This window comes from Thermococcus sp. GR5, from assembly GCF_012027535.1.
Classification (GTDB): domain Archaea; phylum Methanobacteriota_B; class Thermococci; order Thermococcales; family Thermococcaceae; genus Thermococcus; species Thermococcus onnurineus.
On the sequence record NZ_SNUN01000009.1, the window covers coordinates 1 to 56080 of the forward strand.

Genomic DNA, 56080 nt, shown 5'->3' on the forward strand with positions numbered 1-56080 from the left:
ACAAAGCCCCATTGATGGCATGGACAGTTGTGAACGAGATAATCATCAACTTTGAGCATTGGGTTCTCTGAAAAGGGTAGAAGGGCTACATAATGTTTTTATATTTTGCCGATGTTTAATTCTTTTAAGCCTCTTGAAACAACTCCAACTATCTCCTCGGGGGTGTAATTCGATGAGGAAAATAAGCGTCCTTATGGCGTTCTTAATAACGGGCTACATTCTTGGGATATGGAACTTCCTTGTTTTGCCTAAATACTACATAACCTTCGGACTGAAGGGCTTTCTGATCTCGCTGATTCCAATGCTGATAGCGCTGTTCTTGATTTACAGCGAAGCTGAGAGCACCAAGCGGACGAGGTACCTCATCTACGAACTGTTCTTTAAGATAGCAAGAACCCCGGCGCTGATCTTCACACTGGTGATGTTTCTTCTGATAATGCTCGGCATAACTACTTACTACTCCGCCTACAGCCTCGTGTACATCTTTGGAATCGGAGCGAAATACGTCCCAGTTATTGCAGTTGGCACAATCATACTCTCCGTAATTCTTCTCCTGATGGCGAAGGGCAAAACCTTGGAGTTCATCTCTGTTGTATCTATCCTATTCGTGCTATTCGCCATAGTCTCGGCAATCCTCGTTAGGAACCAAGCCCTCAGCACCGTTACAGCCCCACAGGCCGTCCAGTATATGAAGATGGCAGTGTCATCGATAACTTCATTTGACCAGTCCCTGACATTCAGAGGAGTCCTCTACATGCTCGTTTCCGTGCTTGTTTCCTTTGGCGTTGGTGCTGGAGTCTACTACGTGATAGGAAGTTTCACTCCTGAAGAGCTTGACCTCAAGAAGGTTCTTGGCATAGTGTTCATACTTCAGATAATCCTCAGCTTCGCGGCCGCATTTACCGTCGCCTACTCCCTCGGTGCGGCCTATCAGGGATTTGGAAAGGCTTTCCAGAACCCAAACATCCCCGCGGAAGAGTCTATGAACCTTTATCTCAAGTTCCAGGATCTTAAAGAGTATGTCATCAACAGCGAGAAGAGCCCGATGGATTCCATTGAGGTCTTCTACTCCATTCCGGAGGTTCTCAGGGGCAACATAGCCCACGCCGACAGGTTAATCTATCTCCTCATGCTCTCGCTGTACTTCGCTGGCCTGACTACGATAATAGTCCTCATTGAGATGGGCAGTCAGATACTCTCTGAGGTCATGCAGTTGGACAGGAGCAAAAGCCTCACGTTTGTAGCCGTCCTCGGCATGATACTAGCCGGCGTCATGGTAGTGGGGGACATCAGGACGATGTTCCTCGTTGTGCCATTCAGCGTCGGGGCGCTCATAGCTGCAGTAGAGGCTTACCCGCTCCTCGCATCGGAGCTGACCCGCAACAACGGAATAGTGGCTGCAGTTATAGGAGTGCTCTTCCTCGCCGGCCTTATGACCCTTTACTACGCCATCAGAGCACCAGCCATCACCGTGAAGATAGGTGCACTTCTCGGCCTCGTCCTCTTCGTTCCGGTGTTTATGAACACCACGCTGCTGAAGAGCAGGCGCTGAGGTCTTTTCCTTTATTCAAAAATTTTTTAAAGACCCTTCCCAATCCCCCTTAGAACGCTTATGGGGGTCTGAAAAATGGGAGACAAGACCAAGGTTCAGGTTAGCAAGCTCAAGCCGGGAAGGTACATCCTCATCGATGGAGAGCCCTGCAGAATCGGCAACATAACCGTTTCCTCACCGGGCAAGCACGGTTCAGCCAAGGCCAGGATCGAGGCAGTTGGCATCTTTGACGGTAAGGTCAGGAGCATCGTTAAGCCCACCAGCGCTGAAGTTGACGTTCCGATAATCGACAAGAGAACCGCCCAGATCATCGCCATGACTCCAGACACCGTCCAGATTATGGACATGGAGACCTACGAGCTTTACGACGTCCCGATCGAGACCGGCGTCGCCGACGAGATAAAGGGCCAGCTCAAGGAGGGCATCAACGTCGAGTACTGGGAGACCCTTGGCAGGATCAAGATCATGAAGATAAAGGGCGAGTGATTCTCTTCTCGTCTTTCCTTCCATTTCTGCGCAACCTTTTAAACAGCTTATTTAATTCTCTCCGGAGGTGAGGGTATGGACTTCCTCTACACTTACGAAACACTTAAGCTCGAATTCCCTCTCGTTGAGCCTGAAGAAGCAAAATTCGTACTCCTCGGTGTCCCCTTCGATGGAACCACGAGCTTCAAGCCAGGAACAAGATTCGGGCCCACACTCATAAGGCACGCCACGCTCAACCTCGAGAGCTACATCCTTGACTATGACATAGACATAGCCGGGCTTCCAATAGCTGATATAGGAGATATCGCAGTCATAGCAGGTGATGCAAAAAAAACTGCCGAGCGCGTTAGGGAGACCATCGAGGAGCTGAAAAGAGTGAATCCGGAAGCGATACCGATAACCCTCGGCGGTGAACATTCAATAACCCTTGGTCCAGTGGAAGCGCTGAATCCGGCAAGCTACGTTGTCTTCGATGCTCACCTCGACCTTCGCGACCAGTACGAAGACAACCCCTACAGCCACGCCTGCGTCGCCAGAAGAATAAGCGAACTCGGCGTCAATGAGGCAATGTTTGGCATAAGGAGCGGGACAAAGGAGGAAGTCGAGTACGCCGAAGAGAACGGCATCGCTTGGGTTCACGCCAGGGACTACGATTTCGATGCATTCGTCGAACTCGTGAAGCCCCTGCCGGAGCCGGTTTACCTATCCATTGATATCGATGTTTTCGACCTCTCGCTCGTTCCATCAACCGGAACACCCGAAGCTGGCGGCTTGGCCTTCTGGGACATCATCGAGGCTATCGAGTGGCTGGCAGAAAACAAGAAAATTGCTGGCTTCGATATCATGGAAGTCGCCGGAACCGAACTGGGGGATGTAACTGCACTCACAGCGGCAAAGCTGCTCTTTTACTTCATTGGGGCTATGGGGAAGGGGCCATAGGGTTAGGAGGAAAGCCTGTAGCCGGCCGCCCTCATCTCTTTTTCAATGCTCCTTACCTCGAGAAGCCGTTTCCTGAGGAAGGGAACCCAGAGCGTTTCCACAATGACAGAGGCAAGCACGGTTATTATGGTGGCACTGAGGATTATTTCGCCCCACTGAACGAGCTGTGGATTGTTGTACGTAATTCCAAGCGTCAGAGGAAAGCTCGCCAAAGCCGCAGGAACAACACCTCTTGGACCCTCAAGTGCTATGAACAGGTACTCCTTGAAACTGCGCCACCTAAGTATTGGGAGTGTGGCCAGAGGTCTGGCAATTAGCATTAAACCCAAAGCCACTGCGAGACCCGGCAGCAGGTGGGAAGTTATTATCGTCGGATCGAGGCTCGCGCCAAGGAGTGTGAAGATGAATATTGTAAATATCGTCGCCAGGCTTTCGTTGAAGTGAACCTCCCTCTCGACGGCGCGCATGATCCTCTTGACGGTTCCCGGATCATCTCTGAAGAAAACCTTGTGATTGCCCAGGACTATGCCAGTAACTGTTGCCACGAGGTAGCCCGAGGCCTGGGCAAACTCACCAAGGAGGAAGCCGCCGAAGGCCAGTGCCAGAGAGAATATAATGACCTCGGGAAAGTTCATTACCCTTGCCCTCTTGAGGATGCTGTAGCCCACCATTCCAAGGGCCACGCCAATGGCTATTGACATGAACATCTGGTAGAAGAAAAGTAGCACCGCCGCGGGATAAATGCCAACGTAGCCAGCTATGCCCTCAAGAACCTTGGCACTCGAGGCCTCGGGAACGAGCAGGGCAACGGCAACAGAAGTGAGCACGATACCAAGCGGATCGTTGAAGATGGATTCCGTGACTATTATGGTCTCGATGTCTTCCCTAACGTGGTACTGCCTGAAGAGAGGTATGAGCGTCGCCGGGTCAGTTGCCCCAACTATTGCCCCGAAGAGGAAACCGACAACAAGGGGAACGTCAAAGATCCAAGAGAAGAAAAGCGCGGCGATAAGGGCGGTTATCAAAAGCCCCAGAGTGTCAAGGGTTATTATAGTGCCAAAGTTCCGTTTGAGCATCCTCCAGCTGAGGGTATGTCCTTCCGTAAACAGTATCATCACGAGACCGAACACACGGATGTAGCTGAACAGCTCGTGGGCAAGAGTTCTGTTGAGCAGCCCGAGGAGCGGCCCGACCAATATCCCGAAGAAAATGAAAAGCGGGATGTATGAGATGTTGAACTTCTTGCTTATCAGCAGGGACACGAGGCCTATACTCAGAACTACGAAGAAGACATAGGCCAGGAGATCCACGCTGGGAATCAGGACGTTCGATGCTCCCGTCATTCTGTATTCCTCCAGTATAGTTCTGACTCGCTTCCTGAATTAATTTATGTTCTGTACATTTGATAGCCCATCATTCCAGGCAAGTGTTATTCTATGTACATACCCTCCAGCCCGCGATAGTATGCCCTATATATGTCTTTTTTGGTAATAACACCTATAAGTTTCATATTCTCAAAGTTCTCCACAACAGGGAGGAGGTTTTGATCAGATTCAAGAAGCTTCTCCAGGGCATCTTGGGCCGTTTCCATTGGACAAGTAACAGCATAGTTTTTACGCAGAAACCTCTTGACCGGAAGTGCTTTAAGCTTCGTCGACTTTCCAAGGATGTCTTTAACACCAATTACTCCAACGACCCTGTGCTCATCGTTCACAACAGGGAAGCAGTCGTGGCCGGTTTTTGCTATCAGCTTTTCCACCTTGAAGAGAGTCTCATTCTCATGGACGTAGACCGGGATGGATGTCATTATTTCGCGGACGGAGATTGTCTCTAGGATAACTGGCTTGCCAGTCTTTACGTGGAGACCTTTTCTCTCAAGCTTGAGTGTGTAAACAGATGATCCCCTGAGAAAGGCTCTGGCAACAAGGAAGCTGAGTGTGGAAGAGAGCATTATCGGAGGCAGTATAGTGTAGCTCTTCGTCATCTCAGTTATCATGATGATTTGAGTAAGCGGCGCCTGGGTTATCGCGCTGAAGAAGGCCGCCATTCCCGCAAGGGCGTAGGACGATGGATGAACCGGCAGGGAGGGACAAAGATTCTGAACGAGTATTCCAAAGGCCGAGCCAAACATGGTTCCGATGTAGAGGCTCGGGGCGAAGATACCACCGCTGTAGCCGCTCGCTATGGAGAAGGTCGTCGCGGCCATCTTAACGAGACCGAGGGCTATGAGCATGGTGAGGGTCAGTTCGCCAAGCATAGCCAAGTCCATCCCTTTATAGCCAACCCCAAAGATGCCATAGTTTGGGAAGAACATGCCCATAACTCCAACTGCCATTCCACCGAGGAAAAGCCTGCCCTCAACCGGAAGTCTGCTTCCCTCGAACCTGTCTATGAGGGTGTAGAGGACCCTGATATAGACAACACCCATAAGTCCAAAGAGTATGCCAAGGGCAAAGAAAAAGAACAGCTCCGAGACATGATAGCTAAGCCCGGAGGGGATGGTTATCCCCGATGCGCTTCCAAGGATTAGAAGTGTCACCGCGTTGCCGACGATTGCGGAAAGAAATATAGGAACGAGGTTTATTGAGAAAGCCCCCATGTATATAACCTCAAGGGCAAACATCGCGCCGGCGAGGGGAGTGTTGAATGTCCCGGCTATTCCGGCGGCGAGACCACAGGTGGTGAGCAGCTTTTTCTTTTCCGGCGGAAGCTTGAGGAGCTGGGTAACACCAGAGGACATGGCGGCACCTATGAAGGCGATGGGCCCTTCCCTTCCGAGGCTTGCACCTGTGCCTATAGAGATTGAGGTGGCGATTATCTTCAGAAAGGCGAATTTTCCCCCGATGTTGCCGCTTCTGAATATGACCGCCTCAATGACCTCAGGAACGCCGTTGCCCTTTATGTTCGGTGCATAGCGAACAAGGGGGGCTATAAGGAGGCCTCCCAAGGCCGGGAGGAAAATGTAGCCGAGGTTGTAGCCGTGGTATTCATAGGTGATTAGCGGAAGGAGAAAAGAGAAGAAAAGCTTTCCTACGGATGCCACCATGAGCCTGAAGAGCACGGCGCCTATACCACCAGCTAATCCAGCCAGGACTGCCAGTACTAGGACTGTGACCCACTTCCTGACGTAGCGCCGGTTCTCCCAGTCCATGGTTATCCTCGTGGAAGTTTTCAGCCGAAGAATGCCCCCATCATGTCCATCTGTTCTTCCGAGAAGCCCTTGACCTTGAACTCAGGAATCTTATCTTTCAGCTCTTCGTACTCTTCCTTCGTTATCTCTTCAGCCTTTCCGTCCTTCACACGATAGAAGATGCCGTAGTCCTCGTCGCGGTAGGCAACGAGAAACTCGTCAGCTTCAATGTCATCGAAGGCAACGAAGATGGCATTTCCACCTGTGTACGGCTTCTTGCACTTGAAGGGGAAGCTGGCGGAGTTTAGCATGGCATCACCGAGCATCTGGTTGGCCTTCTCACCGTTTATCTCGGTCCAGAACTTCCTCCCCTCGAAGTCTCCCTCGACGATGATAAGAAACCTCTTACCGTCGAGCTCGACTATCGGAACTCCCTTTTTCTGGAGTATCTTGAACAGCTCGCCGATGGTCTCGGCGTTTCTCAGAGAGGCAACGAATCCTTCGACTTTCATAGTTTCCACCGATTGAACCTATGGAGAAGCCGTTATAAAGCTTTAACCCCCTCAACCTTTGGTTGATGCTCATGCTCGTCGATGGAGACCTTCACATTCACTCGAGGTACTCGAAAGCGGTCTCGAAGTTAATGACCATTCCGATGCTGGCAGAGAATGCACGCTTCAAAGGACTCGGTCTTGTGGGCACGGGAGACATCTTGAACCCCAAGTGGGAGGAGGAGCTTCTGAAGTACACCGAAAAGATTGACGAGGGAACCTACGAGAGAAAGGGAATCCGCTTTCTGCTAACGACAGAGATCGAGGACAATAAGAGAGTCCATCACGTTCTCATCTTTCCGAGTATCGATGCCGTTTGCGAGATGCGGGAGGCGCTGAGACCATATTCAAACGACATCGACACCGAGGGAAGGCCACACCTCAACCTTTCGGCTGCTGAAATAGCTGACATTGCGAACGAGCTCGATGTTCTAATCGGCCCAGCCCATGCTTTTACCCCATGGACAGCACTGTACAAGGAGTACAACAGCCTGAAGGATGCCTATCAGGGGGCCAAAATTCACTTCCTCGAGCTCGGCCTTTCCGCCGATTCTGAGATGGCAGATAGAATAAAAGCCCATCACGGACTCACCTACCTCAGCAATTCAGATGCCCACTCCCCGATGCCACACCGACTCGGGAGAGAGTTCAACCGCTTCAATATCAAAGAGGCAACCTTTGAGGAGGTCAGGAAAGCCATCTTGAAGCGCGGAGGGAGAAGAATAGTCTTCAATGCCGGGCTTGACCCGAGGCTCGGAAAGTACCATCTAACCGCCTGTTCTCGCTGCTACGCCAAGTATTCACCAGAGGAAGCCAAAGCCTTCAAATGGAAGTGCCCCAAGTGTGGCGGGAGGATAAAGAAGGGTGTCCACGACAGAATTCTCGAGCTGGCGGATACAGAAGAAAGGCCCAAAGACAGGCCGCCCTACCTGAGACTTGCCCCTCTGGCTGAGATAATAGCGATGGTAATCGGCAAAGGTGTTGAGACGAAGGCCGTGAAGGCCATCTGGGAGCGCTTTTTGAAGGAGTTCGGAAGCGAGATTGAAGTCCTCGTTGACGTGCCTATCGAGAGTCTCGCGGAGGTTCACGAGGAGGTGGCAAAAGCGGTCTGGGCCTACAGGAAGGGCAAGCTGATAGTGATTCCAGGCGGAGGCGGAAAGTACGGAGAGATAAAACTGCCCGAGGAAATAAGAAAGGCTAGAATAGACGAGCTGGAGAGCGTTGAGGTGAAAGTGCCGAAGGAAGAATACAAGCCGAAGCAGACTTCGCTGATGAAATTTTTGAAAAACTGACCTCCTCCCCGCCCTAAAGGGCGAGGCTCTCAAGAGAAAAAGTAATAGGAAATCAAAGCATGAAGAGGGGCTTTATCAGAACCGCAACTACTGGAACGGCAATGTTATCATCGATGACTTTCTGATACTCGGCGAGCATCAGTATGCCAGACCAAGCAAACTTCATGACAACGTTCAGATCAGGCAGCATTACAAAGGCTATGATAAGGGCGCTGAGGATGTACCCCACGCTGCCGATCCAGTGCTTCCTGAGCTTGACGTTGAAGCCGTTCTTTTTGAAATAGTAGAACCTGAGCACACCAGTGATACCATCGCTGATGGCCATCACGAGCATTATCGCGGAGGCGTAGTCGACATCCATAAAGACCGCCATGGCGCTGAACATGATGCAGTAAAAGACCTCGCCGTAGTTGTCTCTTATCTGATACCAGTTGAGCTCCTTTTTCATTATATGGGTTATGAGCTGGACGATAGCAAAGACCATAACTGCTCCAGCAAGTTCAATGCCAGAAACAAGGCCTTCTCTGAACATGAGAATTGCCGGAACACTGCTGAAGTGGATTATCTTCCTGTTTACCCACGCATAGTCTTCTCCCAGCTTTTTCGTCAATGCTATCGCCAGCACGGGAAAGAACACCGCAAGTAGCAGATATTTTAACATCTTATTCCCCTCCGCAGTTGGGTGAATTAATCAAATTATCACAAATTTCATTTATAAATTTCTCGCTTTGTCTAGCAAACCTTCGACGGATGCCGAAAGCAATCCTAATAACTATCCCATCTGAACCTTGGCGTGATGTCCATGGAGCGCGAAATCATCGAACTCTTCATGAAATATCTCAAAAAGCAAGGTGATCTGCCACTCGGCGATGATGCAGGGGCACTGAGGATCGGTGATGAATGGCTGGTGGCGACAAATGACATGCTCGTGGGGAAGACAGACGTTCCGGATATAATGACGCCCGAGCAGGTTGGCTTTAAGGCCGTGACGATGAACGTGAGTGACATCGCGGCTATGGGAGCGAGACCAATAGGCTTCCTTTTCTCTTTAGGTGTTCCCCGAGGCTTTGATGGGTTATATCTTGAGGGAGTGGCGAAGGGAATAGGAAATGCCCTTGAGTTCTACGAGATTCCCGTCCTAAGCGCCGATACCAACGAGGCAGATGATCTGATAATAGATGGAATTGCACTCGGAAGAACCAGGCATCTGTTAACAAGGAGCGGAGCAAAGCCAGGAGACCTAGTCTGTATCACAGGGGATATCGGCAGGCCACTGGCAGGACTCCTCGTATGGAAGAACGATCTCGACGTTTCGCTCTCGACGAAAGAGATTCTATACGAGAAGCTCCTCGAACCGCGTGCAAGAGTAAAGGAGGGGATTAAAATAGGAAATTACGCAAACGCTGCCATAGACATCAGTGACGGTCTTGCCAAGGAACTCCATCTCGTAGCAGAGATGAGCGGCGTTAGGATAGAGGTGGATGCCTCAAAGCTCCCCATAATGGAGGAGGTTTTTGAAGTGGCCGAACTGCTCAGAAGGGATCCCCTTGAAATAGCCCTTGCAAGCGGGGAGGAGTTTGAGCTGGTTTTCACTATTCCTCCGAAATACACTGAGGAACTGAGTTTCGACTTCACAGTCATAGGTACAGTCCATAAAGGGGCCGGAGTGTTCATTACCACTGAGGAAAAACGGATGGAGGTTCCTCCTATGGGCTGGGAACACCTTGATAGCCGTTGAAGTGGGCATCCTCGCTTTGTTCTTCTCCCTTACCCTCAGAACTCGGATAAGATTTATAAACTGTCATCGTGAGTAAAGGTTGGCGAGAGCATGTTCGAGAACATCGTCGCATCAACCGAGCAGTATCTAACCCTCATTGGAGAAATTCCCCTGTATTACCTAGCCCTAGCACTCTTCACATACTACATAAGCGTCGTACTCTACGCCATCCGCTGGAAGCTCGTCCTCAGGGGCATGGGGAAAGAGGTCCCGCTCCTCGAGCTGGTAAAAGCCATTCTGGCGTCCATATTTATGAACAACATAACACCCATGAGTCGCAGCGGCGGTGAACTGCTGAGGATTACCTGGATAAGCAGGAGAAGCAAGGTTCCCGTTGGGATATCCACGGTGAGTATAATATACGAGCGTATCCTTGAGACGGTGCCTGTCTTTGTCCTGTTCCTGATTGGAATGATGTACTTTTCAACCATGCCGGATATTCTGCTCCTGATAGGAATCGCCGGCGCTGCAGCAATATGGATTAAATGGGGCTCCTTCGTGAGCTTCTCCCTCAAGATTTTCAAGACTCCCGTGAGTGATGAGGATATGGAGAAAATTCTCTCCCTTAGGGATTGCCACAACATAACTCTAGCAGGAATCCTTCTCAGCTCCGCCGTCTGGATACTCGACGTCGTAAGGCTCAAGCTCATAACACTAGCCTTTGGATTTGACCTGAGCCTTAGCCTTATCGCGGTTATCTCCATAGCCAACCTGCTCCTGGGCCTTGTGGCCTTTACTCCCGGGGGCATTGGCATCATCGAAGGGGGTCTTGTTGGAACGCTGACCCACTTCGGCATTCCACTAGGCTTCGCAGTTTCTATAACTCTACTGGAGCGCTTCGTCTCCTACGTGCTCAGCAGCCTCGTGGGATTCATTGTACTGCTAACGTCCGGAGGGCGGGAGGTATGGAAAGCCTTAAAATCGCAATAGCCTCCGACTGGTTTTTTCCCAAAATCGGTGGAATCGAGACCCACATGGATGAGCTCGCCCGTAATCTTCTCAAGGCAGGGCATGAGCCCTACGTCATCACCCATGACTACCGCCATCTAAGACCTTACGGAGATGACTTTCCATATCCTGTCAGGAGATTTCCAGCGTCTATTTACGTGAAAAGTCATCACATCAGCGTGGGTCTCGGCCAGCTGTGGAAGATAAACGAGTTCTATAAAGAGGTTGGCTTCGATATAACTCACGTCCACAGCATCTACTCACCATTTTCGATAGCCGTCGCTAACCTATCCAGGGGTATCAGAGGAGTTCCAGTCGTTGCCACGAACCACTCCTTCTACGGGAATCCCCGGATCGGCCCGATTCTGGGCCCTATGCTAAGATATCACCTAAGGAGGATCGATTCCTTCATCGCCGTAAGCACCCCTGTGGCCAATGACACGAAGCATCTGCTCGAAAATAAGCTGAACGGCAGGCCAGTGGTCGTCGTTCCAAACGGTATCGATGTCGAAAAATGGAGGCCTCCTGAGCCAGAGGAGAGAGAGAAGGCCAGAAAAGCCCTTGGACTTTCCGATGAGATAGTCCTCTTTTACATAGGCAGGATGACGGAGAGAAAACAGGCTCACAGGCTGCCCTTCGTCATCTCCTCAGCCATCAAGCTTTCGGGGATCGACAAGAGGATGATACGGCTGATAGCGGTCGGAAACGGTGTTATGAGACCCAAACTCGAAGAAAATCTCAAGGTAACTGGACTGGCCGAACGCACAACACTCTTCGACTTCATGCCTAGAGAGAAGGTGATGGAATTCTACTGGGCGGCAGATATAGTGCTTATGCCTGGAATGCTTGAAGCGTTCCCGATGGTGGGCCTCGAGGCCTCGGCGACAGGGAGAACAATAGTTGGCAGGAACGAGAGCGGGTTGTCGGACCTTATAGTGGACGGCGTCACAGGATTCCTTGGAAACAGTGAGGAAGAGCTTAGCCGGAAGCTTGCGCAGGTTCTCACGAACGAGGACCTCGTAGAAAGAATGGGGACAGAGGCCAGGAGACGTGCGGAAAAGGAGTTTTCCTGGGATATCATACTTAAAAAGCTCCTGAGGGTTTACAGACTCACGATGGAGAGTGCCGATGGAACGGACAAAAGATACCTGCTGTACAAACTCATCAGGAGGAGCAGCTGATGCTGGTTTCGATAACCTTTGACGTTGAGCACGACTGTCCGCCGTACCTAACGACAACGAGAGGAATGAGGGAAGGCCTGCCAAAGCTCCTGGACCTCATGGCCGAGAAAAAAATTAGGGCCACATTCTTCTTCACGGCCGAGATGGCGAAGCGCTTTCCAGAGTTGGTCAGGCGGGTGATTGATGAGGGTCATGAGCTGGGCAGCCATAACTACAACCACGAGAGACTGGATAAGCTATCCAGAGACGAAGGAAGAAAGGCCATAGAGAAATCCATTAAGGTTCTCAGGGAGTTTGGCGAAGTAGTCTCCTTTAGGGCCCCCAACCTGCAGTTCCCAAATTACTATTATGATATACTGGAAAAGAACGGCATCTTAGTTGACTCCTCCAAGGCAAGGTACAAGGGCTACCAAGATGGGGTTAAGTTCTTTGGAAGCGTACTTGAAGTCCCAGCATCTACTACTTCTTCCGTTATAAGGCTCCCCTGGAGCGTCCAGAAGCTCATACATGCAAAACTAAGCGAACCAAAGATTTACTTTGCCCATCCCTGGGAATTCGTGCCGATGCAGAAGGAAAAGATAAGACTTGATTGTAAATTCAACACGGGCGATAAAGCTATAGAGCTACTCAGAAAGCTGATCGATTACTACAAGAGCCAGGGCGCCGAATTTTTGACAATGCGTGAGTACTACGATAGATACCAAAAGCTTAAACGGAAGTAAGAATACCTCCCCTTGGTGATGACAGATGAGAGAAGCGATGTACTGGGAGCCCCTAGAGGGGGGTAAGGTGAGATGCCGCTTGTGCCCGCTTAACTGCATCATCAATGAGGGCCAGAGGGGCTCCTGCAGGATAAGGAAGAACATAGGAGGGAAGCTCTACACACTTAACTATGGAAAGGTTTCGTCCATGGCGACAGACCCCGTTGAGAAGAAGCCCCTGTTCCACTTCTGGCCTGGTTCCTGTGCATTCTCAATCGGAACCGTCGGCTGCAACATGCACTGCAAGCACTGCCAGAACTGGGAGATAAGCCAGGCAGATGAGAGCCTCCTCTATATCCGAGACGTTTCTCCTCCCGAAGTAGTTGAATTGGCTAAACGCTACGGCTGTGAGAGCATAGCGTACACATACAATGATCCTGTAATCTGGTACGAGTTTGTGCTAGATACTGCAAAGATAGCGCGGAGGGAAGGCCTGAACAACCTCCTCGTCACCAACGGCTACATCCGCGAGGAGCCGTTTAGGGAACTAGCACCCTACATAGACGCCATGAACATCGACATCAAGGCTTTCAGTAATGAGTTCTATATGAAGATAGCGGGCGTACCAAGCAGAGAGCCAAGCAAGAGAATTGCTGAGATAGCAAAGAAAGAATTCGGAATTCACGTTGAGCTGACCTATCTTATCATTCCAACGCTCAATGATCGGGAAGAGGAGATAAGGGCCTTCGCTCGGTGGGTCGTCGAGAGCCTCGGCGACGATACGCCCGTTCACTTCTCGCGCTTCTTCCCGCACTACAAGCTGACTCACCTTTCGCCAACACCGCTTGAAACCATCGAGATGGCATATCGCGTGGCAAAGGAAGAGGGATTGAAGTTCGTCTATACTGGCAACGTGCCCGGACACGAAGGGGAGAACACCTACTGCCCGAGGTGTGGCAAACCTTTAATAGTCCGCTGGGGATTCAAAATCACTGAGTACCACGTGAAGGACGGGAAGTGTGAATACTGCGGTGAACCGATTCCGATAATTGGTACTTACATGAAAAAGCGATATGATTGGATGTGGTGGTGAAATTGGCGGAGATTGAGGTTATTTTCTACATAGAAGCCCTTGGAAACGACAAGAAAGTTTTAGAAAGGGCTCTGGAGGAGACTGCCAAGAGCCTCAAAAACGAGAAGGGTGTCAAAATCAAATACATAAACGTCGAAGACGTGCTGGAAAACGAAGATGAGGAGCTCCTTAAGTATTCTGGGGTTATAGAAGCTGGAATTTCCGGAGATCTAGAAAACGTAATCCGACTGGCCCTTAAACATTCTCCAGCCATCGTTGAGGTTCTCAAACCCGGAAAGATTGAGATAGAGTCTAAGAGACTCATGAAAATTCTCGGAGAGGTCTCACTCTTCATGGGCAAGCTCATGAAAGAATTCGGAGGGCTAGCAGTCTATCCAAAGCTCGACGACCTTCCAGAGCCAAGAATCGGCTATTCAAGGGATGAAATTGAGGACTTTATAGTCGAAGACAGGAACATCCTCTACCGCTTCGTCATAGAAGTCTTCGGGGAGAACGAGGAGGGTATAAAAACCACGATGGCAAAGGCCCTGACGATTGAAGGGTGCAGGATAAACAAGCTCGCCGTTCAGGGGCAGGAGGAAGATGACCAGTTTAAGGGTCTTCTGGCGGCGGAGCTTCTTTCCCCCTTCGAAACTCTCGTCCAGCTGACTGCAAAGTACGCTCCAGTAGCAATTTCTATCCTGGAGCCCGAGATCATCGACGTCACAGCCAATGAGCTCCAGAACACACTAACAGACCTGGGTAGCTTCGTCAACGAACTCGTTACAAGGCCCATAAAAAGACGGATCATGGAGAAAAAGAACACCGAGTTCAAGCTCAACCCATGATATTATCGGCAAAAGGCGAATACCCTATAGGCATTTAATTAAGCTCCCTTTCATTTTTACGGCAATTAGCGTGCTCTTTTTAAGCAGAGAAAGGGTCTGAAAGCGAAAAGTATATATACCCTTATCCGGTAGAGAGTGATTGACAACACATGTTAGACCATCCTAGGGCGTAAGCCCAAACTTAAGGAGGTGTTGGGAAATGAAAGTGAAGAAGATCGCGGCCCTTGCAGTTGGTGCCGCAATGGTTGGAGCCACCGTCGGCTTTGCCAGTGCCCAGCCGACCGTTCCGGAGATTCCGAAGGACTTCTTCGTTAACGCCGATGGAACCCCGAACGTTAAAATCGTTGTCGGAAGTAACGCTGCTGCCATGGACGTTGCCAGCGCCGCTGACATAGCCGTTGCCCTTGGAAGCCTGCTCTACACCACCGAGCAGGTCGAGGCCCAGAACGCTTACGTGAAGATCAAGGCCGAGTACCCACCTGCCACCCTCGATGAGTGGACCATCTACGCTTACAACTTTGACACCATGACTGTTGACCACGGCCTCACCATCAACGGTAGCGAAAACTGGGCTACTACTTACGAGGAGCTTCCGGGTGACTACTGGTGGAATGGCGCCGCCTACGCTGGTAATTACACTGACTGGGTAGGCAACTTCATGGTCACTACCACCATTGCCGACAAGGACAAGACCGGCGACGAGCAGCTTATCGACTGGCACATCACCCTCAAGAACGTCCAGCTCAGCTCCAAGGACCCCGCTGAGTGGGACGGTACCATGCCACCCAAGGATGCTGACCTTATAGTCACTCCGGGCAACGTCACCGTCTTCGTTGACTACGTCCTCTACAACTACACCGTCTCATACACCACTGAGGTCAGGCCAGCTTACCCAGAGTGGGGCGTCCCGGCTGAGAATGCAACTGTTACTGACTGGTACATCGGCGACGCCGAGAACATGGCTGCTGCCGGTGGAACCGAAGTTGGCGTCTACAGCCCAGGTGTTGCTGCCGGTGGAACCTTCACCGTCTTCGGCGAGACTTACTACGTCCTCAGCGTCGGAAACGACAACTTCACCGCCGGTCTCGACAAGGGTACCGCCTGGTACCAGGTCAGCCAGCCGCAGGCCATCGAGGGCACCGACTGGATCGTCACCGTCCTCGACATAAGCATCATCGACCAGAGGGCTCTTGTCGTCGTCAAGAACGCCGTCACCGGCCAGGAGAGCGACCAGATGATCCTTGAGAAGGACACCCCAGTTGACGTCTTCGGAGATGGCGCAGTCATTCTCACCCTTAGGGACACCTTCGTTGGTATCGACGGCCACCTCATAGCCTCCATTGAGGCTCAGGTTGACGTCGACACCTACACCAGCGGTCGCACCATCATCTACGACGGCAAGACTTGGGAGATGGAAATCCGCACCAACAACGGTTACATCACCAACATAACCCTTACCAACCTCGACACCCTCGAGGGCAACCCGGTTGACATCTTCGGCACCTACGACCTCAAGTACTGGTTCGAGATGTACACCCTCAACGAGGCTGCTGTCGGCTACGACATTGACGGAAACGGTACCATCGACGACGTTGACCGCGTCGTTGCCTACGCATACATAGCCCTCACTGAGAAGGAGGGTACTGTCAGCGAGATCGAGCTCAGCGTTGGCGACAATGTCCTTGACACCGAGTACTACGTTGCTGGCATCTACGCTGACCAGGTAATGGTCAAGCCGGTCGCCAGCCCGATAACCGTCATGGACTACGAGGTCAACCTTGAGGACCCAGGAAGCAACCTCATCCTCGTTGGTGGTCCAGTCGCCAACAGCGTCACCCAGTACCTCGTCGAGCAGGGCATCAGCCAGGTTGACTGGTACAACAGCCCAGGCGACATCGAGTACATCCAGGATGCCCTTGGCGGCTACGACGTTGTCATCGTCGCTGGTGCCACCAGGGACGAGACCAAGGCTGCTGCCGAGGCCCTTATGGAGTACCTCGCTGGCCTCTGAAGGCCTTTCCTTCTCTTTTAATTCTCTCTTCTGGGGGTTTTAGCCTTGAATCAAAAGAGGCTCGCAGTCGTTCTTGTAGTTCTCCTCATAGTCATTGCTCCAATCAGCTATGTAATGTACTCGTATCATAACTTCAACAACGTCATCAGCCCAAAGCCACCCAAAGCATCCACCCAATACGTTGTAATATACACGCCCTCTGCTCAGTTCTACGCCCTCACCGCTGAGCAGTACCAGAAGCTCATCGAGCAGGGAACTGCCCCCCCAGCGGGCTCCAAGATATTCAACATTACCGTGGACAGTTACATTACAGGCAGCCCAGAAGTTGACCTGAATCTGACTATTAGAAGCTTTTATGAGTACTTCACGATAGTTATCGGCGACCCCTCCGTAGAGAACTGTAAAGATAACCCCCAGCTGTATGTCGGGGACTGCAGATACAGAACACTCACAGTCTCTGAGATATCTGGGGTAGTGTCCAACATCTTCACAACAAACTACTACATTAAGGGCCTCGAAATGGGCTACGACAACATAACCGCCAAGCAGTACGCTTTCAACCAGACGTGGCTGAGGTACAGAAAGACTTACCTGAACTTCTGGACTAAGCTCGATATCGGCCGCGGCAAGATAGGGAATCCGGACCACCTTGTTGTGCTCCTGATCGGTCCAGCAGAAGGAGCAACAGAAAACAGAATATTCACTCCCCGCAAGGGAGTGCTGGTAATAGAGGGAGTCACCGACGAAACTTTGAGGGCTGAGGTTGTGTTCATCGAGAACCTCATAGGTTTCTCATGGCCAGAAAAGAGGAACACTACAGAGTGATTAAATCTTTCAGTATTCTTTTTCCCTCATCCCCAACCACATTAAAGAATTCCTTTTCATCTCTGAAAGGTCTCTTGGACAGAATCTTCACAACCCTCTTCTTACCGATACCAGGAATGTACTGAAGAATCTTTGGACTCTCCTGGTTCACATTTATGGGTATCGGAATGCCTGTTATGCTTCTAAAGCCGTGATCGACTATTAAAACATCGTAGAACCTGTTAAGCTCGACTTCTTTGGGAATACCAACTATCAGTGGATAGCTCCCTATCTGTCTGCCGTACGTAAGGCCGTTGTCGTAAACCTCAGCCCTAACGTCCCTGAGAACCGTTCCAACGGGCACGACCCTCTTAAGCATTGGAAGATCGATTTCATGCCTTATCTTGTACTTGTAGTGCTGGATGAGCTTCTTGTGCTTCTCGGTCTTTACTCTATTTCTCATATGCCAGAGAGGGGTTCCGGGGAAGACAACCACCTGACGTATGTTTATGCGCCTGACCATCAGGCCATCGTCGAGGAGCTTTTTGAGGAACTGGAAAGTCAGCTCGTAACTCTTCTTTGTCTCTCCAGGAAGACCAAAGAGTATGTTTATCCCTGGGAGGAGCCATGGCATTCCGTTGTAGCCCCTCTTTCCCCCTACCTCATTGAGCAGCTTAACCGCCTCGTAGGTTTCTTCGGCAGTGGCGTTCAAGTTGTTGAGCTTGGCCACCTTTGGATCAGCACTCTCAAGTCCGAAGGCAACGACGTTTCCGGGTGTACCGTACTCAATGAGTGCCTTTGCTATCTCCCTGCTCTCCTCAGGATAGTTCGCTATCACCGCAGGATTTGCATTGTCCACGTGGAGGGTTTTTATGTCAGGAGCGACTAAGCGGATTCCGCGGAAGAGTCTTTCAATGGCTTTGGGATTGGGTATGGGAACGCGGCCGTTTGATTTTGCCATATAGGAAAAGATGCAACTCTGCCTACCGACGCGGAAGTGTCTCACGCCAAGGTTGTAGAGAACTTCAACTTCCCTCACAATATCCTCAATGGATCTGTCCTCGACCTTTCTATATCTCACGGGCTCCGTGCAGAAGGAGCAGCCGCCTATGCCCATAGCCTTTGGACAGCCACGCTGGGTCTCAATCTCAACTATGACGAAATCTGGGAAGTCAGGAAATTGCGTCACGACCTCTGCACCCAGGAGGGCGTAATCGCGAAGCTCGTCATAGGTTCGAAACCTGAAGGGATCGGCTTCTCTGGGATTCCGGAAGAAATCATAAAGAAAAGCCTCCAAGTCCCCGTAAACGATGTGGTCAAAGACCGTCTGAGCAAACATCAGCTCCCGAGAGGTTATCTTTGTCCCACCCTGGTGGGCAGAACCCATGAAAGCCGGTCCTCCAAGTATTTTAATTCCTTTAAAGGGCTTTAGGAACAGGGCAACCTCTTCAACCTGAGATGGGACAGCTGAGAGGTACTTACCCGGAGTGTGGAGACCCCCGATGTAGATTATAACGTCAGCCCTTTCGAGTATCTCTTTCGTTTTTGGGAAATTTGGTGTCTTGTTTTTAGTGGCAACTCCCCTTTCACCATCAAACGTTGCCCGAAGGTCATCTATGGTCAAATAGAACATGCTAACATCTTTACGTGCCTTTTTAATGGCACCGTATGCGTAGCGCGGGTATATACCAAGGTACGGGGGAACACCCAATCCAGCAGGCTCATCGGTATAGCCATCGATGATAGCAACTATCATGGTGGATGAGTCTATTGTGCCTCTTAAAAATCAATCGATATCAAATCGAAAAGTATAAACGGTTTGCTTTCCAATGTATATTTGGAGATGATCATGACCACCCCCATTTACAAAACAAAAGAAAGAGAGAGAATCAAGTTTAAAAAAATTCTCGAAGCACTTTCCCAGCTCGATACCAAGGAGCTTATAGCTCATTGGATAGATCAAGAAGTGAAGGAAGCTGAAATGTACTACAGACTCTACACAATGAGTAAGGAGGTCAACTGGGATGAGCAGATTCCAAAGCTTTTCTTCAGTATATATAAAGACTGCTTGGAACACGCCGAAGCACTGCTAAAGCTGTACCGTACTATGTATCCAGGCGAGGAAGTTATTAAGGTTAATGTCCCCGCCCTAGAGGTAGAGCTGTCCGAAGATCGCCTCAGAGAGCTGGTGTTTAAGGGAAACCTCCGGGGCATTCTCGAATACCTGATGGGTACAGAGAAAATTGCACACGATGTTTATTCATATCTGGCAGAACAAACTACCGACGAAAAAGTAAGGGCGACTCTCATCTGGCTGGCGGAGATTGAAAATGGACATTACGAAAAGTTGAGGAGGCTCTATGTGACACTCTTTGGAGATTATCCGGAAGAGGAAGAAGAATGAGATAATTCCGTACCTTCTTTACCCTTAATTTCACTAGATGATGTTGTTAACCTTCAGGTATGCTTCTATTTCCTTAACCTCCTCAGGGGAGAGCTGAAAGACTCTTTTTTCTGCATAAGGTGCCGAGGAAATCACGTCTTTAACATTCTTGAACTCAGCCTTGCTGAGACCAAGCATGTGGTGGGATTTCTTCAATGCGGCAGCAACCGTACTCCTCCTGTGCTGAAAGAGAGCCCTAACGAGATCCTCATTCAGTTCTATGGCCTCACTTTTCGGCTTGGGTTCAAGGACAATGACCGCAGAGTCAACCTTTGGCCGGGGATAGAACGCACCTCGTCCAATCCTCTCGACGAGTTCAACGTAGGACTTGGCCTGAACCATCAGTGAGAGGCGAGAGTAGTTCCTGTCGCCCGGCCTTGCCACCATTCTCTGTGCGAACTCAAGCTGGTAGATGAGAACAGCCCTCTCGAATCCGTATCCGAGGAACCTGAAGGTTATCGGGGAGGAAATTTGATAGGGCAGGTTTGAGACTATTTTGTTAAACTCTGGAAAATCAACCTTTAGAGCGTCCCCCTCTATTATCTCGACGTTGGACCAGTTGTACTCCTTTCGCAGTATCTCAACAAGACGTGGGTCCTTTTCTATGGCATAAACCTTCCCGGCACGCTTGCTGAGCGCATCCGTGAGAACACCAAGTCCGGGGCCAATTTCAAGAACGACATCTCTTCCGCTAAGTTCAGCCCTCTCAACGTTTCTCTCGATGATATCGTCTACTATTAGAAAGTTCTGTCCAAGGTCAGAGTTTGCCCTTAATCCGTATTTAGAAATGAGAGAAAAGAGGCGCTCCCTCATACCCTGAATATCCTCCTGGAACCAACGAAGAGCCTGTAGCGATCCTTCCCTTCAAGCTCATCAACAACGCGCTTGGTTATCATCTTTGCTGGATCAGGAAGACCCTTAACTCTGTGCCTCAGATCTTCAAAGCTCTTGAAGGGCTCCTTCTTACGTTCCTCTATGATTTCCCACATGTGCTTCTTGCCTATTCCCGGAAGAAGCTCGAGGCTGTGGAGCCTGTTGGTTATCGGCGGGGCGATGTTGAAGAACTGGACAAAACGCTCTTCATTGTTCTTGACTATCTCTTCCACAACATAGGGGAGTTCGGCCTTAGCGGTAGCAGTGAGATCATCGTAATGGATCTTCTTGTTGATCATGAGAATCTTATCCCTCTGCCCCTTGCCTATGAATACCCTCTCGTACAGCATCAGATCCTCCCTTGGAGCCACCTCGAGAAGAGTGAATGCCTTTTCACCTATTACCTGTGCCACAGGCTTTCCGGTTCTCCTGCCGGTCTTCAAATCAGTGTATCCTTCCGGCAGATAGTCCAGCACATAGGCGTACTCCTCATACTCAACATTCCGCCTCTTCTTTTCGAGACTCTCCCTGTAAGAATGCCTCCGGTACCTATCCATTTTCTCTCCCCCAGAAATTATACCCATCAGGAGTTTTTATACTTTGTCGAGAAAAGGGAAAGAAAGGAGTCACTCCCTGTAGTCGTCGAGGAGCTTTATTATCTCCTCAGCCTCTTCCCGGGTAGGCATGTAGTCTTCCTTGGTAAAGATAACACGGATGTCGAAGTAGTCTTCTGGCATGAGGTCAACGAGCTTAGCTGCCAGCCTCTCGTCGAGCCACTCGAAGAGGCCTATGAGCTTCTCCTTTAGCTCAACGGCCTGCTCAGGCTTGAGCTTGGCAAAGCGCTCGGCATGTTCCAAGCTAACTCTGGCCTCGTAGAACATCGGTTCCTCCGGGTTCTCCTCCACACCCTCGGCCTTACGCCTCTCGAGGAGCTCTTTGGTCTCCGCTATGGTAAGATAACGCTCCTCGAGCTTTTTCCTTCCTATCATGCTCATCCCTTCTGAGCCCTGAGGTGGACTGGGTGGATGAAGAAGGTCTTTATTTTGCCGCCGTCCCTAATCTGGACGATGTAGGCATCGCCACGCTTGCCAACAACGGTTCCGGTCCTTCCGTGGAATCTTGGGTCGGGCATGCCCTTGTGGTAGCTAGGCTCGATGACGATGTGAACCTTCTGCCCGACCTCAAACTCCTGGAGGAACCTGGTGAGCGGCGGGAGACCTCTCCTCCTCGGCTTCTTGCTGAGCTTCCCCCTGGTCTTCCTCCTAAAGCTGTGGGCCTTCTGAACCATATCAATCACCTCACAGATTTTTACCCATCCCGCAAAGGGTATATAGACATCCATTAGGGCTTTTTCAGACTTTCAAACCTTTTCGGCGTATGGACTAAGCCTATTATGGCTCCGTTACCCAATCGGCGAAAAGCGTTTATAAAGTTTTCACTCATCGAGGATGTTCAGAACATCCAGCCTTTCGCACCAGGCTGGCTTCCCGAGGAGGTCGCTAACGGAAGGCTTGGTTCTTCCTTTATCACCCGAGATGAGCTCCTTGATGTAGAGGCCGCCATCGGTGATTAGCCTCAACTCAAAGTGCTTCTCGTCTATCCATCTTGCCTCCGCTTCATGAATCCTTTTGACCCTTACTTTGTCGGCTCTCGCCTTCCTCACGCGCCAGGGCGTTCTTTGGTGTATCTCAAGCCCTCTAAGCTCTCCCGCCACTTCCCTGGCTTCCTCAGGAGTTACACCATCTTCGACGAGAACCAGGGCGAGATATTCCTTCCGATGGTTCTTTGTGAGAACTTCCTCAGCCTCCTTAGTGGTCACAAAACGAAGGTCAAGAACCTCCACCTTTCCGCTCGCATTTATCTCCTTTGCTATAGCTCCGAGATCAAGCTTCCTTTTCTTTGGACCTTTTATCTCGAGGATGAAGGGCCTGCCGTTGCCGAGCATCCTAACGTCAACATCCTCCCTGCCGGCGCCCTTAAAGACGCACTTCCCCCCCGCAGCCCTGGAAAATGGACGGCAAATTATAGACGCAACGCTCTCCTCGAATTCCGGGAGGGGCGTCTGCGGAATGCCCCTAACAAGCTTTCTATAGCGGCCATAAATGTAGAGGGGATTTATCTGAAGCTCGATCTTCCCTAAATATGGCTCGACTATGAAAACAACATCCGGAGTTTTTGAGGTATCCTTTCCAGTTGCGAGGCCAAAGGCCTTGCCAAGCTCGCGGTTGAATTCTCTGTTTATGGGCTCGCCAGTGTCTATACCGAACTCCTCCCAGAGGGCTTTTTCTCTCTCCTTTATCTCCTTGGAGAAGCGGGAACCGACTAAAAAAGTGTTGAACTCTATCCCTTTGCTCACCTTTTTCATGAGTTCAATGAGTTCGGGAATCCTCTCAAAAATGTTCCCGCAGAGCTCACACTTCTCAGCCTCTTCTATTGGCTCTAATCCTTTCGCTGAGCGCTTCATGTTGAGGACGAACCTTATTGCCTTCCCGCGTTCCTCGTTAGTACCCCTTCCAAGCCGAGCAAAGAGCCTGCCGAGGCAGTGGTCACAGAGGCTATGTGCTTTAAGAACCTTTTCAGCCTTCTCGACTATCATGTTCCCACCCTAAGCTTTATATCTCACCTTTTCGACAATCTCGCGATGATGACTCGTAGGCAGCGCATAATAAAGCTTTTGGAGGAGCGCGATTACTCACCGGGTGAGCTGGCAGTAGCATTGGAACTCCGCGGCAGAGGGGCGAAAAAGGTAATCCTCGAAGACTTGAAGGCCATACAAAAGACCCTTAAGCATGAGGGAAAGGTTCTTCTCATAAAGCCCGCTGAGTGTAGGAAGTGTGGCTTTATCTTCAGGCCGGAGATAAACATACCCTCCCGCTGTCCAAAGTGCAAGTCAGAGTGGATAGAGGAGCCTAGATTTAAGATAGCACCTAAGTAATTGTCATTATGACAGAATTCATCCAAATTTTTGGGAGATTCTTGTCATTCATCCAGCCCGAAGGTTTATATTAACCTCTCACCAGTATAAGGCGGAGGGAAAGGCTATGCGCAAAGTTGAGCGGTTTATGCAGGAAAAGGGCCTCAGTGTTGGAGATTACGTCAGAATAATCGAAAAGGATAACGGAAACGAGAGCATCTATGAAGGAATAGTCATGAACCCCTATGAGCTCTCCACCGGAGAGACGCTTACGCTCAAGCTTGACAATGGCTACAACATTGGAATCCTCGTTGACCAGATAGTTTCAGTTGAAATCATCGAGAAGGCGAAGCCAAGAGAGGAAGTAGAGTTCGAGGAAGTGTTTCCGAAAAGGCCAGAGCTTCCAAACGTTGCTATCCTTGGAACGGGCGGAACCATAGCAAGCAGGATAGACTACAAGACTGGAGCCGTCCATCCGGCTTTCACTGCGGAGGAACTTGCCAAGGCAGTTCCGGAGATTTTTGAAATAGCCAACATAACACCGAAGCTCCTTATGAACATCCTCAGTGAGGACATGCGCCCGACGTACTGGGTCAGGATAGCCCACGAAGTTGCGGGCATACTGAACAACGGCGAGGACGGCGTCATCATAGCCCACGGGACGGATACGATGGCATACACCGCATCGGCTTTGAGCTTCATGCTCAGGGACTTGGGCAAACCGGTCATACTCGTCGGCGCTCAAAGAAGCTCGGACAGGCCGAGCAGCGACGCGGCGATGAACCTCATATGCTCTGTCAGGATGGCAAGGGCTGATTTCGGCGAGGTTGCCGTTGTAATGCATGGGGAGACGAGTGACACATACTGCCTCGCTCACAGGGGAACCAAGGTCAGGAAGATGCATACCAGCAGGAGGGACGCCTTCAGGAGCATAAACGATATACCGATAGCCAGAATATGGCCGGGTGGTGAGATTGAGTTCCTCAGAAAGGACTACCGCAGAAGGACTGAAAGCGAGGTCTGGGTCGACGACGAGATGGAGGAGAAGGTCGCTTTGGTAAAGGCCTTCCCCGGAATGAGCACCGAGATAATAGACTTCTTCGTGGACAAGGGGTACAAGGGCATAGTCATAGAGGGAACCGGTCTCGGCCACGTGCCGACCTACGTCATAGACTCAATACAACGCGCTACTGAGGAAGGCGTTGCCGTCTGCATGACGAGTCAGTGTCTCTACGGCAGGGTGAATCTCAACGTTTACTCCACTGGAAGAAGGCTCCTCAAGGCGGGCGTTATTCCGTGCGAAGACATGCTTCCAGAGACGGCTTACGTCAAGCTTATGTGGGTGCTTGGCCACACTGATGATCCAAAAGAGGTCAGGGAAATGATGCTCACGAACTATGCGGGCGAGATAACGCCCTACACGAGGTTTGACACGTTCCTGAGGTGATGACAATGGCGTACGATTACGAGAAGCTTGGTCTTAAGGTCGGTCTTGAAATCCACAGGCAACTCGACACCAAAAAGCTATTCTCACCCGTTCCAAGCGAGCTGAGCGACGAGGTGGAGTTTACCTTCCAGCGTCGTTTAAGGCCAACCATAAGCGAGCTCGGCGAGATTGATCCGGCTGCTCTGGAGGAGTTCAAGAAGGGGAGGACTTACATCTACGAGGGCAGTTACGAACTGGCAGACCTCGTTTACATTGACGAAGAGCCGCCACACATGCCGGATGAAGAAGCCCTCAAGGTCGCCCTTCAGATTTCCTACCTTCTCAACGCCACTCCCATTGACGAGGTTCACTTCATGCGTAAAATCGTCATAGATGGCTCCAACGTCTCAGGCTTCCAGAGGACGGCAATAATAGCCATGAACGGAAAGGTGGACACACCGTGGGGAAGTGTTGGAATCCCAACGATCTGCCTTGAAGAGGACGCCTGTAGAATAGTCGAGAGGAAAGACAAGGAGGTAATCTACCGCCTCGACAGGCTGGGTATTCCTCTCGTTGAGATAAGCACGACTCCGGACATACACCACCCGGAGCAGGCAAAGGTGGTCGCCAAATACATAGGCGACGCTCTGAGAGCAACGAGGAAAGTCAAGCGCGGTCTTGGAACCATCAGGCAGGATCTCAACATTTCAATAAAGGGCGGTGCCAGAGTAGAGATCAAGGGAGTCCAGGAGCTAGACATGATACCAATCATCATTGAGAGAGAAATCGAAAGGCAGCTCAAGCTCCTCGAGATACGAGACGAGCTGAGGAGGCGCGGAGTCAAGCCAGAGGACATCAAAGAGGAATTCTACGACGTCACTGAGATATTCGAGAACACTGGCTCTAAGATAATAGCGCGCACGATAAATAACGGTGGAAAGGTCCTCGCCGTTAAGCTCCCCAAGTTCCGCGGGCTCATCGGGAAAGAGATTCAGCCCGGCAGGAGGCTCGGAACTGAGATGGCTGACAGAGCCAAGAAATACGTGAAAGGTATCTTCCACATTGATGAATTACCGAATTATGGAATTACAGAATTGGAGGTTAATGCAGTTATCGAAAAACTCTGTCTCGGCGAGGATGACGCCTTCGTCCTCGTCGCCGCAGAGGAGGAAACTGCCAAGAAAGCACTCCGCGAGGTTCTCCAGAGGGCGAGGGAGGCTATAGACGGCGTGCCGGAGGAAACAAGGAGAGCTCTACCCGATGGAAACACCCAGTACATGCGCCCGCTTCCCGGCAAGGCGAGGATGTATCCCGAGACGGACATACCGCCGATACTCATCACGGAGGCTATGAAAGAGGAGATACTCGCCAACCTGCCAGAGCTCCCGCAGGAGAGGGCCGAACGCTACGTAAAGGAGTACAAGATCGACAGGAGCCTTGCTGAAACCATTGTAAATGACGAACGCGACGAGCTCTTCGAAGAGCTCATAGCGAAGGGCGTCAAGCCGTCCCTCGCTGCATCAATACTCGTCGTCGTACTCAAGGGTCTCAAGAAGGAGGTTCCCATCGAAAACATCACCGACGAGCACATCAGGGATGCTTTTGAGCTCTATCTCAACGGCAAGATAGCCAAGGAGGCCTTCGATGAGATATTCAAGGAACTCGCGCTTCACCCGGAGAAGACGGCCCAGCAGGTTGCTGAAGAAAAGGGCCTGACACTACTCAGCGAGGAGGAAGTTGAGCGCATCATAGACGAAGTCATTCAGCAGAACATCGAAGTCATAAAGGCCAAGGGCATGGGAGCGATGGGTATGATAATGGGCCGCGCTATGGCGAAGCTCCGCGGAAGGGCCGACGGAAAGCTCGTGAGCCAGCTCGTAAAGAAAAAGCTGAAGGAAGTCCAAGGATCCGCACCTTGAAGTTTCCTTTTAAGTTCCATTTTATTCTTTGAATTCATCAAATGCCAAGGAATTTGCGTATTTTGAATTTGAGATGACCAAAAAACACACTGTTCAGATAAAAATCAGTTGTGTGGGTAAACAGCGTCTTTGCAGTCTTATAGTCGTCGAAATACAAGAACGCCAGCTCACGTAAGTCACGCTTATTGAAAATCAGGATCGTGTTTCCAATGGTTTTCCCACCAAAGATGTCCAATGGGTCATATCGTATCTTTGTCAGCTTTCGAACGTTTCCTAGCCCAACTTTTCCGTAGTTTTGAGCAATTAACTCGTCGATTAGTGTAAAGGAGCCCTTCCTAAACCCAGCGGGATGATCCTTGATCTCAATTTTTACTGGTTGCACGAACTTATCGACGACATAATACTGAAGAACGACCTTCTCTTTGATCTTGGCTAAGTCAAGCACGTTGAAGAGAGCCCTCAGATACGTCTCGAGAAATACCTGGGGAGTAATTTCACTACGATGAAGCTCATGCAGAAGGGCTTTCTTTCCCTCAGGACATTCCAGTCTTAAAAGTTTCGTCCCGTGGGTTTCTACAATGTACACACCTTTATCTGCGAGAAAGGTCCTGTAATGAAGGGACTGTATTGGCATATTCTCAAATAAAAACTCAAACAACTTTGAGTGACTGCTCATTGATACAACACTGCAGGCATCCCCATCTATTTCAACTGTAACCATCATAGACATCCCAACATTTTTTGGGAAACATCCTAATTAATTTTTCTTTTGCTTTATGTTATCCAGGAATATAATAGAGGGACTAAGGATAAATTTGGGCTTTCTCACCAGTTTAGATTACAATAAGTACAGGGATATCCGGGTCAGAGCATCGGCTCCTCATCACTCTTCAGAGTGAGGGAAATGGTCATCATCCCCAAATACGTCTCTTCTAGGATTTTTAAGCGTTGGGTAAAAGAGGAAAGAAGCTCAACGCCCAAGCTCCTTGTGAGCCTTGGCGAGGTGCTTCGCCGCTATTGCAGCCAGCAGTGAAAGCTCTCCAGCCAAGACTGCACCAGCGATTATCTCCGCGAACTTCTTGGCGTTCGTTCCAGGTGGATCACCACCACCGGCAACTCCCATGATGCTCAGGGCTTCCCTCTGGGTCGGGACCCTAGTTCCACCACCGACGGTTCCTATCTCGAGGCTTGGCATTGTTATGCTGATGTAGAGGTCTCCTTCTGGGGTAACCTCCGCAAGAGTTATGCCGTGGGCCCCTTCCGTAATCTGTGCCTCGTCCTGGCCCGTTGCAAGGAATATCGCGCCCACAATGTTGGCGAAGTGGGCGTTGAAGCCGTAGGAGCCAGCCTGGGCTGAACCCACAAGGTTCTTGCGGTAGTTGACCTCTGCTATGAGCTCCGGAGTGGTCTTCAGCTTTTTCTCGACGATCTCGCGTGGGATTATCGCCTCGGCTATGACCGTCTTTCCGCGCCCGTTGATGAAGTTCATTGCGTTGGGCTTTTTGTCAACACAGAGGTTTCCTGAGAGGGCAAGGTACTTAACGTCCGGAAACTCCTCTTCGATGACCTTCATTATCTCCTCGCTCGAAATGGTGACCATGTTCATACCCATGGCGTCGCCGGTCTCAAACTCAAACCTCAGATAGAGGTTATTGCCGACGATAAAGGGCTTAACGTCGCGGAGCTTTCCATGCCGCGTAACTTTAGAGACAGCCTTCTCCTGGAGGTAGCCAATGTTTGCCTTGACCCACTCCGCAACTTCTCTTGCCTTTCTTGCGTCCGGACACTTTAGGAGCGGCGCACGGGTCATTTTATCACTTATGATTGTTGTCTTGACCCCGCCGGCTGCCGTCAATGCAGAACAACCGCGGTTGACTGAAGCTACTAGTGCACCCTCCGTCGTCGCGAGCGGAATGTAGAACTCCCCCTTGGCGTATTCACCGTTAATTTTGAGCGGTCCGGCAACGCCCATCGGTATCTGGACGACGCCTATCATGTTCTCGATGTTCCTTCCGATAACTTGGTTGGGGTCTATGGAGTAATGTCCAATGTTCTCGAGGCTTATCCCAAACTTTTTCTCAAGAGCTTTCCTTCTTATTTCAGTGGCGAGCTTCTTGTCGCCGTTTGTATATTTTTCAACCTGATGGAATTTTATTTCTCCGCTAGCTACCTTCTCCACGAGCCCTTCCATGTTCATTTCAACACCCCCAGAAATCAGCCGAATATCCATTCTTCAAGGACTTCTCCAGTTTCCCGAAAGGCTATGGCGGCATCACTGTTAGGATAGTACTTAATGACAGGGACACCCAAATTGATGGACTCAGGAACTTTGTTATCAAAGGGTATCCACCCAAGAACTGGAACATTGAGGTCTTCTTCAACGGCCTCTATAATCTTGTCAACTATGTCCTCTGACTCCCTGACCTTGTTCAGTATCACACCAATGTTGAGATTATATCTCTCACCTAGGGCTTTCAGCTTTTCTATCTCGTTCTTAACCATTACCTCGAAAGAGTATATCGGAGAGCGCTCTATTTCAACCACTATAAGTTGATAGTTGGCAAGCTCAAAGGTAGGAAGCGTGTCAAATGGAATTCCAGTGGGCGAGTCCACGAAAACAACTCCGAACCGATATTTGACTCTTTCCAGAATATCTACTAATCTCTTTGGAGAGATGCCCAGAACATCCTGAAGCTGCGTGCTTCCCGGCATCACATGAACTCCCGTCTGGGGATGTTTGTAGATGGCCCATTCAGGATCAAGTTCGGGATTTTTGAGAAGCGAGTGGAGAGTGTACTTTACAGTATCAAGTGCAAAGTGGAAACCAAGGTTAGGCAGGTATAAGTCACCATCGACAGCAAGGACACGATATTCCCTCATGGCTAAGAAAGTGCTGAGGTTAGCAGTGGTGGTAGTTTTTCCCGCACCTCCTCGCCCGGTCACGACTATCAGCGCCATCTTTAGACCCCCTTTACTTAGTTGGAAAATACTCAAAGGAGAATATAAGGTTTCCGATAATCCATCAGGAAAACTATTGTTTACATCATTGAACCTTCACAAAAGGTTTATATCGCCCCGCCATTTAGATAAGCATGTAAACATTAAGGAGATGGTTGCTATGGCCGAAAAGATGCCGGCGATCGTTAAGACGAAGCCCGCCTACGGTGCGGAGCTCGTTGAAGTTGATATCCCCAAGCCCGGTCCTGGAGAGGTTCTCATCAAGGTTCTTGCCACCAGTATCTGTGGAACTGACCTGCACATCTATGAATGGAACGAATGGGCGCAGAGCAGGATCAAACCGCCCCAGATAATGGGTCACGAAGTCGCCGGAGAGGTCCTCGAGGTTGGTCCCGGCGTTGATACAATCAATGTTGGTGATTACATTTCAGCTGAGACTCACATAGTCTGTGGAAAATGTTACGCCTGCAAGCACAATCGCTACCACGTCTGCCAGAACACAAAGATATTCGGCGTTGACATGGACGGTGTCTTTGCCGAATACGCTATAGTTCCCGCCCAGAACGCTTGGAAGAATCCGAAAGACATGCCTCCCGAGTATGCAACCCTCCAAGAGCCCCTTGGAAACGCCGTTGATACAGTTCTTGCTGGTCCAATAGCTGGAAGGAGCACGCTTATCACAGGCGCAGGTCCGCTCGGTCTCCTAGGTATAGCCGTTGCTAAGGCCAGTGGCGCTTATCCTGTCATCGTCAGCGAGCCAAGCGAGTTTAGACGCGAGCTAGCAAAGAAAGTTGGTGCTGACTACGTTGTCAACCCCTTCGAAGAGGATCTAGTTAAGTTCGTTATGGACATAACTGATGGAGCCGGTGTTGAAGTCTTTCTCGAGTTCAGCGGCGCTCCTAAGGCCTTCGAACAGGGCCTCCAGGCGGTAACACCGGGAGGAAGGGTCTCGTTGCTCGGCCTCTTCCCGAGAGAGGTCACCTTTGACATCAACAACCTCGTAATCTTCAAGGCCCTTGAAGTACACGGAATAACCGGAAGGCATCTCTGGGAGACCTGGTACACCGTTTCGAGCCTTATTCAGAGCGGCAAGCTCAACCTCGATCCAATAATAACCCACAAGTACAAGGGCTTCGACAAGTTTGAGGAAGCCTTCGAGCTCATGCGCGCCGGCAAGACTGGAAAGGTCGTCTTCTTCCCCCACAAGAAGTGAGTTTTCCTTATTTTTCTTTCACCGCAATTCTTAAGTAACTCTTCTCAAACTCAACCCAAGGAGGTGGCCCTATGGAGCTTAGCTATCAAGAGAAGCTGACGCTCATAAAACTTAACGAGTTGAAAAAGGCTAAATTCGACGAGCTCGTTGAAAAAACCGGTCTCGACCAGGTCGCGGTCATGAGAGCCGTTCTCTGGCTTCAGAGCAAAGGTCTGGCGAGGCTCCACGAGAAGAGCGAGAGGATAGCAAAGCTAACCGAGACCGGTAAGAAATATGCCCAAATTGGACTGCCAGAATGGAGGGCTCTGAAAGTCCTCAGGAAAAAGGGCAAGGCCACACTCGATGACCTCAAAGAAGTCCTCAGCGAGGACGAGCTGAAGCCGATAGTCGGCCTCCTCAGGAAGGAGGGCTGGGCGAGCATTAGGAAGGAGGATGGAAAGCTCGTCCTCGAGATAACGGAGAATGGCCTTAAAGCCGAGGAGAGAGCGATTGACAGGGCACTAAAGCTCCTCGCCGAGAAAGAAGCTATTCCCGTCAGTGAGATTGAGGAAATTATCAAGGTGAACGACCTCAAGAGAAGGAAGATAGCCGAAGAAGACATCGTAACCGAAAGAACCGTCGAGATAACGCCCGAAGGAGAGGAGCTCGTAAATAAAGGCCTTGAGCTCAAGGAGGAAGTCTCAACCCTCACGCCGGAGCTCATAAAGTCCGGAAAGTGGCGTGAGGTCGAGTTCAAGCGCTTCAACATCCAGGCGCCGGTGAGAAGGATTTATCCCGGCAAGAAGCAGCCCTACAGGGCATTCCTCGACAAGATAAGGAGAAGGCTCATAGAGATGGGCTTCATCGAAATGACTGTTGACAGCCTCATAGAGACGCAGTTCTGGAACTTCGACGCTCTCTTCCAGCCCCAGAACCATCCGGCGAGAGAATGGACAGACACTTATCAGCTTAAATATCCGAAAAGCGGCTACCTACCCAATAAAGAACTCGTCGAGAGGGTTAAGACCGCCCACGAGAGAGGCTTAGCTGGCTCACGCGGCTGGGGCTACGTCTGGAGTCCGGAGAGAGCCATGTTGCTGATGCCGAGAGCCCACGGTACCGCCCTAAGCGGCAGGCAGCTTGCTAAAGGTGTCGAGATTCCGGGCAAATACTTCACGATACAGCGCGTTTTCAGGCCCGACGTCCTGGACAGGACGCACCTCATAGAATTCAACCAGGTGGACGGTTTTGTGGTTGGTGAAGACCTCAACTTCAGGCATCTCTTGGGTATACTCAAGCGCTTCGCCGTTGAGATCGCCGGAGCCAAGAAAGTCAAGTTCCTGCCGGACTATTATCCGTTCACCGAGCCGAGCGTACAGATGAGCGCCTACCATCCCGAGCTCGGCTGGGTCGAGTTCGGCGGCGCTGGAATATTCAGAGAGGAAATGACGAGGGCCCTAGGCATAGATGTTCCTGTAATAGCGTGGGGAATTGGAATTGACAGACTTGCCATGTTCAAACTCGGAATCGACGACATAAGGTATCTCTTCAGCTACGACCTGGGGTGGCTGAGAGAGGCGAGGCTGGTCTGGTAAAGGGGTGATGCTCATGCCGAAGTTCGATGTTTCGAAAGCGGATTTAGAGAGGCTCGTCGGAAAGAGCTTCACCGTTGAGGAATGGGAAGACCTTTTCCTCTACGCGAAATGCGAGCTCGACGACGTTTGGGAGGAGAACGGTCAGATCTACTTCAAGGCAGACTCAAAGGACACCAACAGGCCAGACCTCTGGAGCGCCGAGGGAATAGCGAGGCAGATCCGCTGGGCACTTGGGATGACGAAGGGCCTGCCAAGGTATGAGGTCGAAAAGAGCGACGTCGTTGTTTACGTTGATGAAAAGCTGAAAGATATCAGGCCCTACGGTGTCTACGCCATCGTTGAGGGCCTCAGCCTCGACGATGAGGCTCTCAAGCAGATGATCAACCTCCAGGAAAAGGTGGCGCTAACGTTCGGAAGGCGCAGAAGGGAAGTTGCAATAGGCATCTTCGACTTCGACAAGGTTAAGCCGCCAATTTATTACCGCGCCGCTGAGAAGACTGAGAAGTTCGTTCCGCTGGGCTTTGAGGAAAAGATGAGTCTCGAAGAAATCCTCGAGAAGCACGAGAAGGGCAAGGAATACGGCCATCTGATAAAGGACAAGCCATATTACCCGCTCCTCGTCGACAGCGAGGGCAATGTCCTTTCCATGCCCCCTATTATCAACTCCGAGCTGACCGGAAGGGTGACGACTGAGACCAGAAACGTCTTCGTCGACGTCACTGGCTGGGACTTGAACAAGATTATGCTCGCCCTTAACGTTGTTGTCACTGCTCTGGCCGAGCGCGGCGGGAAGATAAAGAGTGTAAAGGTCGTTTACGAAGACTTCGAGATAGAGACACCCAACCTAACTCCAAAGGAGTTCGAGGTTGAGTTCGAGTACATCAGGAGGCTCGCAGGGATAGATCTGAGCGACGAAGAAATCAAGGAGCTCCTCGAGAGGATGTTTTACGAGGTGGAACTCGAAAATGGAAAGGCCAAGCTCAAGTACCCGGCATTCCGCGATGACATAATGCACGCCCGTGATGTGCTCGAGGACGTCCTCATAGCTTACGGCTACAACGAGATCAAACCGGAGGAGCCGAAGCTTGCCGTCCAGGGCAGGGGAGATAAGTTCGTTGAGTTTGAAGATGCCGTGAGGGAGCTCATGGTTGGCTACGGCCTTCAGGAGGTTATGACTTTCAACCTGACCAACAGGGAGGCTCAGTACACCAAGATGAACCTCGACTTCGGAGAGCATCCCTCTGAGGAGTACGGTCATCATCCGCCGGCGAGACTCGTGGAAATAGAGAATCCCATAAGCCCCAAGTGGTCCGCTTTGAGGGCATGGCTGATTCCCAGCTTAATGGAGTTCCTGAGCCAGAACACCCACGAGGAGTACCCGCAGAGAATATTCGAGGTAGGAAAGACAACGCTCATAAACGAGAACAAGGAGACCAAGACCGTAAGCGAGAGCAAGCTTGCAGTTGCCATAGCCCATCCACGCGTAACTTTCACGGAAGTTAAAGAGATTCTCGACAGCGTTATGCACCACCTCGGCCTCGAGTACGAGTTGAAAGAGATCGAGCACAGCAGCTTCATCCCGGGAAGGGTCGGAAAAATCATCGTGAACGGTCAGGAAGTAGGAATAATTGGGGAGATACACCCGAAGGTGCTGGAAAACTGGGGAATAGAAATGCCGGTGGCGGCCTTTGAGGTCTTTCTGAGGCCGCTCTACAGGGAGCCATATCTCTGACCTTTCTCATTATCTATCTTTTCGTTTTGAATAGAAAAGTGTGATGAAAATATCGGCTTGGCATCTTTTCCGACATTTTTCGAGTCCCCACCAAAGTTCTTAAGAACGAACCGCCACATAATATCAAAGTTCACGATGTTTATGAAGACCTCCGGTTCAATTGCCGACTCCACTTGGTGATCACCTCCTTCAGCTCTTTCTAAGCTGATAATCCTAAGGCAATTTTATTAAACATTTCGAAAAGTTTTGAAGATATCTGTCAAAATCTGCCCAATTTTTACATATATAATTGTCATAATGCCAACAGATTAAACACCAAAAAGGCTTTAACTTTCACTTAACAACTTCCCATCATGAGGCTTGCCCTTCGTATAGCTTACGACGGAACTGCCTTCTATGGCTTTCAGAGGCAACCAGGCCTTAGAACCGTCGAGGGGGAAATCATTAGGGCTCTCACTAAGCTGGGTATAATAGAGGACGTTGAGAGCTCCAACTTCAAGGGTGCATCAAGAACTGATCGGGGCGTTTCTGCATTCTTCAACGTTGTGGCCTTTGACGTTGCTTCGAGGCCGGATCTGGTCAGGCCTGAGGTGCTCAACTTCCACCTGAAGGATGTCTGGGTTCTCGGAACTGCCGAGGTTCCGAAGGATTTCCACCCCCGCTTCTGGGCCAAGTCAAAGACCTATCGCTATTACCTCATTGATGCGGGGTTTGATGAAAAGGCTATGAGGGAGTGCGCAAAGCTCTTCATCGGAACTCACGACTTCTCAGCCTTTGCAAGGCTTGAACCCCACAAAAACCCCGTGAGAGAACTGATTAGAGCCGATATCATCAAACGCCAAGGATACTACATAATTGAGCTCGAAGGCAAAAGCTTCCTGTGGGAGATGGCCAGAAGAATAGTAAATGCACTCCGCTTCTGTGGACTGGGCATCCTGACGGAGGAAGAAGTGGAGAAGATGCTCAACGGCGAGTACTCCAGGAAAATTCCACCGGCGAGACCGGAGGGGTTGGTGCTGTGGGGGATAGAATATGAAGGCATCGAGTTCAGAGGGAACGAGAAAGGAATCAGAAAAGCAAAACACGACCTCTTCGAACGCTATTCAGAGGCATTAACCAGAGCTGCATTATTTGGCGACCTTCTTCTTGGTCTTTAGGTTCATCTCCATGTCATAATAGCGGCCATAGTATTGCTTCAAAGCCTTCTGTCTCTCGAGGAAGTGCGTGAAGAGCAATGGATCGTCGTCTTGGACGTCAACTATAACGGCCTTCATGCCCTTCTTTGGCCTCAAAGCCCTGCCTATAGTCTGGATGGTCATTATGTCACTCTTACCACCGCCAGCGAGGATTATAGCAGAGATTTCCGGTATGTCAACGCCCTCCTTGAGCAACGTGGACACGAGGACGGGAATCCTCCCTTCCTTGAAGTCCTCGAGTATCTCCCACCTGTTCGGGCTCTTTGAGCTGAGGAACTCGGCCTTTACTCCTTCCTTCTCAAGCATCCCCTTCAATATCTTGCCATGTTCTATCCTCCTAACGTCGATGAGAACACGGTGGCCTCTCCTAGCAAGCTCAATGGCCTTTCTAATTATCGCCCGGTTCCTCTCATCGTTGTTCATTATCATATCCTCGTAGAGCTCCTTGTAGCGCTCACTGAAGGACGGCATGCTGGACTCGTAAGTTACTATCTCAAAGCGGGGCTTTGCAAGGAAGCCTTCTCTGATCAGGTCTTCGGCGCGGACTTCGAATATAGTCGGACCCACAACGGCCTCTATCTTTATCTCTTCCCCCCTAATCCGCCTCCAGGGAGTGGCAGAGAGACCGAAGCGGTACACCTGAGGCAGGGAAAGGCCCAGCTGATAGAACTTCTCGGCCGCAGATGTCCTATGGCATTCATCGAACATGACTATCGCATAGTCGTTCTGCAACTTATCGGCACCTCTGGAGAGGAGTGTCTGTATCATCGCTATGGTCACAGCCCTTTCTTCCCACTTGTTGTCACCCACTATTCCAGGCTCAACACCAAGGACTTCCCTTACCTTGTCGGCCCACTGATAGAGAAGCTCCTTCGTGTGAACCACTATCAATGCGGATAGGTCAAGCTCATGGATTATCCTCAGTCCAACGACCGTCTTTCCGCTTCCAACGGGAAGGGAGAGAACTCCCATCTTCTCCTTCAGAGCTTTCTTTACGGCTCTTTGCTGGTATTTGCGCATAATGTAGTTCTCGTTCCAGGTGGAGTTGAGCTTAACTCCCCTAACCTGGCGCTCATCCTTTACCCTGACCCGATAACCCTTGGAGTTGAGGAATTTCTTAACTCTAGGGAGAACCCCTACCGGAAATGTCCTCTCATATGGGTCGTAGAGGCTTTCAGGCTTCTCCCATTTGCCAAAATCCTTTTTGTAGGTCAGTAGTTCATATATTCTGAAATACACCTGGGGATCAGCTTTCTCGATATACACCAGTGCAGAGCCGTCTGGAATACGAAGTACCACCACGGGCATGGCCAATCGCTGGGAGTTTGGAAAAAGGCTTTATAGACCTTTTGGAACAGTAGTCTCAGGTGATAAAATGCTGAGGGAAATCATCGAGCACTTTAATGATACGGTCGTCATTGATAAGCCCGTCAGCAAGGAGCTTGAGATAACGCGCTATTTACTAGAATATAAGGACAGACCCGTTCTCTTCAGAAACGTGGACGGCTGGGAAGTTGCAGGAAACATCTGGTCAACGAGGGAGAGAATAGCAGGATATCTTGGGATCAGGAAGGAAGAAATTCTTCACCTCATAGCAGATGCCATGGAGAACCCCCTGCCGTACCAGATGGTCAAGAACGCCCCGTTCATGGAGGGTTCTACCAGAGATTTCTCTCTTAAGGAGCTCCCGATTCCAAAGTACTACCCGAAGGACGGCGGTCAGTACTTCACCTCGGCCATGGTCATCGCTAAGGACGAGAATGGCTTTGTTAACATGTCCTTTCACAGAATGATGGTTATCGACGAGAAGCGCGTCGCGATAAGGCTTGTGCCAAGGCACCTTTATTCGATGTGGAAGGATAGAGCGGAGCGCGGGGAGGAGCTCGACGTTAGGATAGTCGTCGGCAATCCCATACACCTTCTCCTCGCCGGAGCAACGAGCGTAGCCTACGGCGTGAGCGAACTCGAGATAGCGTCGGCTATAAGCCAGAGGGCCTTTGGAAAGCCCCTAGAAGTCACTGAGATTGGTGACATTCCCGTTCCAGTTGAGAGCGAGTTCGTCTTCGAGGCCAAGATACTTCCGGAGCTCACCGATGAGGGTCCCTTCGTGGACATAACCGGAACCTACGACTACATAAGGAAGCAGCCCGTAGTGGTCTTCGAGAGAATGCACCACATGGAGAATCCAATATTCCACGCCCTCCTGCCTGGCGGCTACGAGCACTACATGCTCATGGGCCTCCCGAAGGAGCCTCAGATATACGCGAGCGTAAAGAGGGTCGTCCCCAAGGTTCACGGTGTCCGCCTAACGGAGGGTGGGACAATGTGGCTCCACGCGGTCGTCAGCATAACCAAGCAACACGATGGCGACGGCAAGAACGCGATTTTAGCGGCATTTGCAGGGCACCCGAGCCTGAAACACGTCGTCGTTGTGGACGAGGACATCAACATATACGATGACAGGGAAGTTGAGTGGGCGATAGCGACGCGCTTCCAGGCCGATAAAGATCTTGTGGTAGTGCCCAACGCCCGCGGAAGCTCCCTCGATCCCTCGGCTGAAAAGAGCCTCACCACAAAGTGGGGAATCGACGCCACAAAGCCGCTTGATAAAAAGGAAGAGTTCGAGAGGGCAAAACTCTGATTCTCTATTTTATTTCTGAAGACGGCCAAAATCCCCCTCAAAAAGGAAAAGAAAGTTATTCAATCATCTTGAGAAAGATCTCCTCGAGGCTGGGCTCCTTGACCTGCATCGTAAGTATCTTAGCACCCTGTGATGCTACGAAGTCATGGATTTCTTCCCTGATGTCTCCCGGAGCCACGATGTGGTACTTCCTCTCTCCCAGAGGCGTGACGGCCCACTCAGCTCCACTGAAGTCAATGGGCTTGTTTGTCTCGAGGACTATCGTGTAGCCGGCCCTCATGAGGAACTCGCGCTTGATGTTGTCAAGGTTGTCCTCAACGCGGAGCTTGCCTTTGACTATGACACCAACGGTGTCGCATATCTCCTCCACGTGGGCAAGGATGTGCGACGAGAAAAACACAGTCTTTCCAGCCTTCTTCTGCTCCCTGATGATTTCCTTGAACTCCGCTATTCCCGTTGGGTCAAGACCCGTCATAGGTTCATCGAGGATCAAAAGCTCAGGATCATTGATGAGCGCCTGGGCAAGAAGCAGACGCTGGCGCATTCCCTTGGAGAACTTGCCCACCTTTTTGTCCCTGACCTCCCACAGGTTGACGAGCTGGAGGAGCTCCTTCGCGCGCTTTTCCCTCTCGGTCTTTGGAATTCCGAAGGCCTCACCGATTATATCAAGCGTCTGCATTGGGGTAAGGAATTCCCAGAGGGTGGCGTGCTCGGGCATGTAGCCTATTCTCCTCTTAGCCTCGACGAGCTTGTTCTCGTCGTACTTTCCGTCCCTGAAAACCTCCTCACCGAAGAGCTCTATCCTTCCCTCCTGGGGAAAGATTAGGCCAAGGACGCTCAGGATGGTGGTGCTCTTTCCGGCACCGTTCGGCCCGAGGAAACCGTATATCTGGCCGTGCTTCACCTCGAGGTTGAGGCCGTCCAGGGCTCTAACGTCCTTGTAAACCTTGACCAGGTTCTCAATCCTCAGCATGAGCATCACCTCAGGTCCATCCTGTTGAACCTGTAAAATCCGACGATCAAATAGAGGAGGGTCATTCCGACTATTATCCCGAAGTTCACGAGGTTGTGGCTTATGGCGTATGCCATACCTCTGTATTCAGGATTTTCAGCACCTTCGTCGATGGTTGTCCCAACGTCTTCGGTGATTACCCCTACCTGGGAAGTGGGCACGTAGAAGAGATATTTAGTGGTGTAATCCTTCTGCAGCTGCTTGACGTCACTCATGCTCATATCTGGGTTGTCCATCATCTCCTTAAACACAAGGTAGCCTACAATGTTTGGCATGATGAGGAACAGCACGAAGACCAGAACCAGAGCCGCTCCAAGGGCAGAGCTCGAGGACTTTATGAGAGTCGAGAGTATGTATCCAAGGGCAACGAGCTGAAGCATTGCCAGGAGGAGCAGCATGTTCAGGAGCAGAACATCCGCCACGAGCTGGCCGCTCAGCGGAACACCAAGGTAGACAACCCCTAGAACGCCGATTAGCGTTGAGAGGAGCAGGGCGATGAAGAGAACCACTGCATGGGCAAGGAATTTGCCGCCTATGTAGCTCAGCCTCTTTATGGGTTTGCTCATCGCAACGCGGAGAGTTCCCTTTTCTATCTCACTGTTTATTGCCGTAGCACCCATGAGAAGGGCGAGTATTCCAATGAAGAAGCCCGCCATGCCCGTGACGAACTGTATCAGAAACGTCATGGCGGCCTCAACGGTGAAATCCTGCGCCCCCATGCTCTTCATGATGTAGAACACAGGAATGTAAAGAAGCGCCATTATGCCGAGTATTACCCAGAGCTTCTTAGTTCGAAGGCTCTGCTTAAACTCAAGCTGAAATCCCCACCACATACAATTCACCTCCAATTATTAGCATCACCGTGAAAGAGTTTCCAATCATGTTACAACTAATATTAGAAGTATAAAAATTTTGCCTTTTAAGTGGGATTAATAAAAACGAAGGGGTTAAGAAAGGCTACAGAACGGTAAGCTCCAGAACCTTTTCAGCCTTATTACAGTGCTTTTTTAGCCTCTCCTTAACCTCCTCATTCTCACCAAGAACCGGCCATAAAATCGAGTCAATATGAAGCGGTGGGATTGAAACTTCCTCGGCTATCTTTTGCCAGAAGCTAACCGGCGGCTCATTTGTAAATCGCTTGGTGTAAGTGTTTATCCTCACATCGTCAGGGATTTCTATAGCCATTGGATACGGGACGAACTCCCCAAAGGTTATCCTCCCGGCATAGCCGAACATCTTGACAGCAAAGACAATTGTCTTAGCGTTCTTCTTTGAACCAAGCACGATGGCCAGGTCGTCTCTGAGCGCCACCATGTTGTCGAAGTAGTATCTTCTGAGGTCGTCAAGGGTTAGTTCCTTGAGAAAAGGTTCGAGCTTCTCAAGCCGCTTTATCTTCCCCGCGACGAGACGCCTGTTAGTTCTCGAAACTGGAAGAAACTCAGCGTAGGCCTCGGCTATGCCCTCAGTTGGGGGGTTATCAGAGAAATATTGCGAGAACTCCCACCACCACCGCTCGCCTTTGGCGGTCAGCTGGTAGCTGACTATAGAGTTAGCAATAACGAGCTTTATGAAGAGCTCACCGTCATCCAGGTTCTCGTGCAGGCTCCTGAGAGCATCAAACTGAAGGTCAACCTTTTCCTCAATTGTCCTCGCACACTCCAAGCCAAGCTCTCTTAAGATTCCCTTTAGGCGGGCAACTTTTGCTTTATCGACCTTATATTTTACCCTGATGAAGCGATCGAGGGTCAACTTTCCCCACCCATCACATTCTTTAGGAGCCTTTCAAGAAAGACGTTCTCCCCGGCTATCTCGGCACCTTTGTTCCTCGGAAGGCCCAGCTCAACCCTCGCTCTAATTCCGTGTTCCCGAAGGTAATCGTGGGCTTCAGCACTCAGTCTTGCGAACTCACTCTTGAGTATCAGCCCATAAACCGTCGGTCCCCAGGAGCTCTGGCCATACCCGTAGGTTTTCTGAGCCAAAAAGTCAAGTACCAGCTTAACGTCTTCCCTGAACTCGCCACCTTGGTAGGCTTCGAAGTGCCTACCCACGAGGCTCTGAATGGCACTTAGATGTTCGCCGAAGGTTTTTATGTTCCTCTCTTTGAGCGCTGGAAGGAGACCGAGCAGGATTCTATGGGATATCTCCATCGCGACGTCCACCCTTCCAACAACTCCTGCCATGACGGGCTTTTCTTCCTCTTCATCGAGGCCGGGCTCCAGCTCTGGGATTATGAGGAGAAATGCCCAGCTATCGGGGAAATCCTCGCGGAAGATGAGCGGAGGTATGCCACCCTTAACACCGCCGTCTATCACAAAACCTCCGTATTTAAAGGAGTAGATGCCTGCTCCACTGTTTTTACCTCTGCCGAGAACCTTTGCAAGCTCCTCAACGGAAACGTTTAGATTCCTGAGCCCTGCTATCCCGCTCGCCACCGCGAGGCTCAGCTGGGTTGTTGAGCCAAGACCAACGTGTCTTGGAATGGCCTTTCTGACCTCTACGAGATAGTTAACGCCCGTTTCATAGTGGGAGTTCATCCTCTTTATCGCGAACTCTATCGTCTCCCTGTCTTCGCCCTCCGCGATTATCCTCATGGCATCACTCTCAACTATTTTAACCTCGTAGCCACCCTCTAGGGCAACTCCAAGGCTTCCAAAGCGTCTTCCAAAGGTAGCGGAAGGGTCAATGAGCCCGAGGTGGAGCCTCCTGGGAGTACGGATTATCATGAACACCACCGGAGAAAGTTGATGCATATGTTTTTTAACCATTGGCAAAAACTTTTTAGGATGAATTTAATTACATTCTGCGGTGATAACATGCAGAGGAGTGAAAATCTGGGCCTCGAGGAGCTGATGGTGTGGATGCTTTACCTGGTGGCGTTCCTGCCGTTTTTTGTATCAGTTACTGCCGGGGGTGCCCTCCTCGTGCTTGCCGAGGTGTACTTTGTTCTTGTGCTGGCCAAGAACGGCAGGGACGTGATCCAGCTTCCTGTGCCGGGGGGATTTATTCTCCTGAACGCCGTCCTCATATGGAGCGACATGAGCTGGGAAATACGGCACGTGCTCACAGCCCTCGCGACCCTAACATTTATACTCTGGGGCATCAAGCTCAGTACCGAGGTGAAACCATGAAGTTTGCAAGGGTTGATTTGGACGAGCCGAGGATAATGGGGGTCATCAACGTCTCACCCGAAAGCTTCTACAAAGGAAGCGTCAAAAATGACGAAGAAAAGCTGATAGAAACTGCGGTGAAGATGGTGGAGGAGGGAGCCGCTTTTATTGATATCGGGGCGAAATCAACTGCTCCCTACCTTGAGACTCAAATTCCGCTTGAGGAGGAGATAAGAAGGGCAGTGTGGGCGATAAAGACCATCAGAGAGCATGTTGACGTTCCGATAAGTATAGACACCACCAGTGCGAAGGTCGCGGAGGAAGCCCTCAAAGCTGGTGCTGACATCATAAACGACGTTACCGGCCTCAAAGGCGATGAAAAAATGGCAGAAGTGGCTAGAGAATACGGCGCCCCGGTGATAGTCTGCGCCCACGGAGAAGTACGGAACCTCAGCGACCCGGTTCACACCGTCATAGATTTCCTCGAGGAGAGCATAACCATAGCCGAAAAGTACGGCATCGAGGAGATTGCTGTTGATCCAGCCATCGGATTCCTCCGCCCGGAGTGGCCGCCTTGGTACGAGTGGGACTCCAAGGTCATAGCAAACCTCAACGCCCTCAAGATATTTGGCAGACCGATACTTATTGGCGTTTCGAGAAAGTCGTTCATCGGAGCAATAACCGGCAGAAAAGACCCCTCGGAAAGGCTTCCGGGAAGTTTGGCGGCCACAGCAATAGCCGTCCTCAAGGGTGCTAACATAGTGAGAACACACGATGTGAAAGAAACGCTCGATGCGGTTAAGATAGCAGACTTCATAAGGCGGTTCGCGCCTTAGCTTTCACTTCTTTCCACTCCTCCACGAGGGTGACCAGAAGGGACAGCGCGACAGGGCCGATTATAATGCCGACGAATCCGAAGGCCAGAAAACCTCCAAAAATACCGACAAGGGAAACCAGTGCGTTTACACCTCTCTCCCTAACCGCTATTCTCGGCCTGAGCAGAAAATCTGGGAGCGGCGAGATAAAAACGATGCCGTAGAAAGCGAAGAGAATGCCCCAAAGGATGTTACCCCCATTGATGAGGTACACAGTTCCCGCAAGCCAGACCACCCATCCGCCAAATACCGGGAGGAGCTCGAATATAACTGTGAAAATTCCCGCAGCGATCGCACCACCCGTTTCGGCCATTCCAAAGAGCAAAAAGCCAGCAGCAGCAAATATTCCCTTGAGAACGCTAAGGGAGAGCCAGCCACGCAGGAGGTTGTGGAGGGTTTCGCCAGCTCTTTCGAGAAGCTTTATCGCCAGCTCTCGGTTCTCCGAAGGCAGGAGAGAGTAGACCTCGCGCTTTATCGCCCTAGCGTTGACTAGGATGCCGTAGAAGGCGAAGACCATCACTATTGCCTGGAGAGAGAGCTTGGGAAGGGAGTAGGTGTAGCCGAGGATGTACTCCTCGAAGCGCTTCGGTATGTCCTCGGCGAGCTTCTGAACGAGCTCGTAGAGCGAGGGCGGGAGGTTGAATGTGAGGAGCCATGTGAAGAAGCCGTCTATGTAGTGAGCGAGCGAGTGCTTGACGTCATTCATCCACAAAGCAAAGCCTATTATGAAGAAAAACGTCAGGATTGTCAGGAGTATGGTCATCGTAAATGCAGAAAGCCGGTTGCCCATTCTTCTTGCAAGCCTTTCATGGAATGGGTAAAGTATGTAGGCAAGGGTCACGGCTATGATGATAGGGGAAAGGATAGGGCTAACCGTCTCCCATACAAGGTAAAGGACTATGAGGGAAATCGCTATCCATATGGCAGCTTCAAGCTCCATCCAACATCCCCAGGTACTTGAGTATCAACTCTCTCGCGCTTGGCTTGTTAAAGACGAAGAGCACTCCCCTGCCCTCGTCAAGGATGAAGTTCTTCCCAAGGACTAATAAACCTTTCTTGAGCCTGTGGATCTCGGCTTTCTCAAAGTCGATGGCATCTTTAACCTCTTCCGGAGCATTTATCCCCGCGAGGACCTTCTCAAGCCTGTTGAGGACACTTTGGTTTAGGAACTTTATCGGGCTTGGCCTGAACTCTTCGGCCGTTATCTCGCCAGCGTCCATATAGATGCCCCAGGACTCCTTGGCGCACTCGAAGGGGTAGACGTAGTCCTCGCCGTAGTCCGGCAGGTAGAGCTCCCTTATGATGGCCAGCAGAACTCTTCTGGCATCACTCCCATAGAACTCTATCCTGAGGTTGAACTTCCCATCCTCGAAGCCGTTCTCAAACACCCCGAGCTTCTCCTCGCACAGCAAGCTCCCACCCCCTCAGCCCGTTTTCAGGTAGGGATCAACATAGCGGGGGTCAAGAAGGAGAGCCGTGCTTCCGAATATGGCAAAGTTCGAAGATGAGCGACCGCTGTAAATCACTATTCTCGGGTTGGTTACATTAAGCATCTCCCCAAGCACCTTGACAGCGTAGTCCAGGTCACCGGTCTCATCTACGAGGCTTCCGGTGACGTTCATTGCAAACCACGTCCTTCCGGTAGCGTACTCCTTCGTCTCGTTGAGACTCATGCCCCTGCTACTGCTCACGGCCTGGAGGAAGGCCTGGAAGTAAGTGTCAACACTCTCGGTTATCATAGCCTTCTCTTCTTCGGTCAATCCCCTCCACTCGGCGCCCATGTCTTTGTATGGGCCTGTTTTGAAGACCTCCACCTTTATCCCGTTCATCTCGTAGTTCTGCTGAAGGTTATAGTGGACGTAGATGACCCCTATGCTCCCAACCTCAGCAAGCGGGTCGGCGATTATCTCCTCCGCCCCAACCGCTATGTAGTAGCCTCCCGAAGCCGCTATCCCACCGGTATAAGCTACGACAGGCTTTATGAGGTTGAGCTTCTTAACAGTGGCGTATATCTCCCTCACCGGACCGACATAGCCGCCGGGACTCTCTATCCACAGCACGACGCCCCCGATGGAATCATTCTCGGCGATGTCTCTAAGAACCGGGATAATACTAAGGGCAGTGTACTCGTCGATAAGCCCGAAGATGGGAACAATGGCTATGGTGGTGTTGCCCTCGGGGAGGTTCTGCTCCCTCAGCTGAGCTTTGAGGAAGTCAAGTTGCCTCTGGAGCTCGTCTAACTGGAGCTTGTAGGCCGTAACGTTGCAGCTTGCGTTGATGGATCCTTCAACTATGACCGTGTTTGTGACGTTTGAAGGTATGTAGTTCTGGAGCTCGGAGTTCTGCATGTAGAGCAGAACAACCGCTATGCTGGATGCCGCGAGGAGAAGAATGAGAATTGCCGAGACGTATTTCCAGACGTTTTCCCTCATTCACTCACCCACGTATAGTCTGGACTGAAACTTTTAAACTCTGCCCCTCGCTAAGCTTTTATATCCAGCGCTCTACTCTTGTGTAGGTGGTAGCATGGAGATAGGTGTAACGATTTATCCGCATTTCGTCACGAAGGACAAGACGCTCGCCTCGATTCTAGCCGACGTTAAGATAAAGAACTACGACTTCGTCTCGATATTCCCGCACACCCTTGGACTTATCAAGAACGGTGTCGTCGTCGAAAAGAAGCTCAGGAACGTAGAAACGACCCTCCGCGGCGTTGGCATCGACTACATAGTGAGGATGCCAACCTCGGTCAATCTGCGCGACCACATCTACTATACCCGGCACTTCAGGGTTGCGAGAGCTATAGCAGACGTCGCCATAAAGCTTGGTGCTAAGGTCATCGTCATGCAGAGCGGCAGAACCGGAAGGCTCGACCTCGAGATAGAGGCCATCCAGCAGTTGGCGGATATGGTCGCCCCGTTCGGCATAAAGATAGCCCTCGAGAACACCTTCAGCGTCAAGGACACCCTCTACGTCGTCGACAACGTTGATAGGGAGAACGTTGGCTTTGCACTCGACGTCGCCCATGCCTTCCTGAGCGCCCAGGGAGACGCTGACAAGCTCCTCGAGGACGTCAAGCTCGGAACCGACAAGACGGTCATCCTCATGATACATGACAACTTCGGAAAGTTCTTCCCGCAGGTTGAACCCGAGGATGCCCTAGCTTATGGTGTCGGCGACCTACACCTTATGCCCGGTGAAGGAAACATACCCTTCGGAAAGGTGCTCAGGCTCTTCGGCGAGGTCCCTCTCCTGCTGAAGGTCAAAGATCCAGAGAAGTTCGCCAAGGTACCGACGAAGCAAGGACTTATAGAGTTACTGACGAGCCTATAAGTCCAGCCTTTCCTTTATAACTTTGAAAACCTCTGCAAAAGCCTTCCCTATCGCCTCTTTTCTCCTTGAGAAGTGAGTAACATCCTCGGTGAAGTTTTCCTTCAAAATCTCCACGGCTTCCTCAACCGTTATCTTCCCCTCAAGCCAGGCGTAGGCAAAGATGGCTTCCGCTATGTCCCCCTTGCCGTGTTTATCAGTCCTCGGTGGAACCACGTGCCTCAGACCGGAGAGCTCGAGGGCGATGCTCAGGGAAGCGTTCGGGACCCTTTCGCCTGTTGGTCTTCCAAGGTACTCGCTTAAGGCCAGCGAGAATACAAAGTTGATCAGTGAATCGCCAAACTTTGACAGTCCCTTGTCCGTGAAGTTCCTCTCGTACTTCAAGCTCTCACCCACCCCTTCTCGGAGAGCCAGGCTTTAAGGTTTTTGAGGTGTGGGACCGTTGAAGTCAGGATTATAGTGTAGAGAAGGACCGTCAGACCGAGGCTATAGGCGACGTAGGCCTCGTCGCTGAAAATTCTAAGCGTTAGACGGTCCATCAGGGCCACCATCCCCCAGTTGGGATTTCGCAGGTGCACGTGGAACCAGAAGGAAGTGGGATGCATTATGGGCCAGAAACCGATATAGATTGCAGTTCCCAAAGCTAGGGCCGAAGAGAAACCCCTTATCCGAAAAGCAATAATAATAAGGAAAGCCACGAGAGGGGCTAGGTACTGGGGATTAACCCTCCAGAAAGTGGCAACGAAAACGAGGTAGGCAAGAGAAGTCGAGACGAACAAATCCTTCTCAAATGCATGTCTCAGGAAGACGAGTGCAAATAGAAGGGCCGCGGGAATGTACCAGCGCTCGAGAAAAACCAGCGTATCAATTCCTCTCGTCTGATGGAGGTATGTGGCTAGGCTCGAAACTCCGTTCAAGCTGTAAGAAATCGGTAGCGTGTAGCCAACTCGCATTCCCCCTAGAAGCTCGGGAAGAGAACAGAGGCTTGAAGGACAGAGGAGTAACATCGGAAGGAAAGGAATCAAAGCACCGAAGAAAAAGAGGGCAAGTCTCTTAACGCCCGACTTATCATCAAGAAGGGCATCCCAGAGGGAAACGAGGACCGGAAAAAGGAGGGTATGCTTGACAGTTAGGGTAAAGCCATAGAGCGCGTAGGGGAGCTTTTCTCTCCTGGTCGATATGTAGAGGCCAAACAGGAAGAAGAGGAGAGCTAACTGGTCGAACATACCGTAGACTGCTGAAACGTAAATAGTTACCGGATTCAGATAGTATAGAACTGTTCCGAGGACGGCAACTTTTTCGCCCCGTCCCCTGAGAAGGAGGTACAGGGTAACGGCCGCGAAGGTGTCCGCAGCTATGAAAACCAGTTTGACGGAGAAAGCCCAAGTTGGGTCAACGTAAACGTAGTATGTTTCCCCGCTCCAAAAGGCCTCGACAGAGCCCCCAACAATTGAGCGGATCAGCGCGAGAAGGTACGCCAGAACCGGACCGTAGACATAGGGCCAAGGATAGGGCCAGCCCTCCCCAATGTGGCCAATTGAATCGGCATAGGCATAGAAACAGGTCTTATACTCCAGCATCGTTCCTGCAAAGCCGTAGAACTGGGCCAGGTCGCTGCCAGCCGAATAAGGGGCAAGTACGAGCCTCACCACAAGCCCTAGAAGGATCACAGCAATTAGCGCTGCCGGAGGATGCTTCAATCATTCCACCTCACGAAAGGTCGAAATGTTTCAACTTAAAGTTAGAACAGTCCAGGATTTAAGGGTTTTGGATGTAGACTAGAAATTAGAAAAGAGTGGGGCTCACTCGCCCAGGACCTCTTTCCAGGCCTCGAGAACTGCCCTAGCCCTGTCGAATATCTTCTGCGCCGCCTCCTCGAGGACCTGCTCTGGGGTTATCTTGCCGTCGGTGACAACCCTGAACTTCGGCTTCCTCGCCATTAGCACTGGGTGTTCAATGGTGTAGCCCGCGAAGGTGACGTGCTCGTTTTCGTGAAGCACCTCGTTGAGCAGGTTGGCGAAGGTATGGTCCTCTCCCTCAAGGTAGAACTCAAGGACGTTTTCCTCACGCTTGATGACCTCAATCCTCATTTTCCTCACCCTTCAGATGGTTAAGCAGTATCTCCAGCGCCTGATCCTTGTTCTTCACCAGTTCGTATTTAAACTTATCCTCTTTCCACTCCGCCAAGCCGAGCTCCAAAAGCAGGTCTGTAACCTCGGAGGGATCCATGTCGTAGACCACCGCAACCGGCAGGATGACCTCCCTTATCTGTCTGGTCGTCTGGAGGGATATATCCGAGAGGTACTCGCCGAGGGTCTCAACGAGTTCCACGATTTCCTCCCAGGGCATCGACGTTACCAGCTCCCCATCCTTGACTTCCACAGTCTCTCCGAGGAGCTCGAGGGTTTTGAGGAGTATCGGCGTCGAGACACTGACCCCAGCTTCTCTGAACAGGTCATCTATAGTGTAACGGTAGAGTCCGCGCCTGTCGGGATAGAGCTTGGCCCTAACGCGGTTGTGTATCTCCCTGATCTTGTGGATGGCATCTCGTATCTCCTCCTTCGTGCCCTGGATGTTTATTTTTAGGTCGTTGAGCTTCCCGTGGACGTAGATGAAAGCCGGCAGGCGGAGTCTCTGGAGTTCCCTGAGGAACTCCTCCTTCTCTCTATCATCGCGAACGTGAATGGTTATTACCTTCTTCGCCCTCGCCATGTTCACACCTTCAGCTTTCTGTACAGGGATGAGAGCTTCCTAGTCTCAACATGGCCACACCTTGGGCAGACGAGCTGGTTACCCCTCCTCACGAGCGGTGCTCTGCATCTGGAACAGAGGGCGTATATAACACCAAGGTCGTAGCCCTTTGTGGAGAGCTGTATGGGGCTCTTCTCGTTAGCGATGACTTTAGCGCGAACTATGTCCCCTATCTTGAACTCGTTGGTCATGCTCTCTACGTAGCCGTCTCTGACCTGAGAGACGTGTATCCCGGCGAGCTTCGAGGTAGCTATCTCCCTATCATTTCTGCCCTCAATTTTAACGAGCTGGACTATCGCAGCCTGGGGCTTGACCTCTATGACCTTGGCGATAACGACGTCGCCTATCTGTGGGAGAGGGGGCGTATCGGTGACAGGTTCAATACTGATTTCCATCCTGTCTGGGTCTATCCTTACCTTTCCGGCCCTGATGGCGTAGAGCTCTCCGTTTTCCTCCTTGACACCTTCACCAGGGAGATATTCCTCGATGACACCGAGGTAATCTCCAGGAAGAACGAGGTCGCCGTTTTTTACGCCTTTCTTTTCATCCATTCTCCCACCTCCATGGAAGTTCCCGTCAGGATTTTTTAAGTCTTTGCCACGCGGGAGAATTTATAAAGCCAAGGGGAAAAGTTTTAGTAATTCCAATTGAGCCTATGGTGGTGGTTAAGGATGAGAATGCTTCTAATACACAGCGACTATTTGGAGTACGAGGTCAAAGACAAGGCCTTGAAAAACCCAGAGCCAATAAGCGAGGAGCAGAAGAAAGGCCGCCTGGAGGAGGTTCTGGCGGTTTTCATAAGCGTTGAAAAAGTCGATGAGACCAATCCCGATGAGGTTGTCGAGAAGGCCGTTAACGAAATCAAAGATGTTGCCTCCCAGGTTAAAGCCGAGAATGTCTTCGTCTATCCCTTTGCCCACCTCAGCAGTGAGCTGGCCAAGCCAGACATCGCCCTGGAGGTTCTTAGGGAGGTCGAAGAGAAGCTCAGGGAGGAGGGCTTCAATGTCAAGCGCGCCCCCTTCGGCTACTACAAGGCCTTCAAGCTCTCTTGTAAGGGCCACCCACTGGCAGAACTCAGCAGGACGATAGTCCCGAGCGGCGAAGCCAAGGCCGAGGAGGAGATTCCAGAGGCCCTCAAGAAAGAGGAGGAAGAACTCGTCAGCTACTGGTACATCCTAACCCCCGAAGGTGAGCTCATAGAGGTTGACAAGTTCGACTTCACCGGCCACGAGAACCTCAGAAAGTTCGCCAACTACGAGATAAGCAAGAGCCGTATCGCTGACAGGGAGCCACCACACGTCAGGATAATGCTCGAGCAGGAGCTCGTTGACTACGAACCAGGAAGCGACCCCGGAAACCTACGCTACTACCCGAAGGGCAGGCTCATCAAGGGACTGCTGGAGCAGTACGTCACGGAGAAGGTCGTTGAGTACGGGGCGATGGAAGTCGAGACCCCGATTATGTACGACTTCGAGCACCCAGCGCTTGAAAAGTACCTCAACCGCTTCCCGGCGAGGCAGTACATCGTTAAGAGCGGTGACAAGAAGTTCTTCCTCCGCTTTGCTGCCTGTTTCGGTCAGTTCCTCATCAAGAAGGATGCCATTATAAGCTACCGCAACCTGCCGTTGAGGATGTATGAACTGACTAGATACTCTTTCAGGCGCGAGAAGAGCGGTGAGCTTTCCGGCCTCAGAAGACTTAGGGCCTTCACGATGCCCGATATGCACACCGTCGCCAGGGACCTCAAACAGGCCATGGCCGAGTTCAAGAAGCAGTACAAACTCAGTATGGAGGTTCTTAAGGGCGTTGGACTAACTCCAGAGGACTACGAGGTGGCCATAAGGTTCACCGAAGACTTCTGGAACGAGAACAGAGATTTCATCGTCGAGCTGGCAAAGATAATAGGCAAGCCCGTCCTGATAGAGATGTGGAAGCAGAGGTTCTTCTACTTCATACTCAAGTTTGAGTTCAACTTCGTGGACAACCTCGACAAGGCTGCCGCCCTTAGCACCGTCCAGATAGACGTTGAGAACGCCGAAAGGTTCGGCATAACCTACTACGACGAGGACGGCAAGGAGAAGTACCCGCTCATCCTTCACTGCTCGCCGAGCGGCGCCATCGAGAGGGTTATGTACGCAATCCTCGAGAAGCAGGCCAAGCTCCAGTCCAAGGGCATCAAACCGATGTTCCCGCTCTGGCTCAGCCCGATACAGGTCCGTGTCATTCCTGTCAGCGAGGAAGTTCTCGACTACGCACTCTACGTTGCAGGAAAGCTCGAGGGTGCCAAGATTCGCGTCGACGTTGATGACACCTCCGACAGGCTCAACAAGAAGATAAGAAAGGCCGAGAAGGAGTGGATTCCCTACGTTATCGTCGTCGGCAGAAACGAGAAGGAGCAGAACACGATAACCGTCAGAAAAAGGAGCGACGGAAAGCAGGGTGAGATGCAGCTCGAGGACCTCATAAGGGAGATAAGGAGCCAGACTGAGGGCTTCCCCTACAAGCCGAGGCCGCTGCCGCTTCTCCTCTCGAAGAGGCCCAAGTTCAGGGGCTAATCTTTCGTACCTTTAGCTTTTCTATTCCTTTGTCTTTTGTGACTCTGAAGGAATAGGCCGTTGGCTCAAACTCTTCGTATGGAGCTGTTATCAGATAAAGGAACTCTCTTGGACCATCTTCGTCAAGCCGAGACCTTGCAAGAATAACGTAATCACTTATGCTTGCTACCCACGCAACAAAGCGCCGGGAGACTACGTCCTGATTGATGGCAAGAATCAGCGTGGAGTTGGGAAGCTCAATGCTCCTTGAAGCGAGGGTCTGGTTCAAAAGCTTTAGGGTGTTATCTTCACCCAGCATGAGGGATGCACCATCGAGAGTGTATATCAGGCGAAGTGCTGGCTTCTCCGAGAGATATTCCTTCAAATTGGTGGTATATATGCGTTCGATCTTCGGATTCAGAGTTTCTGGCTCGACCTTATCGAGGTAGAAGACGTTTGGAATGTCCTCCCTTGAGAGGTACCTTGAACCAAAGAGGTCTATTATTGCCATCTCTCCATTCTTCAGCGCTTCTATGACATTGAGGCCAACAGTCCCTGCCTTTCTCATAAACGCATTCAGTGGGATGGTGTAGTTTGAGACGATTCCAAAGTATCCGTTTTCCAAACCATAGCGCAAGAGCAACAAAGAAATTTGCCAGGCGGAAGAGTAGGCGTCATAAATTATGCTAACTGTTGAACCGGAAAAGTCCTCCTTGCGGAAGATGTCAATGACGTTCATCTCCATCACTGCCATCACCTCCACGAACGCTGTATACTGGATTCCAGCCCGCTGATTGCATCAACAGAAAAAAGAAGGGATCACTCAATGGGGCCCGTCATGCCAGCCATTATTTCATTGAGAAAGTCTCTGGCCTCTTCACTGAATTTTTCCATGGGCACTTCCTTGCCGTACTTGTCGTAGACCTTTCTTTCCCGGAAGTTTATCTCAAAGACCTCGTACTTCTCCTCGCCCTTCTCATGGTGCTTTATTCCGTGTCCCTTGAGGTGACTCTCAAGGCTTTCGACGTCCACGTACTTGCCACACTGCTCGCACTTATAGAACTGCCAGAAAACGTAGTCCTGGCCGGTGAGCATGTTGTTCTTTATGTGCTGGACAAGCACTCCTCCGAGGTACTCGTAGAAGTCTTCCTGAATAAGGCCGCCCTCTCCTTCGACGACCTTAAAGCCGCTCCAGACTATGTGGTCGTTTATGTCTGCAAGAGTGGCCTTTAGGTAGCGGTAAGTGAGAATGAAAGCCCCGTTGTGAATGTAGAACACGTTCTTGTCAGGAATCGCGATTATCCTGATTCCATCGGCTTTCTTCTCTGAGAGCTTCTCGGCGTGTTCCTTGTTGTCAGCGACGTCTATGGTGATTCTAACGTTGCTCTTCTTGTGAATTCCGATTATCCTGTCACCCTCGATCTTCCAGTGATAGTCATCAAGGTATCTCACTTGCGCATAAACTTTTTTGATCCTCGGGCTGAGCTCCTCGTAGTTCATTGATCACCACCGTGGAAAAATCTCGTCCAATGTTAATAAGCTTTAGCGGAAAATTTTAAAAAGGGTGGTTCTGCCAGAAGAAGGTCCCAATTAAAGAACGCTACCTTCCAAAGCGCCTCTGCCGCTTCTGGTACTCGCGGATTATCCTGAGGAAGTCTATCTTCCTGAACTCAGGGAAGTACACATCAACAAAGAAGAGCTCGCTGTAGGCTATCTGATAGAGCAGGAAGTTGCTTATCCTCACTTCACCACCCGTCCTTATCACGATGTCCGGGTCAGGCATGTTGGGATAGTAGAGGTACTTCTTAATGAGATCCTCGTCGATGTCTTCCCGGCTTATCTTTCCGGCCAGAACGTCGTCCACTATCTCCTTCACGGCGTCCGCGATCTCGCTCCTTCCACCATAGGCCAAAGCTATGTTGAGGGTGTAATTGTTGTACTTCCTAGTGACCCTCTCGGCTTCTTCAGCAGCTTCTCTCACATTCTCGGGGAGGAGCTCCTTCCTGCCTATAACGTTTACACGGATGCCGTACTTGTGGATCCTCTCATCATTCACGAGCTCACGGAACTTCTCCTCGAAGAGGTTCATGAGGGCGTTTACCTCCTCCGGGGAACGCCTGAAGTTTTCCGTGGAGAAGGCGTAAACGGTAAGGGTTCTTATTCCAAGCTCGCGGCACCATTCCAAAATCTCCTCGAGCTTTCGGGAACCAAAAAGGTGACCATACCAGGGGGGCTTTTCGAGCTTTCTGGCCCATCTCCTGTTGCCGTCCATTATTATAGCTACGTGCTTCGGAATGCGACCTCCCTTAACCTTGTCGAGAAGGTAGCTTTCATAGAGGTCGTAGGCGGGCTTGAATAAAATGTGAGGGATATGTGAAACCAAACGGGATATCATCAGACATCACTCAATCTTCTTTCTGCTTCCCAGGTGCTTTTCGGCGAGCTCTATATAAATCTCAGCGTTCTTCTTGGTCCACTCAATCTCTTCCTCGCTGAGCTGCCTGACGACCTTTCCTGGAACGCCGACAACGAGGCTGTAGTCTGGTATCTCCTTGCCCGGGGGGACGAGGGCACCTGCACCTATGACGACGTGCTTGCCTATCCTGGCGCCGTCAAGGATAATCGCGCCCATGCCTATGATGGTGTAGTCGCCTATCTCCGCCCCATGGACAACGGCGTTGTGTCCGATGGTAACGTATTTTCCTATGATCGTCGGCTGGCCGTGGGAGGTGTGTATGCTCACGTTGTCCTGTATGTTGGAGCCCTCTCCAACGTAAATCTGCTCTATGTCTCCCCTCAGGACTGCAGACGGCCAGACGCTCGTCTTCGCCTCAAGGACAACGTCTCCTATGACCGAGGCAGTCTCATCGATGAAAGCGGTCTCGTGAATTTTAGGCTTCTTTCCCTCGAACTCGTAAATCGCCATATTCATCACCGCCCTTAACTCCTCGACATAACTTATAAACCTAACCGGACAAGATAGTCCGAGGGAGTGCAATGCGATACAGAAGAGGCGCAAGCGCCGAGAGGGAGCTCATAAAGATGCTTGAGAAGGCCGGCTTCGCGGTTGTTCGCTCGGCTGGAAGCAAGAAGGTCGATATCATAGCCGGCAACGGAAAGCTCTACCTCTGCATAGAGGTGAAGAGCACCCACGACGAGAAGCTATACTTCAGCAGGGAAGACTACGAGAAGCTCATTTCCTTTGCGGAGAGGTTTGGAGGAAAACCTATAATTGCGGTCAAGTTCATAAACAACGGTTGGCGCTTCTTCTACCCGGAGAACCTGGAGAGCGGCGGCAAAAACTATAAGGTTAGCCTGCAGACACCAAACTATCTAACCTTTGATGAAGTTGTTGGAAAGCAGAGGTCCCTCGAAGGGGTGATAAAGGGTGAAGCTTAGAGGTCTGCCCCTGATAATTCTGATGATTCCGGTTTTTCTTCCGGCGGTAAGTGCCCAGTCGCCGCTCGCCATAATCCCGCTCAACGACGAATTCTCAGGTGTTCCTGGGGACATCATAATAATCCCCTTCAAGCTCATGAATCTTGGAAACCAGACACTCTCAAACGTCACGGTTTACGTCACCGGCCCAACGGATGGCTTCCTCTACCAGAGCAAGGTGATTCGAGACCCAATTGAACCGAACGAGACGATTCAGGACACGCTCTCCGTCAAGATACTCAACGTCGATCCCGGAAAATACACACTCACCCTCGTCGCGAGGGCCGGCTCCAGCTATTCAGAGGCCCAAATAACTGTCAGTGTGAAGACCTTTGTCGACTACGCCCTCAGGATCGACGTAGGCGACGAGTACACTTACGGGAGCAACATCACGGCTGCCCTCAGGATAACATCCCGGGCGAACGGTGTCATTATAGGAAGAATAGGATATACTCTCTCCCGCGATGGTGATGTTCTCGAGACGTTCTCGACCACAATCTACCTGAAGCCAGGTGAGAGCTGGATAAAGAACATCACCCTCATCACGCCGAAGGTCGGGAACTACATGATCTACTTCTGGGCCAACTTCAGCGGCAGATTCAAGAGCACAACGGCAACCTTCCGCGTTTACCAGAGGAACCTGAGATACGATGCCTACTTCAGGGACGGAGCAATCTACGTCCACGTGTACGATGAGGACGAAAAGGGCGTTTCCGACATCTCCGTCAGGATAAATGGTGTACCATTCAAAACCGACGACGATGGGACCGTCTCCTACCTTGTGGACCAGCCGGGGACTTACGAGATAGTCCTCAATCTCGACGGAAAGATCGTTACGACCTTTGTAGAGGT

The 56080-nt window shown here is 51.0% G+C and carries 58 protein-coding genes (1 of these 58 cut by a window edge); 27 read left to right on the forward strand and 31 right to left on the reverse strand.

From position 1 onward, the window contains the following. Window positions 1-172 precede the first annotated feature (172 nt). The 3 genes from E3E33_RS09025 to speB all read left to right on the forward strand — a co-directional run bounded on the left by E3E33_RS09025 (window position 173) and on the right by speB (window position 2977). The gene (locus tag E3E33_RS09025; RefSeq protein ID WP_167710757.1) at window positions 173-1552 is read left to right on the forward strand and encodes a sodium-dependent transporter; all 1380 of its coding nucleotides are present in this window, start codon (window positions 173-175) and stop codon (window positions 1550-1552) included. A 75-nt stretch (window positions 1553-1627) separates the two neighbouring features. Beyond that, window positions 1628-2038 (forward strand): translation initiation factor IF-5A, encoded by a 411-nt coding sequence (locus E3E33_RS09030; RefSeq protein ID WP_012571383.1) that lies wholly within the window; start codon window positions 1628-1630, stop codon window positions 2036-2038. A 75-nt stretch (window positions 2039-2113) separates the two neighbouring features. Continuing rightward, window positions 2114-2977: an agmatinase gene (gene speB / locus E3E33_RS09035; RefSeq protein WP_012571382.1), complete on the forward strand. Its 864-nt coding sequence runs from the start codon at window positions 2114-2116 to the stop codon at window positions 2975-2977. Between the two features lie 2 nt (window positions 2978-2979). Here the strand turns inward: speB and E3E33_RS09040 are convergent, their stop codons facing one another. From E3E33_RS09040 to E3E33_RS09050, 3 genes are all read right to left on the reverse strand, one after another. Further along, a complete protein-coding gene (locus E3E33_RS09040; protein WP_167710758.1) occupies window positions 2980-4320 on the reverse strand; it encodes a sodium:proton antiporter in 1341 nt (446 codons plus the stop codon). Between the two features lie 86 nt (window positions 4321-4406). After that, window positions 4407-6128: a chloride channel protein gene (locus E3E33_RS09045; RefSeq protein ID WP_167710759.1), complete on the reverse strand. Its 1722-nt coding sequence runs from the start codon at window positions 6126-6128 to the stop codon at window positions 4407-4409. A 20-nt stretch (window positions 6129-6148) separates the two neighbouring features. Next, on the reverse strand, window positions 6149-6619 hold the full coding sequence (locus E3E33_RS09050) for a hypothetical protein (protein ID WP_012571379.1): 471 nt from the start codon (window positions 6617-6619) through the stop codon (window positions 6149-6151). Between the two features lie 71 nt (window positions 6620-6690). Here E3E33_RS09050 and E3E33_RS09055 point away from each other — a divergent pair, with 71 nt between their 5' ends. Next, a complete protein-coding gene (locus E3E33_RS09055; RefSeq protein WP_167710828.1) occupies window positions 6691-7950 on the forward strand; it encodes a TIGR00375 family protein in 1260 nt (419 codons plus the stop codon). 52 nt (window positions 7951-8002) lie between these two features. Here the strand turns inward: E3E33_RS09055 and E3E33_RS09060 are convergent, their stop codons facing one another. After that, on the reverse strand, window positions 8003-8611 hold the full coding sequence (locus E3E33_RS09060; protein ID WP_167710760.1) for a hypothetical protein: 609 nt from the start codon (window positions 8609-8611) through the stop codon (window positions 8003-8005). A 141-nt stretch (window positions 8612-8752) separates the two neighbouring features. On the opposite strand from E3E33_RS09060, the gene E3E33_RS09065 reads away from it, so the two are divergent. The 8 genes from E3E33_RS09065 to E3E33_RS09100 all read left to right on the forward strand — a co-directional run bounded on the left by E3E33_RS09065 (window position 8753) and on the right by E3E33_RS09100 (window position 17313). Next, window positions 8753-9688, forward strand: a complete 936-nt coding sequence (locus E3E33_RS09065) for a thiamine-phosphate kinase (protein WP_167710829.1) — start codon at window positions 8753-8755, stop codon at window positions 9686-9688. A gap of 90 nt (window positions 9689-9778) precedes the next feature. Next, window positions 9779-10657, forward strand: a complete 879-nt coding sequence (locus E3E33_RS09070; RefSeq protein WP_012571375.1) for a lysylphosphatidylglycerol synthase transmembrane domain-containing protein — start codon at window positions 9779-9781, stop codon at window positions 10655-10657. Next, window positions 10633-11856, forward strand: a complete 1224-nt coding sequence (locus tag E3E33_RS09075; RefSeq protein WP_167710761.1) for a glycosyltransferase family 4 protein — start codon at window positions 10633-10635, stop codon at window positions 11854-11856. Before E3E33_RS09070 ends, E3E33_RS09075 begins: the two co-directional genes overlap by 25 nt. Beyond that, on the forward strand, window positions 11856-12578 hold the full coding sequence (locus tag E3E33_RS09080; protein WP_167710762.1) for a polysaccharide deacetylase family protein: 723 nt from the start codon (window positions 11856-11858) through the stop codon (window positions 12576-12578). The genes E3E33_RS09075 and E3E33_RS09080 overlap by 1 nt, the downstream gene beginning before the upstream one ends. A gap of 25 nt (window positions 12579-12603) precedes the next feature. After that, a complete protein-coding gene (amrS, locus tag E3E33_RS09085) occupies window positions 12604-13650 on the forward strand; it encodes an AmmeMemoRadiSam system radical SAM enzyme (protein ID WP_167710763.1) in 1047 nt (348 codons plus the stop codon). Between the two features lie 2 nt (window positions 13651-13652). Further along, window positions 13653-14477, forward strand: a complete 825-nt coding sequence (locus E3E33_RS09090; RefSeq protein WP_167710764.1) for a hypothetical protein — start codon at window positions 13653-13655, stop codon at window positions 14475-14477. A 199-nt stretch (window positions 14478-14676) separates the two neighbouring features. Then, window positions 14677-16488 (forward strand): S-layer protein, encoded by a 1812-nt coding sequence (locus E3E33_RS09095; RefSeq protein WP_167710765.1) that lies wholly within the window; start codon window positions 14677-14679, stop codon window positions 16486-16488. A gap of 45 nt (window positions 16489-16533) precedes the next feature. Beyond that, window positions 16534-17313, forward strand: a complete 780-nt coding sequence (locus tag E3E33_RS09100) for a hypothetical protein (RefSeq protein ID WP_012571369.1) — start codon at window positions 16534-16536, stop codon at window positions 17311-17313. Here E3E33_RS09100 and E3E33_RS09105 read toward each other — a convergent pair. Then, on the reverse strand, window positions 17303-19048 hold the full coding sequence (locus E3E33_RS09105; protein ID WP_167710766.1) for a radical SAM protein: 1746 nt from the start codon (window positions 19046-19048) through the stop codon (window positions 17303-17305). The two genes, E3E33_RS09100 and E3E33_RS09105, sit on opposite strands and share 11 nt — an antisense overlap. A gap of 87 nt (window positions 19049-19135) precedes the next feature. Between E3E33_RS09105 and E3E33_RS09110 the strand changes: the two genes are divergently transcribed. Next, window positions 19136-19696 carry a ferritin family protein gene (locus E3E33_RS09110; RefSeq protein ID WP_238516414.1) on the forward strand — a complete coding sequence of 187 codons (561 nt, stop codon included), beginning with the start codon at window positions 19136-19138 and terminating at the stop codon, window positions 19694-19696. Window positions 19697-19729: 33 nt separating this feature from the next. Here the strand turns inward: E3E33_RS09110 and rsmA are convergent, their stop codons facing one another. The 5 genes from rsmA to E3E33_RS09135 form a co-directional block, all read right to left on the reverse strand. After that, on the reverse strand, window positions 19730-20548 hold the full coding sequence (gene rsmA / locus E3E33_RS09115) for a 16S rRNA (adenine(1518)-N(6)/adenine(1519)-N(6))-dimethyltransferase RsmA (RefSeq protein ID WP_167710767.1): 819 nt from the start codon (window positions 20546-20548) through the stop codon (window positions 19730-19732). Beyond that, a complete protein-coding gene (locus tag E3E33_RS09120) occupies window positions 20545-21165 on the reverse strand; it encodes a DUF655 domain-containing protein (protein WP_012571365.1) in 621 nt (206 codons plus the stop codon). Before E3E33_RS09120 ends, rsmA begins: the two co-directional genes overlap by 4 nt. Window positions 21166-21234: 69 nt before the next feature. Beyond that, a complete protein-coding gene (locus tag E3E33_RS09125; RefSeq protein WP_012571364.1) occupies window positions 21235-21597 on the reverse strand; it encodes an RNA polymerase Rpb4 family protein in 363 nt (120 codons plus the stop codon). A 2-nt stretch (window positions 21598-21599) separates the two neighbouring features. Continuing rightward, a complete protein-coding gene (locus E3E33_RS09130; RefSeq protein ID WP_048055028.1) occupies window positions 21600-21896 on the reverse strand; it encodes a 50S ribosomal protein L21e in 297 nt (98 codons plus the stop codon). Window positions 21897-22043: 147 nt separating this feature from the next. Beyond that, window positions 22044-23204: a tRNA pseudouridine(54/55) synthase Pus10 gene (locus E3E33_RS09135; protein WP_167710768.1), complete on the reverse strand. Its 1161-nt coding sequence runs from the start codon at window positions 23202-23204 to the stop codon at window positions 22044-22046. Window positions 23205-23249: 45 nt separating this feature from the next. Here E3E33_RS09135 and E3E33_RS09140 point away from each other — a divergent pair, with 45 nt between their 5' ends. The 3 genes from E3E33_RS09140 (at window position 23250) to gatE (ending at window position 26867) form a co-directional block, all read left to right on the forward strand. After that, window positions 23250-23543 carry a transcriptional regulator gene (locus E3E33_RS09140; RefSeq protein ID WP_167710769.1) on the forward strand — a complete coding sequence of 98 codons (294 nt, stop codon included), beginning with the start codon at window positions 23250-23252 and terminating at the stop codon, window positions 23541-23543. Between the two features lie 106 nt (window positions 23544-23649). Further along, the gene (gatD, locus tag E3E33_RS09145) at window positions 23650-24969 is read left to right on the forward strand and encodes a Glu-tRNA(Gln) amidotransferase subunit GatD (protein ID WP_167710770.1); all 1320 of its coding nucleotides are present in this window, start codon (window positions 23650-23652) and stop codon (window positions 24967-24969) included. Beyond that, a complete protein-coding gene (gene gatE / locus E3E33_RS09150) occupies window positions 24969-26867 on the forward strand; it encodes a Glu-tRNA(Gln) amidotransferase subunit GatE (protein ID WP_167710771.1) in 1899 nt (632 codons plus the stop codon). Before gatD ends, gatE begins: the two co-directional genes overlap by 1 nt. A gap of 37 nt (window positions 26868-26904) precedes the next feature. Here the strand turns inward: gatE and E3E33_RS09155 are convergent, their stop codons facing one another. The 3 genes from E3E33_RS09155 to E3E33_RS09165 form a co-directional block, all read right to left on the reverse strand. Then, a complete protein-coding gene (locus E3E33_RS09155; protein ID WP_167710772.1) occupies window positions 26905-27597 on the reverse strand; it encodes a hypothetical protein in 693 nt (230 codons plus the stop codon). Window positions 27598-27837: 240 nt separating this feature from the next. Further along, on the reverse strand, window positions 27838-29064 hold the full coding sequence (hmgA, locus tag E3E33_RS09160) for a hydroxymethylglutaryl-CoA reductase (NADPH) (protein ID WP_167710773.1): 1227 nt from the start codon (window positions 29062-29064) through the stop codon (window positions 27838-27840). A 17-nt stretch (window positions 29065-29081) separates the two neighbouring features. Further along, window positions 29082-29825 carry a MinD/ParA family protein gene (locus E3E33_RS09165; RefSeq protein WP_012571355.1) on the reverse strand — a complete coding sequence of 248 codons (744 nt, stop codon included), beginning with the start codon at window positions 29823-29825 and terminating at the stop codon, window positions 29082-29084. A 160-nt stretch (window positions 29826-29985) separates the two neighbouring features. Between E3E33_RS09165 and tdh the strand changes: the two genes are divergently transcribed. The 3 genes from tdh (at window position 29986) to pheT (ending at window position 34344) form a co-directional block, all read left to right on the forward strand. Next, entirely contained in the window at window positions 29986-31038 is a 1053-nt protein-coding gene (gene tdh, locus E3E33_RS09170) for an L-threonine 3-dehydrogenase (protein WP_167710774.1), read from the forward strand. A gap of 71 nt (window positions 31039-31109) precedes the next feature. Next, on the forward strand, window positions 31110-32612 hold the full coding sequence (locus tag E3E33_RS09175) for a phenylalanine--tRNA ligase subunit alpha (RefSeq protein WP_167710775.1): 1503 nt from the start codon (window positions 31110-31112) through the stop codon (window positions 32610-32612). Window positions 32613-32625: 13 nt separating this feature from the next. After that, on the forward strand, window positions 32626-34344 hold the full coding sequence (gene pheT, locus E3E33_RS09180) for a phenylalanine--tRNA ligase subunit beta (RefSeq protein WP_167710830.1): 1719 nt from the start codon (window positions 32626-32628) through the stop codon (window positions 34342-34344). Here pheT and E3E33_RS09185 read toward each other — a convergent pair. Then, entirely contained in the window at window positions 34323-34517 is a 195-nt protein-coding gene (locus E3E33_RS09185) for a hypothetical protein (RefSeq protein WP_048055026.1), read from the reverse strand. The genes pheT and E3E33_RS09185 overlap by 22 nt on opposite strands. A gap of 180 nt (window positions 34518-34697) precedes the next feature. On the opposite strand from E3E33_RS09185, the gene truA reads away from it, so the two are divergent. Then, window positions 34698-35501: a tRNA pseudouridine(38-40) synthase TruA gene (gene truA / locus E3E33_RS09190; RefSeq protein ID WP_167710776.1), complete on the forward strand. Its 804-nt coding sequence runs from the start codon at window positions 34698-34700 to the stop codon at window positions 35499-35501. Here truA and E3E33_RS09195 read toward each other — a convergent pair. Then, window positions 35472-36842 carry a DEAD/DEAH box helicase gene (locus tag E3E33_RS09195; RefSeq protein WP_048055141.1) on the reverse strand — a complete coding sequence of 457 codons (1371 nt, stop codon included), beginning with the start codon at window positions 36840-36842 and terminating at the stop codon, window positions 35472-35474. The two genes, truA and E3E33_RS09195, sit on opposite strands and share 30 nt — an antisense overlap. A gap of 73 nt (window positions 36843-36915) precedes the next feature. Between E3E33_RS09195 and E3E33_RS09200 the strand changes: the two genes are divergently transcribed. Continuing rightward, entirely contained in the window at window positions 36916-38181 is a 1266-nt protein-coding gene (locus E3E33_RS09200) for a UbiD family decarboxylase (RefSeq protein ID WP_167710777.1), read from the forward strand. A gap of 55 nt (window positions 38182-38236) precedes the next feature. Here E3E33_RS09200 and E3E33_RS09205 read toward each other — a convergent pair whose 3' ends face one another. The 4 genes from E3E33_RS09205 to E3E33_RS09220 all read right to left on the reverse strand — a co-directional run bounded on the left by E3E33_RS09205 (window position 38237) and on the right by E3E33_RS09220 (window position 41916). Next, complete coding sequence (locus E3E33_RS09205; RefSeq protein WP_167710831.1) at window positions 38237-39154, reverse strand: ABC transporter ATP-binding protein; 918 nt, start codon at window positions 39152-39154, stop codon at window positions 38237-38239. Window positions 39155-39159: 5 nt separating this feature from the next. Then, the gene (locus E3E33_RS09210; RefSeq protein ID WP_012571347.1) at window positions 39160-40026 is read right to left on the reverse strand and encodes an ABC transporter permease subunit; all 867 of its coding nucleotides are present in this window, start codon (window positions 40024-40026) and stop codon (window positions 39160-39162) included. A gap of 124 nt (window positions 40027-40150) precedes the next feature. Further along, window positions 40151-40942: an N-glycosylase/DNA lyase gene (locus tag E3E33_RS09215; protein ID WP_012571346.1), complete on the reverse strand. Its 792-nt coding sequence runs from the start codon at window positions 40940-40942 to the stop codon at window positions 40151-40153. Next, window positions 40939-41916, reverse strand: coding sequence for a beta-ribofuranosylaminobenzene 5'-phosphate synthase family protein (locus E3E33_RS09220; protein ID WP_167710832.1), 978 nt, complete (start codon window positions 41914-41916; stop codon window positions 40939-40941). Before E3E33_RS09220 ends, E3E33_RS09215 begins: the two co-directional genes overlap by 4 nt. A gap of 90 nt (window positions 41917-42006) precedes the next feature. Between E3E33_RS09220 and E3E33_RS09225 the strand changes: the two genes are divergently transcribed. After that, the gene (locus E3E33_RS09225; protein WP_167710778.1) at window positions 42007-42321 is read left to right on the forward strand and encodes a hypothetical protein; all 315 of its coding nucleotides are present in this window, start codon (window positions 42007-42009) and stop codon (window positions 42319-42321) included. Continuing rightward, a complete protein-coding gene (gene folP, locus E3E33_RS09230) occupies window positions 42318-43136 on the forward strand; it encodes a dihydropteroate synthase (protein WP_167710779.1) in 819 nt (272 codons plus the stop codon). Before E3E33_RS09225 ends, folP begins: the two co-directional genes overlap by 4 nt. Here folP and E3E33_RS09235 read toward each other — a convergent pair. The 3 genes from E3E33_RS09235 to sppA are packed head-to-tail and all read right to left on the reverse strand — an operon-like array spanning window position 43114 to window position 45607. Further along, a complete protein-coding gene (locus E3E33_RS09235) occupies window positions 43114-44115 on the reverse strand; it encodes an AI-2E family transporter (RefSeq protein WP_167710780.1) in 1002 nt (333 codons plus the stop codon). The two genes, folP and E3E33_RS09235, sit on opposite strands and share 23 nt — an antisense overlap. Continuing rightward, entirely contained in the window at window positions 44105-44587 is a 483-nt protein-coding gene (locus E3E33_RS09240) for a PH1570 family protein (RefSeq protein ID WP_167710781.1), read from the reverse strand. Before E3E33_RS09240 ends, E3E33_RS09235 begins: the two co-directional genes overlap by 11 nt. A 12-nt stretch (window positions 44588-44599) precedes the next feature. Then, window positions 44600-45607, reverse strand: coding sequence for a signal peptide peptidase SppA (gene sppA, locus E3E33_RS09245; RefSeq protein WP_167710782.1), 1008 nt, complete (start codon window positions 45605-45607; stop codon window positions 44600-44602). Window positions 45608-45701: 94 nt separating this feature from the next. On the opposite strand from sppA, the gene E3E33_RS09250 reads away from it, so the two are divergent. Further along, window positions 45702-46508: a sugar phosphate isomerase/epimerase gene (locus E3E33_RS09250; RefSeq protein ID WP_012571339.1), complete on the forward strand. Its 807-nt coding sequence runs from the start codon at window positions 45702-45704 to the stop codon at window positions 46506-46508. Here E3E33_RS09250 and E3E33_RS09255 read toward each other — a convergent pair. From E3E33_RS09255 to E3E33_RS09275, 5 genes are all read right to left on the reverse strand, one after another. Beyond that, entirely contained in the window at window positions 46503-46889 is a 387-nt protein-coding gene (locus E3E33_RS09255; RefSeq protein ID WP_167710783.1) for a ribonuclease III family protein, read from the reverse strand. The two genes, E3E33_RS09250 and E3E33_RS09255, sit on opposite strands and share 6 nt — an antisense overlap. Continuing rightward, a complete protein-coding gene (locus tag E3E33_RS09260; RefSeq protein ID WP_167710784.1) occupies window positions 46886-48205 on the reverse strand; it encodes a hypothetical protein in 1320 nt (439 codons plus the stop codon). Before E3E33_RS09260 ends, E3E33_RS09255 begins: the two co-directional genes overlap by 4 nt. 102 nt (window positions 48206-48307) lie before the next feature. Continuing rightward, window positions 48308-48595: a DNA-directed RNA polymerase subunit L gene (locus E3E33_RS09265; RefSeq protein WP_012571336.1), complete on the reverse strand. Its 288-nt coding sequence runs from the start codon at window positions 48593-48595 to the stop codon at window positions 48308-48310. Continuing rightward, entirely contained in the window at window positions 48585-49217 is a 633-nt protein-coding gene (locus tag E3E33_RS09270; RefSeq protein WP_167710785.1) for a DUF2067 family protein, read from the reverse strand. The genes E3E33_RS09265 and E3E33_RS09270 overlap by 11 nt, the downstream gene beginning before the upstream one ends. 2 nt (window positions 49218-49219) lie before the next feature. Further along, the gene (locus E3E33_RS09275) at window positions 49220-49807 is read right to left on the reverse strand and encodes an exosome complex RNA-binding protein Csl4 (RefSeq protein WP_012571334.1); all 588 of its coding nucleotides are present in this window, start codon (window positions 49805-49807) and stop codon (window positions 49220-49222) included. A 120-nt stretch (window positions 49808-49927) separates the two neighbouring features. On the opposite strand from E3E33_RS09275, the gene E3E33_RS09280 reads away from it, so the two are divergent. Beyond that, a complete protein-coding gene (locus E3E33_RS09280) occupies window positions 49928-51811 on the forward strand; it encodes a threonine--tRNA ligase (protein WP_167710786.1) in 1884 nt (627 codons plus the stop codon). Here the strand turns inward: E3E33_RS09280 and E3E33_RS09285 are convergent. The 4 genes from E3E33_RS09285 to E3E33_RS09300 form a co-directional block, all read right to left on the reverse strand. Further along, window positions 51801-52544, reverse strand: a complete 744-nt coding sequence (locus E3E33_RS09285) for a hypothetical protein (protein WP_238516333.1) — start codon at window positions 52542-52544, stop codon at window positions 51801-51803. The two genes, E3E33_RS09280 and E3E33_RS09285, sit on opposite strands and share 11 nt — an antisense overlap. 65 nt (window positions 52545-52609) lie before the next feature. Beyond that, window positions 52610-53290, reverse strand: coding sequence for a TBP-interacting protein (locus E3E33_RS09290; RefSeq protein ID WP_012571331.1), 681 nt, complete (start codon window positions 53288-53290; stop codon window positions 52610-52612). Window positions 53291-53390: 100 nt separating this feature from the next. Beyond that, window positions 53391-54185 carry a polyprenyl diphosphate synthase gene (uppS, locus tag E3E33_RS09295; RefSeq protein WP_012571330.1) on the reverse strand — a complete coding sequence of 265 codons (795 nt, stop codon included), beginning with the start codon at window positions 54183-54185 and terminating at the stop codon, window positions 53391-53393. A 6-nt stretch (window positions 54186-54191) separates the two neighbouring features. Further along, entirely contained in the window at window positions 54192-54716 is a 525-nt protein-coding gene (locus tag E3E33_RS09300; protein WP_012571329.1) for a gamma carbonic anhydrase family protein, read from the reverse strand. 71 nt (window positions 54717-54787) lie between these two features. On the opposite strand from E3E33_RS09300, the gene hjc reads away from it, so the two are divergent. Further along, the gene (gene hjc / locus E3E33_RS09305) at window positions 54788-55189 is read left to right on the forward strand and encodes a Holliday junction resolvase Hjc (protein ID WP_012571328.1); all 402 of its coding nucleotides are present in this window, start codon (window positions 54788-54790) and stop codon (window positions 55187-55189) included. After that, window positions 55179-56080, forward strand: partial view of a hypothetical protein gene (locus E3E33_RS09310; protein WP_167710787.1) — the 5' portion only. It continues 625 nt past the right edge of the window; the window shows 902 of its 1527 coding nt (coding positions 1-902); the start codon lies at window positions 55179-55181; its stop codon lies off the right edge, out of view. The genes hjc and E3E33_RS09310 overlap by 11 nt, the downstream gene beginning before the upstream one ends.

Bases quoted from the DNA above. Each gene is read 5' to 3' on its own strand.
- E3E33_RS09025 (WP_167710757.1), top strand. From the start codon at position 173: ATGAGGAAAATAAGCGTCCTTATGGCGTTCTTAATAACGGGCTACATT.
- E3E33_RS09030 (WP_012571383.1), top strand. From the start codon at position 1,628: ATGGGAGACAAGACCAAGGTTCAGGTTAGCAAGCTCAAGCCGGGAAGG.
- speB (WP_012571382.1), top strand. From the start codon at position 2,114: ATGGACTTCCTCTACACTTACGAAACACTTAAGCTCGAATTCCCTCTC.
- E3E33_RS09040 (WP_167710758.1), bottom strand. From the start codon at position 4,320: ATGACGGGAGCATCGAACGTCCTGATTCCCAGCGTGGATCTCCTGGCC.
- E3E33_RS09045 (WP_167710759.1), bottom strand. From the start codon at position 6,128: ATGGACTGGGAGAACCGGCGCTACGTCAGGAAGTGGGTCACAGTCCTA.
- E3E33_RS09050 (WP_012571379.1), bottom strand. From the start codon at position 6,619: ATGAAAGTCGAAGGATTCGTTGCCTCTCTGAGAAACGCCGAGACCATC.
- E3E33_RS09055 (WP_167710828.1), top strand. From the start codon at position 6,691: ATGCTCGTCGATGGAGACCTTCACATTCACTCGAGGTACTCGAAAGCG.
- E3E33_RS09060 (WP_167710760.1), bottom strand. From the start codon at position 8,611: ATGTTAAAATATCTGCTACTTGCGGTGTTCTTTCCCGTGCTGGCGATA.
- E3E33_RS09065 (WP_167710829.1), top strand. From the start codon at position 8,753: ATGGAGCGCGAAATCATCGAACTCTTCATGAAATATCTCAAAAAGCAA.
- E3E33_RS09070 (WP_012571375.1), top strand. From the start codon at position 9,779: ATGTTCGAGAACATCGTCGCATCAACCGAGCAGTATCTAACCCTCATT.
- E3E33_RS09075 (WP_167710761.1), top strand. From the start codon at position 10,633: ATGGAAAGCCTTAAAATCGCAATAGCCTCCGACTGGTTTTTTCCCAAA.
- E3E33_RS09080 (WP_167710762.1), top strand. From the start codon at position 11,856: ATGCTGGTTTCGATAACCTTTGACGTTGAGCACGACTGTCCGCCGTAC.
- amrS (WP_167710763.1), top strand. From the start codon at position 12,604: ATGAGAGAAGCGATGTACTGGGAGCCCCTAGAGGGGGGTAAGGTGAGA.
- E3E33_RS09095 (WP_167710765.1), top strand. From the start codon at position 14,677: ATGAAAGTGAAGAAGATCGCGGCCCTTGCAGTTGGTGCCGCAATGGTT.
- E3E33_RS09105 (WP_167710766.1), bottom strand. From the start codon at position 19,048: ATGATAGTTGCTATCATCGATGGCTATACCGATGAGCCTGCTGGATTG.
- E3E33_RS09110 (WP_238516414.1), top strand. From the start codon at position 19,136: ATGATCATGACCACCCCCATTTACAAAACAAAAGAAAGAGAGAGAATC.
- rsmA (WP_167710767.1), bottom strand. From the start codon at position 20,548: ATGAGGGAGCGCCTCTTTTCTCTCATTTCTAAATACGGATTAAGGGCA.
- E3E33_RS09120 (WP_012571365.1), bottom strand. From the start codon at position 21,165: ATGGATAGGTACCGGAGGCATTCTTACAGGGAGAGTCTCGAAAAGAAG.
- E3E33_RS09125 (WP_012571364.1), bottom strand. From the start codon at position 21,597: ATGATAGGAAGGAAAAAGCTCGAGGAGCGTTATCTTACCATAGCGGAG.
- E3E33_RS09130 (WP_048055028.1), bottom strand. From the start codon at position 21,896: ATGGTTCAGAAGGCCCACAGCTTTAGGAGGAAGACCAGGGGGAAGCTC.
- E3E33_RS09135 (WP_167710768.1), bottom strand. From the start codon at position 23,204: ATGATAGTCGAGAAGGCTGAAAAGGTTCTTAAAGCACATAGCCTCTGT.
- E3E33_RS09140 (WP_167710769.1), top strand. From the start codon at position 23,250: ATGATGACTCGTAGGCAGCGCATAATAAAGCTTTTGGAGGAGCGCGAT.
- gatD (WP_167710770.1), top strand. From the start codon at position 23,650: ATGCGCAAAGTTGAGCGGTTTATGCAGGAAAAGGGCCTCAGTGTTGGA.
- gatE (WP_167710771.1), top strand. From the start codon at position 24,969: ATGACAATGGCGTACGATTACGAGAAGCTTGGTCTTAAGGTCGGTCTT.
- E3E33_RS09155 (WP_167710772.1), bottom strand. From the start codon at position 27,597: ATGTCTATGATGGTTACAGTTGAAATAGATGGGGATGCCTGCAGTGTT.
- hmgA (WP_167710773.1), bottom strand. From the start codon at position 29,064: ATGAACATGGAAGGGCTCGTGGAGAAGGTAGCTAGCGGAGAAATAAAA.
- E3E33_RS09165 (WP_012571355.1), bottom strand. From the start codon at position 29,825: ATGGCGCTGATAGTCGTGACCGGGCGAGGAGGTGCGGGAAAAACTACC.
- tdh (WP_167710774.1), top strand. From the start codon at position 29,986: ATGGCCGAAAAGATGCCGGCGATCGTTAAGACGAAGCCCGCCTACGGT.
- E3E33_RS09175 (WP_167710775.1), top strand. From the start codon at position 31,110: ATGGAGCTTAGCTATCAAGAGAAGCTGACGCTCATAAAACTTAACGAG.
- pheT (WP_167710830.1), top strand. From the start codon at position 32,626: ATGCCGAAGTTCGATGTTTCGAAAGCGGATTTAGAGAGGCTCGTCGGA.
- truA (WP_167710776.1), top strand. From the start codon at position 34,698: ATGAGGCTTGCCCTTCGTATAGCTTACGACGGAACTGCCTTCTATGGC.
- E3E33_RS09200 (WP_167710777.1), top strand. From the start codon at position 36,916: ATGCTGAGGGAAATCATCGAGCACTTTAATGATACGGTCGTCATTGAT.
- E3E33_RS09205 (WP_167710831.1), bottom strand. From the start codon at position 39,154: ATGCTGAGGATTGAGAACCTGGTCAAGGTTTACAAGGACGTTAGAGCC.
- E3E33_RS09210 (WP_012571347.1), bottom strand. From the start codon at position 40,026: ATGTGGTGGGGATTTCAGCTTGAGTTTAAGCAGAGCCTTCGAACTAAG.
- E3E33_RS09220 (WP_167710832.1), bottom strand. From the start codon at position 41,916: ATGATAATCCGTACTCCCAGGAGGCTCCACCTCGGGCTCATTGACCCT.
- E3E33_RS09225 (WP_167710778.1), top strand. From the start codon at position 42,007: ATGCAGAGGAGTGAAAATCTGGGCCTCGAGGAGCTGATGGTGTGGATG.
- folP (WP_167710779.1), top strand. From the start codon at position 42,318: ATGAAGTTTGCAAGGGTTGATTTGGACGAGCCGAGGATAATGGGGGTC.
- E3E33_RS09235 (WP_167710780.1), bottom strand. From the start codon at position 44,115: ATGGAGCTTGAAGCTGCCATATGGATAGCGATTTCCCTCATAGTCCTT.
- sppA (WP_167710782.1), bottom strand. From the start codon at position 45,607: ATGAGGGAAAACGTCTGGAAATACGTCTCGGCAATTCTCATTCTTCTC.
- E3E33_RS09250 (WP_012571339.1), top strand. From the start codon at position 45,702: ATGGAGATAGGTGTAACGATTTATCCGCATTTCGTCACGAAGGACAAG.
- E3E33_RS09265 (WP_012571336.1), bottom strand. From the start codon at position 48,595: ATGAGGATTGAGGTCATCAAGCGTGAGGAAAACGTCCTTGAGTTCTAC.
- E3E33_RS09270 (WP_167710785.1), bottom strand. From the start codon at position 49,217: ATGGCGAGGGCGAAGAAGGTAATAACCATTCACGTTCGCGATGATAGA.
- E3E33_RS09275 (WP_012571334.1), bottom strand. From the start codon at position 49,807: ATGGATGAAAAGAAAGGCGTAAAAAACGGCGACCTCGTTCTTCCTGGA.
- E3E33_RS09280 (WP_167710786.1), top strand. From the start codon at position 49,928: ATGAGAATGCTTCTAATACACAGCGACTATTTGGAGTACGAGGTCAAA.
- E3E33_RS09285 (WP_238516333.1), bottom strand. From the start codon at position 52,544: ATGGCAGTGATGGAGATGAACGTCATTGACATCTTCCGCAAGGAGGAC.
- E3E33_RS09290 (WP_012571331.1), bottom strand. From the start codon at position 53,290: ATGAACTACGAGGAGCTCAGCCCGAGGATCAAAAAAGTTTATGCGCAA.
- uppS (WP_012571330.1), bottom strand. From the start codon at position 54,185: ATGATATCCCGTTTGGTTTCACATATCCCTCACATTTTATTCAAGCCC.
- E3E33_RS09300 (WP_012571329.1), bottom strand. From the start codon at position 54,716: ATGGCGATTTACGAGTTCGAGGGAAAGAAGCCTAAAATTCACGAGACC.
- hjc (WP_012571328.1), top strand. From the start codon at position 54,788: ATGCGATACAGAAGAGGCGCAAGCGCCGAGAGGGAGCTCATAAAGATG.